The organism is Undibacterium sp. SXout7W (genome assembly GCF_049339385.1).
Taxonomy (GTDB): Bacteria; Pseudomonadota; Gammaproteobacteria; order Burkholderiales; family Burkholderiaceae_D; genus Undibacterium.
This window is the reverse complement of record NZ_JBMPPF010000005.1, coordinates 1-57,671: the sequence shown is the minus strand read 5'-3', so window position 1 is coordinate 57,671 and position 57,671 is coordinate 1. Positions and strand designations below refer to the sequence as shown.

General features: G+C 48.0%; 52 protein-coding genes (1 of these 52 running past the window's edge). 18 read left to right on the top strand and 34 right to left on the bottom strand.

Translation table 11 applies throughout. The features are described 5' to 3' along the window. The 17 genes from ACO0LB_RS06775 to ACO0LB_RS06695 form a co-directional block, all read right to left on the bottom strand. Positions 1-92 carry the 5' portion of a glycosyltransferase family 39 protein gene (locus ACO0LB_RS06775; protein WP_423048067.1) on the bottom strand. 1,381 nt of this gene lie to the left of the window's left edge, so 92 of the gene's 1,473 nt are visible here — the first part of the coding sequence; the start codon lies at positions 90-92; its stop codon lies beyond the left edge, outside the window. A 433-nt stretch (positions 93-525) separates the two neighbouring features. Continuing rightward, positions 526-1,743 carry an EAL and HDOD domain-containing protein gene (locus tag ACO0LB_RS06770; protein ID WP_423047777.1) on the bottom strand — a complete coding sequence of 406 codons (1,218 nt, stop codon included), beginning with the start codon at positions 1,741-1,743 and terminating at the stop codon, positions 526-528. A gap of 308 nt (positions 1,744-2,051) precedes the next feature. Beyond that, on the bottom strand, positions 2,052-2,447 hold the full coding sequence (gene cheY, locus ACO0LB_RS06765) for a chemotaxis response regulator CheY (protein WP_423047775.1): 396 nt from the start codon (positions 2,445-2,447) through the stop codon (positions 2,052-2,054). 97 nt (positions 2,448-2,544) lie between these two features. Next, positions 2,545-3,621: a protein-glutamate methylesterase/protein-glutamine glutaminase gene (locus tag ACO0LB_RS06760; RefSeq protein WP_423047773.1), complete on the bottom strand. Its 1,077-nt coding sequence runs from the start codon at positions 3,619-3,621 to the stop codon at positions 2,545-2,547. A 48-nt stretch (positions 3,622-3,669) separates the two neighbouring features. Beyond that, the gene (gene cheD / locus ACO0LB_RS06755; RefSeq protein WP_423047772.1) at positions 3,670-4,278 is read right to left on the bottom strand and encodes a chemoreceptor glutamine deamidase CheD; all 609 of its coding nucleotides are present in this window, start codon (positions 4,276-4,278) and stop codon (positions 3,670-3,672) included. Further along, positions 4,275-5,153, bottom strand: coding sequence for a CheR family methyltransferase (locus ACO0LB_RS06750; protein ID WP_423047770.1), 879 nt, complete (start codon positions 5,151-5,153; stop codon positions 4,275-4,277). Before ACO0LB_RS06750 ends, cheD begins: the two co-directional genes overlap by 4 nt. 81 nt (positions 5,154-5,234) lie before the next feature. After that, a complete protein-coding gene (locus ACO0LB_RS06745; RefSeq protein ID WP_423047768.1) occupies positions 5,235-6,965 on the bottom strand; it encodes a methyl-accepting chemotaxis protein in 1,731 nt (576 codons plus the stop codon). Between the two features lie 73 nt (positions 6,966-7,038). Continuing rightward, entirely contained in the window at positions 7,039-7,551 is a 513-nt protein-coding gene (locus tag ACO0LB_RS06740) for a chemotaxis protein CheW (RefSeq protein WP_423047765.1), read from the bottom strand. A gap of 34 nt (positions 7,552-7,585) precedes the next feature. After that, a complete protein-coding gene (cheA, locus tag ACO0LB_RS06735) occupies positions 7,586-9,637 on the bottom strand; it encodes a chemotaxis protein CheA (RefSeq protein ID WP_423047763.1) in 2,052 nt (683 codons plus the stop codon). Between the two features lie 51 nt (positions 9,638-9,688). After that, a complete protein-coding gene (locus ACO0LB_RS06730) occupies positions 9,689-10,054 on the bottom strand; it encodes a response regulator (RefSeq protein WP_423047761.1) in 366 nt (121 codons plus the stop codon). Positions 10,055-10,104: 50 nt separating this feature from the next. Beyond that, positions 10,105-10,653 carry a chemotaxis protein gene (locus tag ACO0LB_RS06725; protein ID WP_423047759.1) on the bottom strand — a complete coding sequence of 183 codons (549 nt, stop codon included), beginning with the start codon at positions 10,651-10,653 and terminating at the stop codon, positions 10,105-10,107. Between the two features lie 49 nt (positions 10,654-10,702). Continuing rightward, a complete protein-coding gene (motB, locus tag ACO0LB_RS06720; RefSeq protein ID WP_423047757.1) occupies positions 10,703-11,632 on the bottom strand; it encodes a flagellar motor protein MotB in 930 nt (309 codons plus the stop codon). A gap of 20 nt (positions 11,633-11,652) precedes the next feature. Next, complete coding sequence (motA, locus tag ACO0LB_RS06715) at positions 11,653-12,513, bottom strand: flagellar motor stator protein MotA (RefSeq protein ID WP_423047755.1); 861 nt, start codon at positions 12,511-12,513, stop codon at positions 11,653-11,655. Between the two features lie 137 nt (positions 12,514-12,650). Then, positions 12,651-13,457, bottom strand: coding sequence for a class I SAM-dependent methyltransferase (locus ACO0LB_RS06710; protein ID WP_423047753.1), 807 nt, complete (start codon positions 13,455-13,457; stop codon positions 12,651-12,653). 18 nt (positions 13,458-13,475) lie between these two features. Continuing rightward, positions 13,476-14,030, bottom strand: coding sequence for a flagellar transcriptional regulator FlhC (gene flhC, locus ACO0LB_RS06705; RefSeq protein WP_423047751.1), 555 nt, complete (start codon positions 14,028-14,030; stop codon positions 13,476-13,478). 41 nt (positions 14,031-14,071) lie between these two features. After that, on the bottom strand, positions 14,072-14,389 hold the full coding sequence (gene flhD, locus ACO0LB_RS06700; RefSeq protein WP_423047749.1) for a flagellar transcriptional regulator FlhD: 318 nt from the start codon (positions 14,387-14,389) through the stop codon (positions 14,072-14,074). 899 nt (positions 14,390-15,288) lie between these two features. Continuing rightward, positions 15,289-15,555 (bottom strand): DUF4148 domain-containing protein, encoded by a 267-nt coding sequence (locus ACO0LB_RS06695; protein ID WP_423047747.1) that lies wholly within the window; start codon positions 15,553-15,555, stop codon positions 15,289-15,291. Between the two features lie 162 nt (positions 15,556-15,717). Here ACO0LB_RS06695 and ACO0LB_RS06690 point away from each other — a divergent pair, with 162 nt between their 5' ends. Further along, positions 15,718-16,728: a LysR family transcriptional regulator gene (locus tag ACO0LB_RS06690; RefSeq protein ID WP_423047745.1), complete on the top strand. Its 1,011-nt coding sequence runs from the start codon at positions 15,718-15,720 to the stop codon at positions 16,726-16,728. A 55-nt stretch (positions 16,729-16,783) separates the two neighbouring features. Here ACO0LB_RS06690 and ACO0LB_RS06685 read toward each other — a convergent pair whose 3' ends face one another. Continuing rightward, positions 16,784-17,722: a cation diffusion facilitator family transporter gene (locus ACO0LB_RS06685; protein WP_423047744.1), complete on the bottom strand. Its 939-nt coding sequence runs from the start codon at positions 17,720-17,722 to the stop codon at positions 16,784-16,786. Positions 17,723-18,030: 308 nt separating this feature from the next. Here ACO0LB_RS06685 and mnmH point away from each other — a divergent pair, with 308 nt between their 5' ends. The 7 genes from mnmH (at position 18,031) to ACO0LB_RS06650 (ending at position 25,887) form a co-directional block, all read left to right on the top strand. Continuing rightward, positions 18,031-19,110, top strand: coding sequence for a tRNA 2-selenouridine(34) synthase MnmH (gene mnmH, locus ACO0LB_RS06680; protein ID WP_423047742.1), 1,080 nt, complete (start codon positions 18,031-18,033; stop codon positions 19,108-19,110). A gap of 51 nt (positions 19,111-19,161) precedes the next feature. After that, positions 19,162-20,217: a selenide, water dikinase SelD gene (gene selD / locus ACO0LB_RS06675; protein WP_423047740.1), complete on the top strand. Its 1,056-nt coding sequence runs from the start codon at positions 19,162-19,164 to the stop codon at positions 20,215-20,217. A gap of 196 nt (positions 20,218-20,413) precedes the next feature. Further along, positions 20,414-21,286 carry a putative selenate ABC transporter substrate-binding protein gene (locus ACO0LB_RS06670; RefSeq protein WP_423048065.1) on the top strand — a complete coding sequence of 291 codons (873 nt, stop codon included), beginning with the start codon at positions 20,414-20,416 and terminating at the stop codon, positions 21,284-21,286. Between the two features lie 80 nt (positions 21,287-21,366). Then, positions 21,367-22,191 (top strand): phosphonate ABC transporter ATP-binding protein, encoded by an 825-nt coding sequence (locus tag ACO0LB_RS06665; protein ID WP_423047738.1) that lies wholly within the window; start codon positions 21,367-21,369, stop codon positions 22,189-22,191. Positions 22,192-22,217: 26 nt separating this feature from the next. After that, positions 22,218-23,060 (top strand): PhnE/PtxC family ABC transporter permease, encoded by an 843-nt coding sequence (locus ACO0LB_RS06660; protein ID WP_423047736.1) that lies wholly within the window; start codon positions 22,218-22,220, stop codon positions 23,058-23,060. Continuing rightward, on the top strand, positions 23,060-23,860 hold the full coding sequence (gene phnE / locus ACO0LB_RS06655; RefSeq protein WP_423047734.1) for a phosphonate ABC transporter, permease protein PhnE: 801 nt from the start codon (positions 23,060-23,062) through the stop codon (positions 23,858-23,860). The genes ACO0LB_RS06660 and phnE overlap by 1 nt, the downstream gene beginning before the upstream one ends. A 401-nt stretch (positions 23,861-24,261) precedes the next feature. After that, positions 24,262-25,887: a methyl-accepting chemotaxis protein gene (locus tag ACO0LB_RS06650; RefSeq protein ID WP_423047732.1), complete on the top strand. Its 1,626-nt coding sequence runs from the start codon at positions 24,262-24,264 to the stop codon at positions 25,885-25,887. Here ACO0LB_RS06650 and ACO0LB_RS06645 read toward each other — a convergent pair. Beyond that, positions 25,790-26,665: a CopD family protein gene (locus ACO0LB_RS06645; protein ID WP_423047730.1), complete on the bottom strand. Its 876-nt coding sequence runs from the start codon at positions 26,663-26,665 to the stop codon at positions 25,790-25,792. The two genes, ACO0LB_RS06650 and ACO0LB_RS06645, sit on opposite strands and share 98 nt — an antisense overlap. Positions 26,666-26,829: 164 nt before the next feature. Then, the gene (locus tag ACO0LB_RS06640; protein WP_423047728.1) at positions 26,830-27,180 is read right to left on the bottom strand and encodes a copper resistance CopC family protein; all 351 of its coding nucleotides are present in this window, start codon (positions 27,178-27,180) and stop codon (positions 26,830-26,832) included. Positions 27,181-27,588: 408 nt separating this feature from the next. Between ACO0LB_RS06640 and ACO0LB_RS06635 the strand changes: the two genes are divergently transcribed. Together ACO0LB_RS06635 and ACO0LB_RS06630 are read left to right on the top strand one after the other, a co-directional pair. Then, positions 27,589-28,539: a chromate resistance protein ChrB domain-containing protein gene (locus tag ACO0LB_RS06635; RefSeq protein ID WP_423047726.1), complete on the top strand. Its 951-nt coding sequence runs from the start codon at positions 27,589-27,591 to the stop codon at positions 28,537-28,539. Between the two features lie 83 nt (positions 28,540-28,622). Beyond that, positions 28,623-29,783 carry a chromate transporter gene (locus tag ACO0LB_RS06630; protein WP_423048064.1) on the top strand — a complete coding sequence of 387 codons (1,161 nt, stop codon included), beginning with the start codon at positions 28,623-28,625 and terminating at the stop codon, positions 29,781-29,783. A 226-nt stretch (positions 29,784-30,009) separates the two neighbouring features. Here the strand turns inward: ACO0LB_RS06630 and ACO0LB_RS06625 are convergent, their stop codons facing one another. The 7 genes from ACO0LB_RS06625 to kdpF all read right to left on the bottom strand — a co-directional run bounded on the left by ACO0LB_RS06625 (position 30,010) and on the right by kdpF (position 39,273). Beyond that, on the bottom strand, positions 30,010-30,756 hold the full coding sequence (locus tag ACO0LB_RS06625; RefSeq protein WP_423047724.1) for a TorF family putative porin: 747 nt from the start codon (positions 30,754-30,756) through the stop codon (positions 30,010-30,012). 170 nt (positions 30,757-30,926) lie between these two features. Further along, positions 30,927-31,634 carry a two-component system response regulator KdpE gene (gene kdpE / locus ACO0LB_RS06620; RefSeq protein ID WP_423048062.1) on the bottom strand — a complete coding sequence of 236 codons (708 nt, stop codon included), beginning with the start codon at positions 31,632-31,634 and terminating at the stop codon, positions 30,927-30,929. Positions 31,635-31,672: 38 nt separating this feature from the next. Continuing rightward, positions 31,673-34,456 carry a two-component system sensor histidine kinase KdpD gene (gene kdpD / locus ACO0LB_RS06615; protein ID WP_423047722.1) on the bottom strand — a complete coding sequence of 928 codons (2,784 nt, stop codon included), beginning with the start codon at positions 34,454-34,456 and terminating at the stop codon, positions 31,673-31,675. Positions 34,457-34,566: 110 nt separating this feature from the next. Next, positions 34,567-35,154, bottom strand: a complete 588-nt coding sequence (kdpC, locus tag ACO0LB_RS06610; RefSeq protein WP_423047720.1) for a potassium-transporting ATPase subunit KdpC — start codon at positions 35,152-35,154, stop codon at positions 34,567-34,569. Positions 35,155-35,174: 20 nt separating this feature from the next. Continuing rightward, the gene (kdpB, locus tag ACO0LB_RS06605) at positions 35,175-37,355 is read right to left on the bottom strand and encodes a potassium-transporting ATPase subunit KdpB (protein WP_423047718.1); all 2,181 of its coding nucleotides are present in this window, start codon (positions 37,353-37,355) and stop codon (positions 35,175-35,177) included. 11 nt (positions 37,356-37,366) lie between these two features. Then, a complete protein-coding gene (kdpA, locus tag ACO0LB_RS06600) occupies positions 37,367-39,184 on the bottom strand; it encodes a potassium-transporting ATPase subunit KdpA (RefSeq protein ID WP_423047716.1) in 1,818 nt (605 codons plus the stop codon). Continuing rightward, positions 39,184-39,273: a K(+)-transporting ATPase subunit F gene (gene kdpF, locus ACO0LB_RS06595; protein ID WP_423047713.1), complete on the bottom strand. Its 90-nt coding sequence runs from the start codon at positions 39,271-39,273 to the stop codon at positions 39,184-39,186. Before kdpF ends, kdpA begins: the two co-directional genes overlap by 1 nt. An 852-nt stretch (positions 39,274-40,125) precedes the next feature. Here kdpF and ACO0LB_RS06590 point away from each other — a divergent pair. Both ACO0LB_RS06590 and ACO0LB_RS06585 read left to right on the top strand, forming a co-directional pair. Then, positions 40,126-41,112: a hypothetical protein gene (locus ACO0LB_RS06590; RefSeq protein WP_423047712.1), complete on the top strand. Its 987-nt coding sequence runs from the start codon at positions 40,126-40,128 to the stop codon at positions 41,110-41,112. A gap of 155 nt (positions 41,113-41,267) precedes the next feature. Then, the gene (locus ACO0LB_RS06585; RefSeq protein ID WP_423047710.1) at positions 41,268-41,477 is read left to right on the top strand and encodes a hypothetical protein; all 210 of its coding nucleotides are present in this window, start codon (positions 41,268-41,270) and stop codon (positions 41,475-41,477) included. Here ACO0LB_RS06585 and ACO0LB_RS06580 read toward each other — a convergent pair. Continuing rightward, entirely contained in the window at positions 41,474-42,364 is an 891-nt protein-coding gene (locus ACO0LB_RS06580; RefSeq protein ID WP_423047708.1) for a LysR family transcriptional regulator, read from the bottom strand. The genes ACO0LB_RS06585 and ACO0LB_RS06580 overlap by 4 nt on opposite strands. Positions 42,365-42,469: 105 nt before the next feature. Here ACO0LB_RS06580 and ACO0LB_RS06575 point away from each other — a divergent pair, with 105 nt between their 5' ends. The 5 genes from ACO0LB_RS06575 to ACO0LB_RS06555 all read left to right on the top strand — a co-directional run bounded on the left by ACO0LB_RS06575 (position 42,470) and on the right by ACO0LB_RS06555 (position 46,588). Next, positions 42,470-43,138, top strand: a complete 669-nt coding sequence (locus ACO0LB_RS06575) for an RraA family protein (RefSeq protein WP_423047706.1) — start codon at positions 42,470-42,472, stop codon at positions 43,136-43,138. Further along, positions 43,135-43,800 carry an RraA family protein gene (locus ACO0LB_RS06570; protein ID WP_423047704.1) on the top strand — a complete coding sequence of 222 codons (666 nt, stop codon included), beginning with the start codon at positions 43,135-43,137 and terminating at the stop codon, positions 43,798-43,800. The genes ACO0LB_RS06575 and ACO0LB_RS06570 overlap by 4 nt, the downstream gene beginning before the upstream one ends. Next, positions 43,797-44,429, top strand: coding sequence for an RraA family protein (locus tag ACO0LB_RS06565; RefSeq protein WP_423047703.1), 633 nt, complete (start codon positions 43,797-43,799; stop codon positions 44,427-44,429). The genes ACO0LB_RS06570 and ACO0LB_RS06565 overlap by 4 nt, the downstream gene beginning before the upstream one ends. A gap of 62 nt (positions 44,430-44,491) precedes the next feature. Further along, entirely contained in the window at positions 44,492-45,640 is a 1,149-nt protein-coding gene (locus tag ACO0LB_RS06560; protein WP_423048060.1) for a pyridoxal phosphate-dependent aminotransferase, read from the top strand. 129 nt (positions 45,641-45,769) lie between these two features. Continuing rightward, a complete protein-coding gene (locus tag ACO0LB_RS06555) occupies positions 45,770-46,588 on the top strand; it encodes an alpha/beta fold hydrolase (RefSeq protein ID WP_423047701.1) in 819 nt (272 codons plus the stop codon). A gap of 237 nt (positions 46,589-46,825) precedes the next feature. Here ACO0LB_RS06555 and ACO0LB_RS06550 read toward each other — a convergent pair whose 3' ends face one another. The 6 genes from ACO0LB_RS06550 to ACO0LB_RS06525 all read right to left on the bottom strand — a co-directional run bounded on the left by ACO0LB_RS06550 (position 46,826) and on the right by ACO0LB_RS06525 (position 54,931). Continuing rightward, entirely contained in the window at positions 46,826-47,209 is a 384-nt protein-coding gene (locus tag ACO0LB_RS06550) for a hypothetical protein (RefSeq protein WP_423047699.1), read from the bottom strand. 421 nt (positions 47,210-47,630) lie between these two features. Beyond that, complete coding sequence (locus ACO0LB_RS06545; protein ID WP_423047698.1) at positions 47,631-49,043, bottom strand: OmpP1/FadL family transporter; 1,413 nt, start codon at positions 49,041-49,043, stop codon at positions 47,631-47,633. 113 nt (positions 49,044-49,156) lie between these two features. Beyond that, positions 49,157-49,966, bottom strand: coding sequence for an oxidoreductase (locus tag ACO0LB_RS06540; protein ID WP_423047696.1), 810 nt, complete (start codon positions 49,964-49,966; stop codon positions 49,157-49,159). Between the two features lie 41 nt (positions 49,967-50,007). Continuing rightward, positions 50,008-53,076 (bottom strand): efflux RND transporter permease subunit, encoded by a 3,069-nt coding sequence (locus ACO0LB_RS06535; protein ID WP_423047694.1) that lies wholly within the window; start codon positions 53,074-53,076, stop codon positions 50,008-50,010. Next, positions 53,073-54,182, bottom strand: coding sequence for an efflux RND transporter periplasmic adaptor subunit (locus ACO0LB_RS06530; RefSeq protein ID WP_423047692.1), 1,110 nt, complete (start codon positions 54,180-54,182; stop codon positions 53,073-53,075). Before ACO0LB_RS06530 ends, ACO0LB_RS06535 begins: the two co-directional genes overlap by 4 nt. Positions 54,183-54,265: 83 nt before the next feature. Next, positions 54,266-54,931: a TetR/AcrR family transcriptional regulator gene (locus ACO0LB_RS06525; RefSeq protein ID WP_423047690.1), complete on the bottom strand. Its 666-nt coding sequence runs from the start codon at positions 54,929-54,931 to the stop codon at positions 54,266-54,268. 101 nt (positions 54,932-55,032) lie between these two features. On the opposite strand from ACO0LB_RS06525, the gene ACO0LB_RS06520 reads away from it, so the two are divergent. Continuing rightward, a complete protein-coding gene (locus ACO0LB_RS06520) occupies positions 55,033-56,493 on the top strand; it encodes an efflux transporter outer membrane subunit (protein ID WP_423047688.1) in 1,461 nt (486 codons plus the stop codon). The last annotated feature ends 1,178 nt before the right edge of the window (positions 56,494-57,671 follow it).

Here is a 57,671-nt window from a genome sequence, read left to right as displayed (position 1 = left end):
AATGCTGGCACTAAACGCGCACTCCACTCCGACTCGCCAAACAGAGCAAATGAAATAGCCGTCAACCAGTACAACAATGGCGGTTTTTCCATATAAGCGAGTCCATTCAAATGTGGAATCACCCAATAGTGCCAATCGCCGGAACGCAGCATCTCCCGCGGAATTTCTGCGTACAAACCTTCGTTATTATCTAAAATCGGATAGCTACCCAATTGAAAAGTCACGAAGAAAATAGCCAGAGCCCACACCAGCCATACTGGAATGGAAAAGCCTCGGTTCATTTGAGCAAATTGCATTGATTTGAATACAAAAAATAATGTGACTGAAACCAATCTTGATCGTGCAATACGAACAAAGTTATATATGACTTATGTCCGATTCGCCACAACCGAACAAAATCATTTACTCTTCGCAGGGAAACTCACAAACAACTAACAAACCAACAAAATATAATGCCAGTGAGACATATAAAAAAGGGCAAGCATAAAGCTTGCCCTTTTGCGCAAAGCGCAACCGCTCACACGACTATGCAGCAAGGCTAATATTTTTAGCCCACACCAATGCTGACAAATGCGCAGTATTCAGTTCATCAGAAGAAATTTTCAACGAATCCGCCAAAGAGCCGACAAGCGCACTATTCAACTCACATGCTTCCGCAAGAGCCAAATAACTGCCAAATGCCCCCCCACGAGAAATCAATGCTTCCGTTACCGACTCGGGTAACTGTATTGTTGCCAAGACCTCACTCATAGGTAAACCAAGCAATCGATCCAACAGAGAAAACATTCCCGCAACAAATAAATTCTCAGCCTCAGCTTTTGACATTTTTAACTGACCAAGTAACTCAGCAAAACGCCCCCTGACGATCGCTGTCTCAAGTAACACTGGAGAATAACCACTAGTACTAGCTGTGGCCAGCAACAGGGTCAACCAGCGATACAAAGGACTATAACCGAGCATCTGAACTGCATGCTTCAACGATTGAACTTCGGTACGCAATCCAAAGCCAGCAGAATTTATGTATCGCAATAATTTATATGCCAGTGTGGCATCACGTTTTACAACAGATTCCAGTTGTTGAATATCTGCATTTTTTCTGACCATTTCCATTAACTGCAAAATGGTGGTCTGTGATGTATTTAATGCTTTAGGTGCTGCGCTAGGCCTTGGTGTCAAATGCAATTTACCAACAAAACTATCTAAACCCAAGGCAGAACACGCATCAAAATCAGGCCAAGTCGATACATTCCGAGCGACCATGCGAACAGACGATCGCTTGAGTGAAGCGTACACTTTTGCCTGTGAAGCAAAATTAGCAGCATTTAACTTGACTTCAATATGAGAAATCTGCGAAAAAAAAGAACGTTCCAAGGTCGTAATTTCAGCACCACGCAAACAAATACCATAGCCAAGCTGACGTAGGTTTTTTACCGCCTCGAACGCTGTTTCGCTGGCAAAATATTTTTTTTGCAATATAAGGACTGTATTCCCAGGAGGCAATAAAGTCAGTGCATCAGCTTGCAACAATTCAGGAACTGCTTCTAAAAATAATAAACTGTCACCAAGTAAAAAACCTTTTTCATCATCATGCAAATGCTCTGCAACGAATGCTAACAGCAGGTTCAGGCTGTCAATACTGACTTCTGTAGATTGATCTGGGCTTTGCCAAGACAATTGAAAACCGATAACCCGCTGTTTAGGGTCAAGCAATGGTTCTCGAACGATGAAGTTGGCTTCATTCATTTAAATTTTTCAGTGAAAATTGACTTAAATAGTTAATAGAGCGAGTTAAAATTTACGACACAACCAAATAAGTCGTTAATTCGCCGTTGATCTATCGCCGATACTTAAGCCATTAGAAATTTTCTCATATCATTAGAAAACGAACGGTCAATAACAAATTCAGCTTTGCTCATTGAGCGCGTTAGTGATGCTTAAAAGCTTATTCGTTATTTGTACGCAGAATCATGACAAACACAAACATCGCGATCCTGCCTACAATGGGTCTTATCAATGACTCATTCAGCGACTAACAATCTTGCATGCTACGGTCAGGCCGTTTTACTCAATTTCTCAAAAATCTTAGACAGTTTTTCGTCAAGAGTGGCAGCAGTGAACGGTTTAACAACGTAACCATTCGCACCGGCCTGCGCTGCCGCAATAATATTTTCTTTTTTTGCCTCTGCCGTTACCATCAGCACGGGCATTTTTGACAGAGCTGGATCAGCACGGATATGCTGCAACATCGTCAAACCATCCATGTTTGGCATATTCCAGTCTGATATCACAAAATCGAAATCGCCATTTTTGAGCTTTGCAAGCCCCATTGCTCCATCCTCGGCTTCATCCACATTTGAATAGCCCAATTCTTTGAGCAAATTCCTGACAATACGCCGCATGGTAGAAAAGTCGTCAACAACTAAAAACTTGAGATTTTGATCGGCCATGAATCACTCCACTATTTCTTAAAATACAGTTGTCTCTATTATCGTTCAAATCTGAACTGAACGGTACTGAAATTGCACTACGGCATTGAAATCTGAATCAAACCCTCAAAGCACGGCTACCATGCAAAGCAAGATAGTGTAAAACTTTAGATGGCAATTCGTTTAAAGCAGCAACTTCGTGAGTTGCACCTATCGTGATTGCTTCTCTCGGCATTCCAAATACTACACAACTTGCTTCATCTTGGGCAAAATTGTATGCACCTGCATTTTTCATCTCGAGCATTCCAACAGCACCGTCTTTACCCATGCCTGTCAAAATGACGCCAACGGCATTTTTACCTGCATAAGTGGCAGCAGATTTAAACAACACATCGACAGATGGGCGATGCCGATTCACGGGTGGACCATCATCAAGTTGGGTGACATAGTTAGCACCGCTCCGTGCCAGCAGCAGGTGTGAATGACCGGGTGCAATATAGGCATGACCCGGCAAGACACGTTCACCACCACTTGCCTCTGAAACAGCTATTTTACAAAGCCCATCCAGACGTTTTGCAAATGAGCGAGTAAAACCTTCAGGCATATGCTGTGTAATCAAAATACCAGGGCAATCAGAAGGCATCTGAACCAAGAAATTTTTGATTGCTTCCGTTCCACCAGTGGATGCGCCTATGATGATTAGTTTCTCACTACTCGTCAGTGGGTTTCTAACCATAGGCAACGCCCCTGATGGCGTTGAGTGCGTCTCAGCAGCATGTAAGGTACGTGGTCTGATTTTCGCTTTTGATGCAATACGAATCTTGTCCGCAATCAGTTCTGTGTATTCCAGCATCCCACTCTGAATTGAGAGTTTTGGCTTAGTAATAAAATCAATTGCACCTAGTTCCAACGCACGCATAGTAATTTCAGAACCTCGCTCGGTCAGCGAAGATACCATGATCACAGGCATAGGTCGCAAACGCATAAGTCGCTCAAGAAAATCAAGCCCATCCATCTTAGGCATTTCGACATCCAGAGTCAGTACGTCAGGATTAGTCTGCTTGATCATCTCACGGGCAACCAGAGGATCAGGTGCTACACCAACAACCTCCATATCGGGTTGACTACCGATAATTTCACTCATCACACTTCTTATTAGCGCCGAGTCATCAACAATTAATACTTTTATTTTCATTCTATAACTCCGCGATAACTATTTTGAAATCGCCCGACATTCCAAATATCAAAACAAATCTACATCACCGCCGACAGATGTTGTTTTAAGACGACTTGCGTAATCTTGCTCACGCCTGCGTAAGGTATCGTTGTGCTCAACTTTCAGTTTTTTCACTAATACCTTCCCTGATTTTGGGAAGAAATATACCTTACGCGGATAAATGTCATTCAGATCTTCAGCAATGACACGCATTCTTTCTGCTCGAAGATACTCAAGAACGAATTTAGCGTTGCGCTCTCCTACATTAATAGCAGTAAAACCACGCAATACGTTACCCCCACCAAAAACTTTCGCCTCCATATTTTCTCGCTTGGCGCCAGCTTTCAGCAGTTCATTAATCAATACTTCCATTGCATAAGTGCCGTACCGCATGGAAGCGGAAACTGGATTATCTACATCCCCGCCAGTATCTGGAAGCATGAAATGATTCATCCCCCCAACACCCGAAACTCGATCACGAATACAAGCTGACACGCATGAACCCAAAACCGTGACAATGAGCATATCTTTATTTGTGAAATAGAATTCACCAGGCAAAATTTTTGCCGCATCACAATCAAATGTTCGATCGTAATACACATTGGTTGCAAAATGCTCTTCGCTAAGTTGGCTCATGGATTACCTTTATGCAGATGACGTGACATCGGCCTATGACCTGCCGGATGTGATGATGCGAGCTCGTATACAGTTTTACCACGCAATTTAAAATCATCTGACACGTATAAAAAATTTTCGGAATGCCCGGCGAACAACAAACCATCTGATTTCATCAAAGGAACAAATTTCTTCAAAATTTTCCCTTGTGTTGGCTTATCAAAATAGATCATTACATTCCGACAAAAAATAGCATCAAACTCGCCATTTAAAGGCCAGCTATCAGCTAGAAGATTTAATTGCTTAAATGTGATCATGTCTCTTAACTCTTGCCTGACACGTACCAACCCCTCTTGAGCACCCTTACCTTTTAAAAAAAATTTTCGCACTCTTTCTGGCGACATTTTTTCTATTCTGTCGATGTTATAAACTCCCCTGGATGCGGTGCTAAGAACATTCGTATCTATGTCTGTTGCAATGATATGTGCAGGTGGTTTCAGTGTGCCAAAAGCCTCGCAGATTGTCATTGCAATGGAATACGGCTCTTCTCCGGTAGAACTAGCAGAACACCATACAGTAACCGACTCCGTTTTTTTAGCGACATGCTCTTTCAAAATAGGAAAGTGATGTTCTTCTCGAAAAAATGAAGTCAGATTAGTAGTAAGAGCATTAGTAAAGGACTCCCACTCGGTATCTGACTGCTCACTTTCAAGATTATCAAGATATTCTGAAAATGAATTCAACCCAGTTGCCCTCAGTCGCCTTGCCAGACGACTGTAGACCATTTCTTGCTTACTATCTGCTAGAGAAATACCTGCTTTTTTATAAATTAAATCTCGAACACGATCAAAATCACGAGCATTAAAAGCAAATTCTTTTGATGTGTCTGATTTCATTTTTTGCAACCTTTATTTTCCAGCAGGAACTCTGCTATTCAATTACCTTTTCCTCTGCAGGAAACCAAAAGCAAGCTTATTTTAAAATTCTTCCCAGCCATCTTGAGCAGCATCAACTGCTACCTTTTGTTTATTTGGCGATTGCGCTTGTACCTTCTTTGGAGACGAAGATGATAAAGCAGGTTTGGAAAAATCAGCTTTTCTAGCTTTGATTTTAGGGTCAGCAGAAACTGCTTTCGCAATCGCCTTGACGCCAGAATTTGCTCCGGCATTAAGCTTAAACACACTAACAGCTTGCGCCAAAGCCAATGCTTGTTCTTCCATACTCTCCGCCGCCGCCGCTGCTTGCTCAACCAAGGCAGCATTCTGTTGCGTCATCTCATCCATTTGATTAATGGCCAGATTTACCTGCTCAATACCTGAGCTTTGTTCCTGACTAGCAGCCGTAATCTCACTCATGATGTCCGCAACATGCTGAACACTAGTGACAATCTCATCCATTGTTTTTCCAGCTTCATCAACCAGCTTACTTCCCTGGTCAACTTTATCAACTGAGTCACCAATCAACGATTTAATTTCTTTTGCTGCACTTGCACTTCGCTGGGCTAAGTTACGAACTTCTGCTGCAACAACAGCAAAGCCCCTGCCCTGTTCACCCGCTCTGGCTGCCTCAACGGCAGCGTTCAACGCAAGAATATTGGTTTGAAACGCGATGCCGTCAATAACACCGATGATATCGACAATTTTTCTGGAACTTTCTTTGATTGATCCCATTGTATTTACTACCTGCCCGACAACAGCACCACCTTTGACAGCGACACCGGTAGCAGAAACAACCAACTGATTTGCCTGTCTCGCGTTGTCAGCATTCTGTTTCACTGTACTGGTCAACTCTTCCATGGAGCTGGCTGTTTCTTCCAAAGAGCTTGCCTGAGACTCTGTGCGGCTAGAAAGATCCGCATTACCTGATGCAATTTCCTGAGCAGCGACAGTGATGGTTTCTGTACCGATACGGACTTGCCCCACCGTAGATGCAAGACTATCATTCATATTTTTCAATGCATGCATCAAGGAGGTAATTTCATCACTACCAGTCACATCAACCTGGCTGCGTAAATCACCACCAGCAACGGTCTCCGCCAGATTTAACGCGGCTTGTATCGGCCTTGTAATACTTCTCGTTAATATCCAGGCAAAAAACGCTGCCACACCTAATGCGACCGTCAAAATTACATATAACCAGAAACTTAATCTTGCTCCTGATGCTGAAAAAGATTCAAATACTTGTTTGGATTTTGAGTCCTGCAACTCAACTAAACGATTCATATTTTGAATCGACTTAGCACTCATAGGATCAATGACTGAAGAAATAATTTTGACAGCACCCTCACCATTAAATGCCAAAGCTTGGCCTACAGCATCTTTAAACGGTTGCTCAATATCTTTATCAAGTTTAGCAATGTCTCCAAGAATCTTCTTCTCATCATCACTTAACCCAAGAGTGGACAATTTGCTTTTTGATTCTTCATAACTTTTACGATATAACTTAACCTTCGCTTCTTCTTTTTGCATTTCAGAAACATCGGACTGAATACCGATATTGCGCATTGCAATACCGCTTTCAAACAAAGCACTCTTCATGTTATTAGCAAGCATTTGCTTTTGACTTGCCAATGTCAATCCTTCAACCATGGTATTTCTGTTGCTAGCACTTAATGTATTTGCCAAAACAAGAACCATAATCAAACCGCCCAGTATTACAGCAAATCCAACTCCAAGGCGAGTGCCAATTCGAAAATTTCTCAGTTCCATAGTGCCTCCAATTAATTCTTTTTTTATTTAATCTTATATTGCAACAAGGTATTGATGCTGCCGAAATATCTAATCAAGCGACCTGATCAACCAAACCCATCTCAGGACTAGACATCAATTTATCGATGTCCACTAAAATCAACATACGATCATCTAAAGTACCAAGACCAATCAAGAAGTCTGTGCTGAAAGTTGTTCCCATCTCAGGGGCAGGTCTGACTTGTTCAGGCAGCAATGTTGTGACGTCAGATACACTATCTACCACCATACCTACAATGCGGCCTTCGATATTGAGAATAATCACCACTGTGAATTGATCGTATGTCGGTGTGCCAAGATTAAACTTAATTCTCATATCAACTACTGGCACGATAATGCCGCGTAAATTAATCACACCTTTCAAAAATTCCGGTGCATTTGCGATACGAGTTACCGCCTCATAACCACGAATCTCCTGTACTTTCAAAATATCAATGCCATATTCCTCATTGCCCAAAGTGAACGCCAGAAATTCATGTCCAGCGATATCTGCGCCAGAGCCATTATTTGAATGAATGTCACCTGCAGTTTGTGAAATATTTGCCATATTTTTCCTTACACTAAGAATTTATATCCGATCTTTATCGCGAGGAGCGCAAAAGCGCCGCGACGTCCAGAATCAATGCTACACCACCATCGCCAAGAATAGTTGCCCCAGAGACACCCGGAATCTTTTTATAATTTGATTCGATGTTTTTCACAACGACTTGTTGCTGCCCAACCAAATCATCTACAAATAATGCAGCTTTTTTGCCATCAACCTCAACGATAACGACTATGCCATCCGATGGGTCAGTAAACTTAGGTTCTATATCAAAACATCTGTATAACGCAATTAAAGGTAAATACTCATCCCGTACTTTCACAACCTTGCCCTGTCCATTAACTTCCTTGACATCGCTCACCGCTGGCTGCAGCGACTCCATGACAAAACCAAGAGGTAAGATATAAATTTCCTCACCAAGTTTGATTGACATGCCATCAAGAATCGCGAGGGTTAGTGGCAATGAAATAGTAATCGTGGTACCCAATCCTTTAGCAGAACGAATATCAACAATCCCTCCCATGGCTGTAATGTTCCGCTTAACCACATCCATTCCCACACCACGTCCAGAGACATCAGTAACGATATCTGCGGTGGAAAATCCTGGAGCAAAAATCAATTGCCATACATCGCTATCTGACATTGAATCAGATACTGGCAAGCCATTTTGTTTTGCCTTGGCAAGAATTTTGTCTCTGTGCAACCCGCCACCATCGTCAGTTACTTCAATAACGATGTTCCCCCCCTGATGTACGGCGGAGAGCGATAATTTTCCAATCTCGCCCTTGCCAGCCTGCGTTCTTGTCTGAGGCATTTCTATGCCATGATCAATACTATTACGCACAAGATGAGTCAAAGGATCAACGATTCGCTCAATCAAACCTTTATCAAGCTCGGTAGATGCACCGTAGGTGATCAATTCGACTTTCTTACCAAGTTTCGTTGCCAAATCCCTGACCATCCGAGGAAATCGCGAAAAAACATAATCCATAGGCATCATGCGAATTGACATGACAGCCTCCTGGAGGTCTCGGGTATTTCTAGTAAGGTGAGCTACGCTATTTAATAGGCGCTCGTGAATAATGGGGTCTAAATCTTGAGTTCGCTGCTCAAGCATCGCCTGCGTAATGACGAGTTCACCAATGAGATTGATGAGTTGGTCTACTTTCTCAATACCCACACGAATCGTCGACGATTCTTGAGATGCTGTAACTTTCTCCGCTTCTTTCTTCGCCGATGTTTTCTTTTCAGAAACAACTTGCGCAATAACAGGTGGCGATGGTTCTACTGTTGTTTTATTTACGTCATTTGCGAATGGAGTTGACGAGGACTCTGGTGGAAACATAGTCTCTATAGGCTCAAAGAATCCATATCCAAGATCATCTTCAGATTCTTTGGTCGCATTCACCGCTGCAGTAGTTTCTTCTTGTGTAATTTTCAAACATGAGGGATCCAAAATAAATGAGCATATAGAAACTATGTCATCCGACCCTTCATTTGTTTTTAATTGAAACACTACTTTATCGGTGCTCGATTCAATTTGAGAAATTGCCCCCAACAATCCCAATTCAGACATCAGCGCACTGGAATCGCGCGCTGAAAGACCGGGTATTTCTATCCTGAACGCAACAGCATAATCTGCTGCATCATGTAACGCCGCGGCATCTGTAAAACTAGCAACTGGAGCGACTGCCAGTACAGTATCACTTGACAAGGATTGCAATAACATTCGCACATCAGCAACAGCATCTTGATCAACAACACTACCAAGTTTATGGCCATCAACCTGGGTTTTAATAATATCTTTTGCTGTCAGAAACGCGTCTACGTGCTCAGATGTGAGTGCCATTTCTCCTTTTCGAATTTTATCCAGCAAGGACTCGAGAATGTGCGTGACTTCGGTGATATCACTTAACCCGAAAGTGGATGCACCACCTTTTATCGAGTGTGCGGCACGAAAAATCGCATTTAAATCTTCGGGATCCGGCGACGTAATATCGACCGCTAGCAACAATTTTTCCATCTCAGCGAGAAGCTCATATGCTTCATCGAAGAACACTTGGAAAAACTGACTCATGTCAATCGTCATTATTTAGCTCCGTGCTGTACATGCTATTCATTAAATTATGCAGGCGATAACCTAGCCAATCACTTTTTTAACAACTTCAGTTAACTTTTGTGGATCAAATGGCTTTACTAACCAGCCATTCGCGCCAGCGGCACGACCTTTAGTCTTCATTTCGTCGCTAGATTCGGTAGTCAGCATTAAAATGGGTACGCGCTGATAACTAGGCAATCCACGTAATGATTTAATCAGGGTTAATCCATCCATTCTTGGCATATTCTGGTCGGTTAACACCAAATCCACGACTTGCACTTTTGCTTTCTCGAGACCATCCTGCCCATCCACGGCCTCTATTACTTGATAACCAGCCGCTTTCAAACTAAATGCCACCATCTGCCTCAATGAGCCAGAATCATCTACTGCTAAAATTGTCTTGGCCATAATTACTCCGTTATACAAATTAAAGGCAACATGCCTAAGATTTCTTGCTCTTAAAACAGTTCGATATCACCGCTCTCCAGATGATTTTGATGAACAGCTTTTCGCAATAAATTATTGAGGTCGGCGCTTTGTTTTTCTAATCTCGCCGTCGTATCTTTAAGCACTCCTGCAATCTGATCCATTTCGCTATCAGTGCTAATGTCGTTGCCTACAACGCCGAGAGCGCTGAGAACTTCTCGCAAACCTTCACAGCGCTGCATTGTTCTGGAAATAAGCTGACTGGTCAGATCTTGAAACTGCAAACTGGTAACTGCAGCATTAATATGCACAGCTATGTCGTCCTGAATATGCTTTAAACGCTCAACACTATCTTCGGATACACCGCCAGAATCGATGATTAAAGTAATTTCATCCTGCTCTCGCATCACTGCGGCATGCAATGCCATGAAGCTTACCCCAAGTTTCTCTATGGCATCACCCAGAAGTATCATTGTTTGCGCAAGGTCAGTTTCAACTTCTAACAAATGCTCATTGCCATGATCAGAAACACCTGACAAAAGTTGCTTAACGTGAGAACCCAACAGTTTTTTTTTGGACATCTTAAGCATCCTATGTATGCAATTTATATCGACAGTTCTGCGTCAGATGTTACTTTTCCGTCTTCACTGAAATTTCAGTACTTGAGTCTTTTTGGTTGTTGACTTCTATTTCCCCACCATCCTGAGAGGCAGATTGTTCTGCTTTTTTATTCATGACAATAATACTGATACGCCGATTAATGGGATTGACTGGGTCTTGTTTATCAAATAAAACGGAAGAGGATAATCCAACGACTCGCAACACCTTGGACTCATCCATCCCACCATAAATCAATTCCCGACGAGATGCATTGGCTCTGTCAGCAGACAATTCCCAATTGCTATAACCCTTTTCACCACTACCGTAAGGTATTGCGTCGGTATGACCTGATAAGCTGATCTTATTTGGCACGTCGTTTAAAGCCTTGCCAATTTCATGCAGAATTTCACGGGTATAAGGTTGCAATTCTGCTTTTGCGGAGGCAAACATTGGTCTATTTTGCTCGTCAACCATTTGAATACGCAAACCTTCGGTCGTTATATCCAAAAGAAGTTGTTTTTTGTATTGTTTCAGTGTTGCATTTGACTCAATCGCCGCTTCAATTTTACTCTTTAAGCCCTTCAATCTCTCGGCATCCACCTTCGCCAAAGCCGCCTCAGCTGCCTGTAAGTTGTAAGTTTTTTTGGCGGAGTCAAGATCACCTTTTTTATTCTGACCTTCTCTCAGACTCAGATCTTTCCCTCCACCTTTAATCACACTGGAACTATCACCGCTACCATCCCCGCCAGCCATTGCAACCTTTAATGGTGTCTGGAAGTATTCAGCTATCCCCTGCAGATTTCCTTTTGCTGTGGAACCAAGTAGCCACATCAGCAGAAAAAACGCCATCATGGCAGTCACAAAATCAGCATATGCGATCTTCCAAGCTCCACCATGGTGTCCGCCTGCAACTTTTTTAATGCGTTTTACAATGATTGGTCTTAATTCTTCATTTGCCATGATGGAACCCTGCCTAAATCTTACTTAGATTTAGATTGCTTAATATGCTCTTCCAACTCACTGAAAGTTGGCCGTTCGGTTGAGTACAAAACTTTTCGCCCAAATTCAACTGCTAACGCGGGAGCATAGCCATTCAGACTTGCGAGCAATGTCACTTTAATACATTGAAAAGTTTTTGAAGACTCATCCAATTGCTGCTCCATTAAGCCAGCCAAAGGACCAACGAAACCATATGCCAGCAAAATACCAAGGAAAGTACCGACCAATGCATGTGCAATCAATATACCTAACTCCGCAGGAGGAATACCAACAGACTCCATTGTATGCACAACCCCCATTACAGCAGCGACGATACCAAAAGCAGGTAAGCCATCGCCTAATTTGGCAATAAAATGTGCAGGCACAGCACCCTCATGGTGGTGCGTGTCCAGCTCGTTATCCATCAGATTTTCAATCTGAAAAGCATCCATATTCCCGGAAACCATCAGACGAAGATAGTCGCAAATAAATTCCATTAAATGATGGTCATGAACGATTGCCGCGTACTTACTGAACAAAGGGCTATCTTCAGGTTTTTCAATGTCACCTTCGATCGACATCAGCCCCTCTTTCCGGACTTTCGTCAACACATCAAACAACATCGTCATCAGCTCCATATAAAGAGCCTTGGTGTATTTAGAACCTTTAAAAACGCTAGGAACAGCTTTTAATGTTGCCTTTAGGCTCTTCGCGTTATTACCAACCAGTGACGCACCAACTGCCGCACCACCAATCATCAATAATTCCAAAGGTTGAAATAAGACGGCAAGATGTCCACCTGACATGACAAAGCCACCAAACACAGATCCCATGACAACAACATAGCCAACAATGACTAACACGGCGGCTTACTCCTCTCAAAAAACGGATTACTTACATTGAACGTGCCTGATCATACCAGCATGGAATTACCTCAAAGCGACCAGTTCAAATAAAACACAGAAAAACATTGCCAAACAAATATATTCCATACATACAATTATATGCGCCAGACATACAGAACGGGACTGTTCTCGCCGGTATTTATCTCCATATCAGGGGGAACATCGGGAATAATGAACTCGTAACTCATCAGCATTGCACCAGATCTCATCTCTGAACGTGCTTTCTCCCACAAACCAGGCATAACAGCAGGAGATAGATAAGCAAACACGACGTCATACTGAGAAAAATCACACCTCACATAATCACGCATTCTCAGTTTGATATCTGATCTTAAAAGCCACACCCTGATAAGACTGATAACCCAAGGAAGCGGTGCTATTTCAACCCCTTCAAATCGACTTTCAGGTCGTAATTTTTTCAGATCAATTAACAGCCCCCCCAAGCCGCTTCCTATATCAACAAAACTGAAAGGCAAGGTAGGGGGAAGCAACTCCAAAATTATCGGAGGCAAATTCGACTTAGACGGGAAATAAGGAACCTGTGTTCGGAACGTTGACCAAAACAACAGAAGCATCAGAACGAAAGCAAAGAAACTGAAAGAGGCAGATAGACCAAATAATAAAGAAGCCACTACCGCAGGAGGGAAAATAAATTCAATTAATACCCACCACCAATCCATCCCACGAATCAAAGACAGAGCTGAAGCAAAAATTGAATGAAATAAAAGCAGAGGAATCGCTGGCAGCACAAAATTAAAAATAAATTTTGCGGCGCTAAAAATGAACAAGGACAGCACTAAAGCAGCAACTTGTATTAATAAGGCGTGGAAAGCTGGTGGATATAGAGCCATATCCGCCTGAGGTTGTTTGCTTTCGCGGTCATTGACAGACGCTACTTCCAAAACACCCCCTTTATTTAGTTATGCCACCATTTGCAAAGCCATATCGACATCTTTGGATTTTTTTGTTTTGCCTGCTCGCGATGGAACATTGCACAAACCACATGCGTAATCATTATGCAAATCCAATGTGTGCGCAACAAAATGTCCACCACACTTACTACATTTTGCAAATGTTAGCATTTTACCGTCAAAAAACCTCACAAGAGTCCAAGCTCGAGTCAACGATAACACCGGATCATCACCTGCAGGCACTGCCATTTGCTCCAAGTACAAACGATAAGCCTTGATCACAGCATCAATACCCTTAACATCGGCATGCTCGACAAGATATTTATAAATATTCATAAATAAAGAGGAATGAATATTAGGCTGCCAGGTTGTAAACCAATCTGTAGAGAATGGGAGCATACCTTTAGGTGGAGAAACACCTTTCAGTTCTTTATATATTTTCAACAATCTTTCACGGGACAAAGAAGTTTCAGACTCAAGCAACTGCAATCTTGCACCCAAGTTAACCAACTCAATAGCCAGTTGAATCTCTTGCGCTTCATTAACAACGCTTTTAATTGCCATGATAATTCTCCTTAATACCCAATGAATATTCGAAATGTCGATCAGTGAATTTCTTCCACTGCTTGACCTGCCATCAAAATAGCAGCGTGAGAATGGGCAAGAGAGCGCTCTTTATTGTAGTTAGTCAACATACACAGAATAGAGCTATCTTCGAATCGAAAACGCGCCAGCATCATATTGGAACCTGCAAGCTTCAAGATCTGAGAGTTATTTAAGCCCTCGATCAAATCGGCAATTTCCTTACCAATACCCAAACGGAAAATTGCAGTAGCCTTATCAGCACGAATCATTTGTTGAGCGAGCATCAAGTAGCTTAAATTTGCATCGCGAATTTCAGCCATCATATCGTTCGGTGTCATGTTTCTACCCTCCAGTTTTCGTTATCTGCGGCATTGTTTCCGTTGCCAGTGAGATACATTGTGAGACCGGAGAAAATACTGGTGTATAGGTAAAATTAGGGATTTAAACCAAGAAAAAGCAGAAGCTGCGCGTAAGTCAAATACCTACGCGCAATATTTTTGACATTTACGATAAAAACTTCGTAAAAAATGTGAATTTTGAAAATCTACTTCTAAAACAAAAAAACTCAATAGAAACAAATAGTTAAATAAAAAAGATAAATACTTTTTCACTTTCTTAAATACATTAACGGCAGTGAAAACGAAAACTTTAGGGTTTTTAAAAAATATTTTTAATATTTATTCCTACAAATACTTATCGACTGAAATACAAAAAACTTTAGGCTTGAGTAAAGTTTTTTGCAAAAAACTGACAAATAAAAATATTTTTGACCTCACCACAAAGAATTATTTGTCTTTAATGAAACTAAAATACGCCTGTTTTACCAACCTGTATGTGCTTAGCGCGACGTACGTCATCCATTTGAATTAAATAATCATCGAATAACGCAGCTTAAAGATGCTTTGTTTTACATATCCAAGGATGCAAATATTCAAATATTTGGCAAAAAATGTATTTTAGATAAATTTAGATAAAATTTACTGCATGACAGTTTTGTATCAGTTAATAAGGAAAGCTGAATTGAGTGTGCATTTTGGAAATGCTTAAAATATGCAAACCGAGGCGCCACATTGAATCGACCATGATGCAAAGCACCAAAGCACATATGGCAACAAAAAATCATGCGTACACATAGTTTCTTTATGACTAATGCAAAAAACCCCTGCTGCATTGCGCAAACAGGGGGTTTTATCTCTTTGACTACGAAAATTGAGCTATTCAGCTCAGTGCAGTAGTCTTATTGTGCGGAGGAAGTTGGTTTACTTTTTGTCGCTGTCATTGCTTCAGACTTAGTTGCGGCATTTGCTTTGGCTAATTCTGCGCGTTGTGCCGGATACCAGGAAAAGCCTTCCATTCCAATCTCTTCCCCCTGAGCACGTGCTTGTTTCAGCTCTGCAATCACCTCAGCCCGAGTTTTAGGCGATGTTGCTGCGTCTTCAGCAAATGCCATATTTGCTGCGCTCAAAGATAACAAAGCCACAGCCAAAAGAGTTTTCGTATTCATTATTCATCCCATCATTAACAAGTTATAAAAATCATACTTACTAACAACTCTTGCAATTAACATGAGGAGTGATGTTTTGAATTCACTTCTCATACGAACTGCGGTGCTAATAAGTATGTTTGATAAACAATTTTTATAGCTGTTTATCAATGAAGTGATTTTATGCTTTTCCCATTTAACAAAAAAGATTCCAATCAGGAATATACTATTGCGAAAAATGGAACAATAAGGGACTTGAAAATGGATCGACTGCAATCAATGCGGATTTTTTCCAAAGTAGTTGAGCAAGGCGGCTTTGCAAAAGCAGCAAATGCATTAGACATGTCGAATGCCGTCGTTACTCGCTCCATAGCAGACTTAGAGACTCATCTTGGAACACGATTACTAAACAGAACTACCCGCAAGTTATCTCTGACAGAAACAGGACAAATTTATCTGGAAAGAGTTCGGCAAATTTTGGCAGATATTGACGATGCCGATGCAGTAGCGTCTTATTCAGCCAAAAAACCAAGTGGAACGCTACGCATATATTCGGTACCCAGTTTCGGAAAAACCCAACTGGCGCCAATTTTGCCTCAGTTCATCAAAGAATTTCCTGATGTCATTTTAGACATCAAAATATCAGCGCACCAAGCGGATCTGGTCGAAGAAGGAATTGATGTCGGTTTTTTTCTGGATTTACAAAAAATTGATAGCAGCATGATCGCCAGAAAATTATCGACATCAGAAATTTTGTTATGTGCCTCTCCTGAATATGTCAGAACACATGGTGCACCAATACATATAGAAGATATATCCGATCACCAATGCCTTAATTTTGGTTTTGACTTTATGCGCGATCAATGGACAATCAAGTACAAAAATGAACCATCATTGCCGCCAAGAGAAATCCCAATTCACACTGCAGTGGTTTCCAATAGCGCGGACATTCTCAAGGAATGCGCTCTAAATGGAATGGGACTTGTGCTTGGCTCATCATTTGCGCTTGGTGACGATTTGCGTACAGGACGTCTGATCAGGTTGTTTCCTGAATATTTTTTTGGCAGCATCTCCGTTTCTATGGCCTACCCCAGCCGGAGATTGCTGTCTGCTAAAGTCCGAAATTTCGTCAACTTCGTCGTCGCTCAATTTCCTCATCCCGATACTGATTGCTGGATACTGAAGCAAGAGTAAGAGTTAATAGATAAAAATCTATCGTACTTAAAAGAAATCAGATAGGTACACTACATTAATGCGGATGGTCATCATCAGGACGATAGGCTGGGTCAATGTGCGTCATCAGATTTAATACTCTATGTCGCTGCATTACCCGTTCACGGGCTAACACTGCAATATGATGCCCGGCTTCAACAGTAATATCTGCATCTACTTCAATATGAGCATCAACGATAATCATGTCACCCATTTTGCGTGCGCGCACATCATGGCTTCCTAAAACGCCTGGAGTCTCAAGCAAAGTCTGGCGGATGGACTCGACTTCCTGATTATCGATTGATCTATCCATCAGATCATGCAAAGCATCCCAGCTGAATTCCCATCCCATTTTGACAATCATCAGTCCAACAATAAGCGCAGCAATCGGATCAAAAATTGGGTACCCCATTAGATTACCAATGATCCCCAGTCCAACAACCAGTGATGACGCTGCATCAGAGCGTGCGTGCCAAGCATTGGCAACTAGCATACTGGATTTTACTTGTTGAGCAATCTTCAACATATAGCGGAATAAACACTCTTTTGCCAATAACGCACCGATTGCTACGTATAAGGCAGTGATATGAACAGCTTGTATGGACTCAGGTGTTGTCAGTTTCAAAAAAGCTGCCCACAGCATGCCTAGTCCAACTCCAAGCAACAACAAACCGATGAACAAAGAAGCGCCAGTTTCAAAACGCTGGTGTCCATACGGGTGATCATCATCTGCTTCTTTTTGGCTATGATGATTGGCAAACAACACGACAATATCGGCAACAAGATCAGACAAAGAATGGATACCGTCTGCAATCAAGCCCTGAGAGCGCGCCAATATACCGATCAAAATTTGCAGAGATGCCAGTAAAACATTCACTACCACACTAACCCACGTACTACGCGCAGCGGCCTTGGCTCGGGCAGACTGAATCTCCTGACTATCTTCAGTATTTGTCTCAAAGTCGATATTTTGCATGTGAATTTTAGTGTGGGTGTTTATTAAAGCATTTTAGCGATAGTCAAATACATCTCGATGACAACATTGACAATGCGGTGGCGTATCGTTAAAACAATTCCGTACTGAGATAAATAGGTCAGATAAAAGGCTGCGCATATTATCTCAAAATTGCGCTATGAAGTTACTCACCAACGGCAAATGCTGCGAAACCCCATGTACTTATTACAGCCCACCCATCGCCTTCACACATATAAATAGACTTTATCTGGGATAATAAATGCATAGTCCATCATCTTCCACCATTTCTGCCAACCAATGAGCTGTTTATGAAATATCCCGCTGTACTCTCGTTTCGAGATGTTCTGCCCAATCTCGCACAATTCGACACGATCATTGATGTACGCAGCCCTGGCGAGTTTGCTGAAGATCATATACCCGGTGCCGTCAATTATCCGGTATTGGATGATGAACAGCGGGTAAAGATTGGCACTATGTACAAACAATGCGGCTCCTTTGAGGCAAAAAAACTCGGCGCGGCGCTGGTTGCACGCAATATTGCCAATCATATAGAAACTCAACTACTCAAACATCCCCATCATTGGAAACCATTGGTTTATTGCTGGCGTGGCGGCAACCGTAGCGGCTCTATGGCACATATTCTTGCAAAAATCGGCTGGCCAGTTGTGCAAGTAGACGGTGGATACAAAGCCTACCGACATCATGTGAACGAAATGATGAGTACCTTGCCACAAACACTCCACTTTATTGTTTTGTGTGGACCAACTGGTAGCGGTAAAAGTCATATGCTGCGAAAGCTGAACGAAAAAGGGGCGCAAGTATTGGATTTGGAAAAAATCGCAGCGCATAGAGGTTCTGTGCTGGGCTCTTTACCGACATGTCCACAACCATCTCAGAAAAAATTTGAAACGATGTTGTGGGATCACCTGCGCAATTTCGATCCAGCCTTACCGGTATTCATTGAATCTGAAAGTAAAAAAGTAGGAAACCTGCGCGTCCCGGAAGCACTGATGACACAGATGCGCACATCCCTGTGCGTGAATATTGATTTGAGCATGCCAAACAGGGTGCAACTACTCATGAATGAATACGATCACTTCGTTCATGATCCCGTTGGACTGAATAAGCGTCTCAATTATCTGACCCAATTACATGGCAAAGACAAAGTAGAACAATGGCACCAATGGGCAACGGAGGGGCGAATGGATACTCTGGTAGAAGATTTGCTGTTCCGACATTATGATCCTGCCTATTCAAAATCGATCAGACAAAATTTTGATTGCTTCGCTCATGCGCTGAACATTACCATCAAAGATATTTCCGATCAGGCGTTTGAGGAGGCGATAACGACTTTGCTGGCGAAAACATCTTCCGTACATCACGCCTGATCTTGCCTGATTTCAGTTTATTTCCGATTATTCTTTTTATAAAAACATACAATGTCAGAGCTTATTACGCCTCAGATCAGATTGACAGAATTTTCCCATGGCGGCGGCTGTGGCTGCAAAATTGCACCAGGTATATTGTCGCAAATTTTAAAAAATACCGGTGGACTTCCACTTCCGAAAGAATTACTGGTTGGCATAGAAACATCAGATGATGCAGCTGTTTATCAATTAAATGATGAACAGGCATTAATCGCTACCACCGATTTTTTTATGCCTATCGTTGACGATCCGTTTGATTTTGGGCGGATCGCTGCGACGAATGCCATCTCAGACGTCTATGCAATGGGCGGCACCCCCATCATGGCGCTTGCGCTGGTTGGCATGCCGATTAATCTGCTTCCCATCGACGTTATCGGGCAAATTCTCAAAGGTGGAGAGTCTATCTGCACCGCTGCAGGCATTCCGATCGCAGGTGGACACACGATTGATTCGGTAGAGCCGATTTATGGATTGGTTGTCATGGGTTTGGTGCATCCCAAAAATATCAAACGTAATGCAGATGCTCAGGCAGGTGATCAGCTCATTTTAGGTAAGTCACTTGGCGTCGGCATTCTGTCTGCTGCTTTAAAAAAGAACGCGCTAAATACCTCCGGATATGAAGCACTCATCAGCAATACGACCAAACTGAATACTCCCGGAAAAAAGCTGGCACTACTTCCTGGAGTACATGCCATGACAGATGTAACAGGGTTTGGCTTATTAGGACACCTGCTTGAGCTGGCTCGTGGCTCCGGATTGTCCGCTACTGTCGACATCAAATCGGTCCCCCTGCTGCCTCATGTACGTGATCTGGCAGCCAGTAACTATATTACTGGCGCGTCTGGCCGTAACTGGCAAGGATATGGTCACGAGGTAAAATTATCATCAAGCATCACTTCACTAGAGCAAGCACTGCTGACAGACCCGCAAACAGCAGGAGGCCTGCTAGTTGCTTGTTCACCTGAGACTGTTGAACAGGTACTGGCAATTTTTAAAGAAGAAGGTTTTTCTGACGCTACCGTCATTGGCAATATGCAAAAAGGAATTCCTGAAGTATCTGTTATCTGAAGCAGACAACAAGTCGATATTTGCCTGATGCATTTCGCAAACAATAGGCAGGTTCATCAAACTGAAAAATTCAGTATATTCATCAGGACTTACGCAGAATTGTCCCGACAAGATGTCGCGACGAGGGCAGTAAGCGCTTTCGCGTCAGTCCTGTTCATTTTCCAATCAACATGAGGTATGTATGGCTCGTCCTTTTATGATCAATCTTCGTTCAGCGCTTACGACTGTTACGATAGCAATCGCCGCAAGCATGGCCGCCGGCGTAACTCATCTGGCCAACGCGCAGCAAGTATTACGTGTATCTGCCATCCCCGATGAAGCGCCAACGGAACTGCAACGTAAATTCAAACCACTGGGAGCGTACCTCGAGCAAAAACTGGGGATGAAGGTAGAATTTACTCCTGTCACAGATTATGCGGCGTCTGTTGAAGGTCTGATCAACAATAAACTGGATATGGTCTGGTTTGGCGGCTTTACATTTGTCCAGGCAAAAGTTCGCAGCGGTGGCAAAGTTATCCCATTGGTGCAGCGTGAAGAAGACGAAAAATTTAAATCTGTGTTTATTACAACAGATAAATCGATCAATAAACTGGAAGATCTGAAAGGTAAAAATTTCAGTTTCGGCTCTGAATCATCCACATCGGGCCATTTAATGCCTCGCTCGTATTTGCTGGCAGCCAAAATAAACCCGGATACTGATTTGAAGCGCATCGCATTTTCTGGCGCACATGATGCCACTGTCGCTGCGGTATCTGGTGGCAAAGTCGATGCTGGCGTATTGAATATTTCTGTCTGGGAGAAACTGGTTGCAGCAGGAAAGGTTGATACGCAGAACGTACGCGTGTTCTACACCACACCGGGATTTTACGATTACAACTGGAGCGTTCGCTCAGATATGAACCCCGTGGTACGTAAAAAAATTACGGATGCTTTTCTGGCATTGAGCAAAAATGATCCGCAAGGCAAAGAAATACTGGAATTGCAGCGCGCCAGTAAATTCATTCCAACCAAAACAGAAAACTACGCAGCCATTGAAGCAGCAGCACATAATGCCGGTTTACTGAAATAATTCTTCATCCGTTCACCACTCGCCAGCTTTGCGTCGTCGCTGATGCAAAGCTGGCGTCTTTGATATTTCCATTTCCAGGCATGACATTCCAACTCCAGGCAATTTGCGTTCAACATCCGGAAGCACAACAAGTGCTGGCACTACAAGACATCACGCTATCCATACAAGCAGGAGAGCAGTTGGCGTTGATAGGACCATCGGGCGCAGGAAAAACCAGTTTGTTGCACACACTGGCTTGCGCCATTCAACCGACCTTGGGGAATATGCATGCGTTTGAAACAGAACCTTGGAAGGTGAAGAATAAGGAGCGTCATCAATTACGTTCGCGTTTATTTCTGGCACCACAAACACCACCGCTGCCACCTCGCCAACGTGTCATTAATGCGGTACTGGCAGGCAAACTGCCACAATGGAGTACGTGGAAAGCCTTATGTTCGCTCATCAAGCCTGCAGAACCATTGCTTGCCTATGAAGCCCTATCCCATTTTCATTTACAAGAAAAACTCTATGCACGAGTGGACAGGCTCTCAGGGGGAGAACGCCAGCGCTGCTCGATGGCACGCGCCTTAGTGTCGAACGCAGAAGCTTTTCTGATGGATGAGCCATTGTCGGCGCTTGATCCTGTGTTAGCAATACAAACCCTGAATGTACTGCAAACCGAAGCACGTCAGAGGCAGGCGGTGCTTGTTTGCAGCCTGCATCAGGTCGAATTGGCACGGCAGTATTTCCCTAGAATAATAGGACTATGTCATGGTCGCATTGTATTTGATGAATCTAGCAATAACGTTACGGATGAGATGATTGCGTCGCTATATAAGATGGGTAATCAACAGCAAATAATGCCCTCGCCTCCATCAGAGCCTTCGCACACACTGAAGGCCAATTCTGTAATTTCACGCTGCTGATCTATCAATTCGGACAGCTATCTAACATGATCCATAAGAAATTGAACCAACATGGCTACGACCATGACCCTGCGTGGCGAGGTCGTGTAACGGCGGTGATATTTTCCTGCATACTGCTCTGGCCCATGCTGGTCATGACCGAATTTTCACCGTGGGTGCTACTGGACAAACAAAGCTTGCACGCAAGCGCTAAATTTATTATCAGTTTTTTTCCTCCCGCACATTCAATAGAATTTCTACAGTTGGCCCTGACAGCCTGCTGGGAAACCGTTGCCATGGCAACAGCGGGTATGACGCTAGCACTATTGGGCGCGATTCCGATGAGCTTACTGATCACGGAAAATTTTTCGCTGTCCCGTTTAGGTACCGGAAAAGTTGCTCTGCTTCCTTCGATGTTCCGCCAACTGATTCGCTGGTTCCTCATACTGTTACGCAGCGTACCGGAATTGGTGTGGGCACTATTATTAGTCAGAATTGTAGGATTAGGGCCAACGGCAGGTGTTGTCGCAATCGCACTTAGCTACTGCGGCATGCTCGGCAAAGTCTATGCAGAAATATTAGAATCAAGCGACGATAATGCTTGCAATAGCCTTTTACGGAATGGCTGTGGTCGAATGACAGCATTACTTTACGGCGCATTACCCGAATGCGCCGCTGAACTCACCTCCTACACTGTATATCGCTGGGAATGTGCAATCCGAGGTTCCGTTGTCATGGGTTTTGTCGGCGCAGGTGGGCTTGGACAGCGCATGGAAGAATCCATCAAAATGATGGCCGGTGGAGAGCTGTCGAGCATGCTCATCATGTTTATTGCTCTGGTTGCCGTTGCCGATGGTGTATCAGGTATGTTGCGCAGGAGACTTGTCTGATGGCGCCGATTCAAACTCATCTTCCTGCTGCACCCGGCATACAATGGTCCACACGATTATTGCTTCTGGGCCTGGTGCTTTTGATCGCTGCGAGTTTTCTCTCTCTGTCTCTGCATTGGTCTGATTTTTTCAAACTGGAAGCAATTCAAACTACCAAAGAATTTTTATCTGGTTTTTCTCCACCTGAAACAGACGCTGGATTGTTGAAAAAAACGGCCTTAGCGACATTAGAGACGCTATCCATGTCTGCGATCGGGACACTGATTGCCGCTCTGGTTGGCATTTTAATTGCCTTACCTGCCAGCGGACGACTTGGCAAAGCAGCTCATTTTTGTACTCGTGGAATACTTAACATATTGCGCTCCATTCCTGAACTGGTCTGGGCATCGATATTGCTGATCACCGCCGGACTAGGACCTTTTGCTGGCACCCTCGCTCTCGCAGTACATACAACAGGCGTGCTTGGCAGATTATTTGCAGATGCATTTGAAAACTGCCCTCCTTTACCTGAAGCCAGCCTGAGGATCAATGGTACACATCCGATCGCTGCTTTTTTGTATGCCACTCTGCCTCAAAACATCCCGCAAATGCTTTCGTACAGTTTATATCGCTGGGAAAACAATATCAGAGCCGCAGCTATTTTAGGCGTAGTCGGCGCAGGCGGTCTGGGACAAATGCTGAAATACCACCTCTCGCTGTTTCAAATGCACCAGGCAGCAACTGTGATTCTGGCAATGCTGGGAATGGTCGCGATAGTAGATGCCATCAGCTTTGCTCTACGTAAAAAAATGATGTCCTAACAATTGTTGACATTAGGCAACAATGATTTGTAATAACCTTGCTACTCGCTAGGTATGCTAGGTATACAAGTGATCGATAAGTGCTTGCTCCTCTCATTCGCTTTATCAACGATGTATCAAAACATCATATGTTGTATTGCGTATTGGTTGCCATCAGTAAAACTTGACCTATTTCTATAAAAGAGTATTTTGAAATTCAATCAGTGCTTTTCGGTCAGTATCGGCGAAAACCATTTTTCATATCAAGATTGCACTCTTCAGATTATGAATTTATTTTCCTGAACAAAGCAAGGTCGGTTATCTAGTCATACCAAGCACTTTAATCAAGCCGGCGAAAAATAAATAACATGCGATTAAATGTTTTTGTCAGTCCTTCGTCAAATCACACTGGAAAATAAATTATGTTGAAGAATATTGCGATCAGAACCAGGCTTATTTTCGTACTCTCAACGCTCAGCGCTTTGGTGTTCGCGATTAGTCTCGCTGGTTTTTACAGTCTTAGCTCCAGTAATGCCTCGATCAAAACAGTGTATGACGACCGTTTGGTCGCGATGGGGCAACTGGATGTTGTTATCAGATTGATTCTTCAAAATCAATTAATTGCTGCCAAAGCCGTTATTGACGCACCTGAAAAAACTCCTCAGGCTTTGGAAAAAATAGAAGCCAACAAAGTCAGAGCAAACAAGGTCTGGGACGAATATATGGCGACCTATCTGACTGAGGAAGAAAAAGTATTGGCAGACAAATTTGCGAGCCAACGCAAACAGTTCCTTGAGCAAGGACTTAATCCAGCCGTTGAAGCATTACGCGCAAATAATTCAGAAGAAGCAAAAAAACTGATCCTAGGCCCGGCAGAAGAAAAGTTTCAGCTCATGCGCGAAACAATGAATCAACTAATACAATTACAGCTGACAGAAGGTAAATCTGAATATGATAAATCACAAGATTTTTATGCTACTTTTCGCCTGACAGCAATCAGTTTTCTTGTATTTGCGATTGCCATCGCCATCATCATCGGTACCTGGCTCATCAAAAGTATTTCCAATCCTCTTGATTATGCGGTTCGCATTGCACGCAATATCGCAGCCGGAGATCTGGGGCAAACCATTCACGTTGATTCCCGCAATGAAACTGGTGTATTGCTATCAGCGCTATCAGATATGAATCAGAGTCTGATCAGTATCGTTGGTGAAGTCAGATTGAGCACAGATACCATTGCCACAGCCTCCAGCGAAATTGCCACCGGCAATATGGATTTATCTCAACGGACAGAGTCTCAGGCAAGCTCGCTGGAGGAAACTGCCTCGTCGATGGAAGAGTTGACCTCCACAGTTAATCAAAATGCCGACAACGCACGACAAGCAAACCAACTGGTGATATCGGCGTCGCAATATGCCAGCAAAGGTGGTGAAGTTGTCAGTCAGGTAGTGTCCACAATGGGGGCGATTAAAGAAAGCTCTCGCAAAATTGTTGATATTATCGGTGTCATTGATGGAATTGCGTTTCAGACGAATATTCTTGCATTGAACGCCGCAGTAGAGGCAGCGCGGGCAGGTGAGCAGGGACGCGGCTTTGCGGTGGTCGCCTCAGAAGTACGCAATCTGGCACAACGCTCCGCCAGTGCGGCCAAAGAGATAAAACAGTTAATTGATGACTCTGTGATCAAAGTCAACGCCGGCGGTGTATTAGTTGATGAAACTGGCAGTACCATGGGGCAAATTGTCACCTCAGTCAAACAAGTCGCAGACATTATGAATGAAATATCTGCTGCCAGTAGCGAACAAAGTAATGGTATCGAACAAGTCAACATTGCCATCACGCAAATTGATCAAGTCACACAACACAACGCTGCGCTGGTCGAAGAAGCTGCTGCTGCCGCTCAAAGCCTGCAGGAACAAGCTGACAAACTTACCAATGTTGTTAGTATCTTCAAAATAAACCAGACAGGCACATCTCCCGCCCCTTTGTCAGGCTCGCAATCCAGGCATGAACAACAAAGCAAGGTAATACGGATTGGCATGTCTTAACCAGATCGTTCCTCTGCATAGCTGCCGGCTCAACGCTTGGGCCGGTCAATGTAGTAAAGCTTGCCGTGAACAGTAAAATAATGCCGGCAATGATCATTTCCATCACGATGGACCGCCTCAATGGTGCAAAAGCTTCTCGCTCACCGTGACGTAACCGGGGCGTCAGACGATATTTGTTGTAAGCGGCAAGTCCTAACAGTAGTGATACGAAGATCAACTTCAGCATCATCAATTGACCATATTCTGTCTGCCAGGCATTAATAGAAAATCCCTGCAATACCCATAACACACTTATTCCGGCAAATAACAGAATGCCGACGACGAACATCGCATACTTGCCAAACTGATGGACAATCAATGCGCCCTTTTCCGCGTGCTGCTGACGTGCAATGTGCAATAACGGCCATAAGCTTCCTAACCAAAAACTCACTGACAGTAAGTGCAGCATAATGAGTAATTGCGCCATCATACTCGCCGCACCTTCGACTTCATTCACATGCCCGACCATCGCAAATGATACGGGTATCAGAATGGCGCTTAGCAGTGGCACAGCAACATGGAGTTTTCGTGCACCAGAATTCGCCCAGACTGCCAGCAACAGCAAACAGGGCAAGCGCCACATCAATGCCAATCCTTCTTTGGAAGCGAGCACCATTTGCAGAAATTGAACATTCCAAAGGCCCTTGAGATCGTCGCTGAGCATGGCGCTCATCAAAAAAATGCGCGAGATGGAAAGCACTGCGGCGATGAGTGCCATGAAACCAATAAAGCGTCTCATCTTATGGACTTCGGAGGTGCTCAGATGAACAGCGAATATCATTAAAAAGAAGACAGTTCCGCTCGCGGTGAGGCAGCTGCCATAGGTCACAGTTTTGGTCAGGATGGAGCATATTTGCCATCCATCTATAGTGACCAATAATTGTGTGAGCGAAGTAGTCAAACCTATTTTCCGGTGATCGTAAAGGAGATACTTCCTTTCATCGGATGTCCGTCATCAGACAAGGTGCTCCATGTGGCAAGGTATTTCCCTGAAGTCAGCGCAGGCAATACAACTGCGAAATTCTTCGCGCTTTGACCACTTTCAACTTTTAACGGGATGGCATCCTGTCCATTCTGTAATTTCAACATCACCAACTTGGTTGGATGCGCAAAGTTCAGATGAATTGCTTTCGGCGCAGTGGAAAGCACAACGTTATTGGCTGGCGAAGTATTTTCCAGCATGGCATGGGCAGTTGCTTGCCCTGAATGCATCGCGCAAAAAATAACCATTACCATCCAGATATGTTTCATCATCGTATTACTCCATTCGTACTGAATATGATTTTAATATGATTAAAATATGGCTTATTGAATGTGGACTATTTTGCTGGCAAGAATCGCCACCCTCTGCAACATCCAAAGAAATTACTCAAAGCGATGACTTGTCAGCGGGGAGATTGATGGGATATTGATATCAGTGACGCGTCAACAGTCAACATACTGCAGAATTCATACTGCGTGAAAATTTTCTTTGCAGGCAAACTCGATTCAATATACCTCCCCCCCATTTACCACGCTAACAACCAGAAACAATGCTGAGAAATTCTATTCTCAGCAAGACATGCGCTATTTGAGTTTTACAATCATGTTCCGAAAATTACAGATCGCCCCATCAATACAAAATAGTATATATTTCTACAAATATGTTAAATACTCTTCAAAATGAAATGGATACTACTGATCACCAGCCTGCCTACCGAAAACGCTACGGTCAGAATGCGCGCCTGGCGGGCACTTAAAACCTCTGGTGCTGTCGTTTTACGCGATGGCGTTTATTTGCTGCCAGACCTACATCAGTGCCGAGCAACGTTGGATACGGTTGCAGGAGATGTGATTTCCGGCGGAGGCACAGCAATGGTTTTGCTTGTAGACCAACCGGATGAGGTGAATTTTGCCGATCTATTCAAGCGCCATCAAGAATTCAGCGCTTTATTAGCCGATATAGCCAAAGCGCAAGATGCCTTATCGCATGACTCTGCACATGATGCGCTGAAGCAAGCTCGCAAATTACGCAAAGGATTTGCAACGCTGGCAGAAATTGATTTTTTCCCCGGAGAGGCACAGGCACACGCCAATGCAGCGCTACAAACACTGGAACTCAATATTGCCAGAGCTCTTACGCCAGATGAACCACATGCTACTACGGCAACCATTCCACGATTATCCATTGATGATTTTCAACGACGTCGCTGGGCCACACGTCGCAGACCTTGGGTAGACCGCCTTGCCTGTGCCTGGTTAATACGTCGCTTTATCGATCCGTATGCGCAATTTCTTTGGCTAACATCTCCGGAAGATTGTCCAACCGATGTGCTGGGTTTTGATTTTGACGGTGCAACTTTCAGCCACACCACAAATTACGTTAGCGTAGAAGTCATGTTAGAGAGCTTTGGATTAACTTCTCCGGCGTTACAACAATTAGGCGCTTTAGTACATTACCTTGATGTAGGCGGCGTCGAAACACCAGAATCAGCCGGAATAGAAAGCGTGCTGGCAGGTTTACGCTCAACGATCACAGACGATGATCAATTAGTGCAAGCCGCCAACAGCGTCTTTGATGGCCTACTGGCGACATTTCAAACCAAGGAAAACAGCAAAGGAAAAATCTCGTGACTGCCCCTAATCCATCGGCTATATCCGATTCTGTGACTCCAGCGATATCTCCCCACCCCGCCAGCGCTGATCCTTTAGTGCCTATGCATCACCCTCTCTATACTCTATGGCAACTGACGATATATTTTTTGCGTCTGGGCGCTCTCGGTTTTGGCGGCCCCGTAGCATTAGTAGGCTATATGCACAGAGATCTCGTTGGTGAACGTCAGTGGATCACGGAGGAAGATTACAAAGAAGGATTAGCGTTAGCACAGCTTGCACCGGGGCCGCTGGCTGCACAATTAGCAATCTATCTTGGCTATGTACACTATCGCATAACAGGCGCGACGCTGGTCGGCATTGCCTTCGTACTGCCTTCGTTTCTGATGGTGGTCGGTCTGGGTTGGGCTTATATACATTTTGGTGGATTGCCATGGATGCAATCTGTGTTTTATGGCGTGGGGGCGGCAGTAATCGGTATCATCGTCATGAGCACAAAAAAACTGACGCAAAAAAGTGTAGGCAAAGACAAACTACTCTGGACAATCTATCTCATACTGGCCGCGGTGACGGTCATCACCGAATCAGAAATAGCTTGGTTATTTATTGCCGCCGGTATTCTGGTATGGCTCCTGCGCGCGCCACCAGCATGGCTGCGTTCAGGTAAATTAAACGCAGCTGGCTTGACACAAATACCGCTGACATTCGCATTACTTGGCAATGTTGAGTTGTCACTGCTATCGCAAATTGCCGTATTTTTTGCCAAGGCAGGCGCATTTGTATTTGGTTCAGGTCTGGCGATTGTTCCTTTTTTGTACGGTGGCGTAGTCACCGTACATCACTGGCTGAACGATAAACAATTCGTTGATGCAGTTGCTGTTGCCATGATCACGCCAGGCCCGGTTGTCATTACAGTAGGCTTCATCGGCTATCTGGTAGCAGGCTTACCAGGCGCGACGGTAGCGGCTTTGGCAACCTTTCTCCCCTGCTATCTGTTCACCGTAATTCCAGCACCGTATTTCAAGAAATACGGAAAAATCCCCGCAGTACTGGCTTTTGTCGATGGCATTACTGCTGCTGCAATTGGCGCAATTGCGGGTTCCGTTATTGTGATCGCCAAACGCTCCATCATCGATATGCCGACAGCATTAATCGCACTGACAACGATTGTGCTGTTATGGAAATTTAAAAAACTTCAAGAGCCTATGGTCGTTGCAGTAGCAGCTATTTGTGGACTATTGATATTTCCACTACTTTCGCATTAACTACAACTCGCTCTATAGACACTGGCGAGAAGTCACTTCAATATAGTGACCGCTATGAAAGCGAATATAAGTAAGAACCTAAATGTTGATTTGGCAATTAAAAATTATTCGCCATAAGATTCGTCATTGTCAGATAACGAGAAGTAGCCTCCTCATAGTCACGGTTATGTATATAAAAGACGTGACATGACAGATTTTTATCATGTCACGATGATGGCATGAATGATTAAAAAATTTTGCTAATTGTCATCACCAAAGCAGTTCTCCCTAGAAACTTCCCGTTCGCAGGAGACGCATAGCTTGTCTCACTGGCATTCGTACCAACTACCGCCAAAGCCCCTGTCAAGACACCAAAATCTTTGGTGAGACCGATTTTCCAATCCGTATAACTGCTGGCACTGTTGTTTTTCACCTGTTGACGCCCTGCATGGATGTTCAACGTCAGCCCTGTCGCGACGTCGATGTTAGCCCCCAGATCGAGATAGCCACTGTTTTTACTGTCAGCAATACCGAATAAATTGGTGACGGCATGTGAATACTTCACGTATGCCGGACCATAGCTCAGTTGCCCGTAAACCTCGGTGGTATTCGCATCAGTGGCCAATCCATTGGAAGGATAAACATAAGTCAGAACACCAATGTCGTAGCTGATGTCTTTGTTTATCTCACCACGGCGACCAGCATACAGATCCGCTTCAAGATTACCGCCGCCGCCAGCATCTTTCGTCCACTTAATGCTGGAAAACCATGCACCCGCATACAATCCGCTAGGATTATGAACGTAATCAGCACCGCCTTGCAAAGCTGCTTGCAGACGTGTTTGCGAAATACCGCGATAACGGTAGTCGGAAGTCAGCGCAGCATTAAAACTGACTTCGTTGTCCGGCTTCATTTCAGGTTTGACTTCCTGCGCCTGGACATAGCCCACAGAAAATAAGGTCGGGAAAATTGCTGCAACAAGTATTTTTTTCATAGCACTTCCTTTCATGATAACGACAATGTCGTTCTGGTTGATGTTCGTCGTCCATCGCAAAATTCAATTAGCTGAGTGACGAAAAACATATAAAAACTTAAATTACAGGCGTGCAGACGCCCCTCCGGCGAGCAGATTCTGGCGCCGGATACTCAAAAAAAAATGGAAAATCAGCTAGGTAATAACAATCGGTAACCAACCGCTGTTTCGGTCAGCAGATAACGTGGCTGGGTCGGATCATCTTCTAATTTATGTCGCAGATAGCGCATGTAAATGCGCAGATAATGGCCACTTTCTGCATGCGATGGTCCCCACACTTCGCGTAATAATTGCGGGTTAGTCACGACCCGGCCAGCACTATTGATTAGCGCACTCAGCAGACGAAATTCAGTCGGGGTGAGTTTGACGATGATGCCTGCTTTCGTGACCATACGCGCCTGCACATCAACTTTAACGTCGCCAAACTGAACGACACCATCTGGTGTACTACCGGGTTGACGCTGACGCCGCAAAGTTGCCCGCACCCTCGCCTGCAATTCACCGACACCAAATGGTTTCGTCAGATAGTCGTCGGCGCCAGCATCCAGTGCTTTGATTTTTTCCGCTTCGCTCACTCTGGCTGACAACACGATAATGGGAACGCCTGACCATCTGCGTACGTCCTTAATAAAGTCGATACCGTCACCGTCAGGCAGCCCAAGATCAAGAATAATCAGATCAGGCTGGCGGGTACCGGCATCGATCAACCCGCGTTGTAAAGTACCGGACTCAAACACCTGCCAGCCACCTTCTTCTAAAGAGCTGCGGACGAAGCGGCGGATTTGCGGTTCATCTTCCACCAGCAAAGCGGTGGGCAGAGTGGCATTGTGTTCTGACATAGGCGGCGTCGATGCTGATGTGTTCATACGGATAATGGTCATATCGGATTGCTGCTGCCGATGGTGTGTGCTTCTTGGTTCATGAGGCTCATGATTTCCATGTCCGGCATATCTGGCGGATTTCCTAATGGCAGAGAAATGATAATACAGGCACCGCCATCGGGCGACACACCAGCGTGGATACGCCCTTTATGGGCTTCAACGATAGCGCGACAGATGGCCAGCCCAAGACCCACACCCGGTTTAGAGGATTCTCTTTCACCACGGGTGAATTTTTCAAACACGGCCTCTTCTCTGCCCTGTGGCAGACCCGGCCCATTATCAAATACCTTGATATCGATGTCGGCTCCGCTGGTTTCAGCACTGAGGGTAATACGGGAACCAGCCGGTGTATATTTCGCTGCATTTTCCAGCAGATTACAAAGCACACGTTCTATCAGCACGGCATCAAAATGAATTAACGGCAAATCCTCTGCCATGATAGTCTGCACCTGATGCTCTTTCAGTTGTGGTGCGCAGATACGGATAGAGCTGCCGATCACCTCTTCCAGTGGCTGCCATTGCAGATCCAGTTTGATTTCACCACTCTGTATGCGTGCCATATCTAACAGATTGGAGACCAGCGCACTCATACGCAAGGTTTCATCATGTAAGGCATGCGCCATTTCTTTCTGGCGATCACTGAGCGGCGGTGTTGACATCGTCAGCGATTCGGAAATTCCTACCAGCGAGGTCAGCGGCGTACGTAAATCATGTGACAGCGCGGCCAGCAAGGAATTACGTAAACGCTCGGACTCCATGTGCACCAGCGCATTCTGTGCCACCTCAATGTAATGCAGACGCTCCAGCGCAATCGCCGCCAGCGCAGCAAATGTATCCAGCTGCTGCCTTTGTTCGGGTATCAGTATCCAGCGACGATTATCAGGTTGTATCGCTAATAATCCGCGTGTACGCATAGGTGCCACCAATGGCAGATAAAAGAAATTGCTGGCAGGCAGAGTGTCGGTGCCGATACCTGCGGTTTCGGCTTTATCAAAAGCCCATTGCGCTATCCCCATATCCAGACCGGGAACTTCAGGTGACGGCGGCTGTAATCGGCCTTCATCGTCAGGTAACAAGAGTGTCGCGTTCGCCCGGAACGCACGCTGTATGATGGCCTGGGTTTTATCAGAGATCTGCTCGCCCTGTAAAACGCCAGATAAATCACGGGCAAATTCGTATAAGGCGCGGGAGCGGGATTCTCTGCGTGAAGCGACTTTCGCCTGATACCGCAAACCCGCAGTGAGATGTCCGGTAATCAGCCCCACCACTAACATCACGACAAACGTCATGGCGAATTGCAGATCACTAACGGCAAATGAAAAACGCGGTGGCACAAAAAAGAAATCGAATGCCAATACGCCCACCACCGTTGCCAGCACAGATGGCCCCCGGCCAAAACGCACAGCGACCAGCACGACCGTCAATAAAAACAACATCGCAATATTGACCAGATTAAAAATGTCGAGCAATGGCGTCGCCACCAGCGCTGTCGCTATACTTGCCAGCGCGGCCAGCAGATAACTCCGTATCTGGTTTCGGTTGTATCGATTGGCAGCCGGAATGCGTTTATCCGGTGAGTGCATCGCAACAGATTCCGCCGCCATCTCTGACAGCGAATCCTCATGATCTGATGCAGCGCGACCAATTTCTATCAGATCAATATGCGGCGCTAATGCAGCGACTGTCCTCGCATACGACGTCGTCCACGGTAACCGACGTGACAGGCGTGACTGCCGCCCCATCACGACACGTGAAAAATTCTGTCCGTTCGCATAATCAACAATTGCCTGCGCAATGTCATTACTGAATAACACCGCAGTGTTGGCACCCAGATCCTGCGCCAGCTTCAGACTTTTTAAAATGCGTTCACGCTGCGCTGCCGGTAACTTTTGCAATGCTGGTGTTTCGATATAAATGGCATGCCAGACTGCATTCATCTGCCCCGCCAGTCTGGCCACACTACGGATCAGATGATCTGCGCCACGCCCAGATCCAACACAAGCAAGCAATGCGGCATCCGTTTTCCAGACCGTGTTGATCGATTTTTCAATTTTATAGGCGCGGACGTCGTCCTCTACCCTGTCGGCAGTGCGGCGCAAGGCCAGCTCACGCAACGCGATCAGATTTCCTTTGCGAAAAAAATTCTTCGCAGCGCGCTCTGCCTGCGGTATCTGATATACCCGCCCTGATTTCAGCCTGGCTAACAGTTCATCGGCAGGAATATCGACCAGCACCACTTCATCGGCTTCATCAAACACGGTGTCCGGCACGGTTTCTGCCACCCGTATACCGGTAATACTGCCGACCACATCATTCAGACTTTCTAAATGCTGGACATTCAGGGTCGTGTAGACATCGATGCCAGCATCCAGCAATTCTTCGACATCTTGCCAACGTTTAGGATGGCGGGAACCGGATGCATTCGAGTGTGCCAGCTCATCCATCAGTATCAGTGGCGGATGTCGCTCAAGCGCAGCGTCGATGTCAAACTCGGACAGCACTTTGTCGCGATAAGGAATATTCCGGAGCGGTAAGACATCCAGACCATGAAGCAATGCAGCGGTTTCTTCCCTGCCGTGGGTTTCTATCACGCCGACTAATACCTGACGACCATCCGCTATCAGTTTCCGCGCGGCGGTCAGCATTGCATAGGTTTTACCAACACCGGCAGACGCGCCGAAGTAGATGCGCAACTTACCACGCGCAGCACGGCGCTCCTGCGCCTGCACATGTGCCAGCAAGGTATCGGGGTTAGGACGCTGATCGCTATTGATGGCCATCGTTATTGTATTTCTCTTGAAAATCAGTCAAAGCAGCTGAGTGACAGAATTGACGGAAGCGCAGCATTCGCGCACTTCCGTATCACATCAAATTTCTGCAACATGTTGCACTATTTATTTTTCTTCTGATCCAGCGCCAGGTTTAACGCCAGAACATTGACCCGTGCTTCGCCAAATAAACCGATCACCGGATGTTCGGCAAGTTCATCAATCAGGTTACGCACCTGGTCTGTTCCTATCTGACGCGCATGCGCCACACGAGACGCCTGATAATACGCTGCAGCAAGGCTGATGTCAGGATCCAGCCCACTAGCAGAGGCCGTTACCAGATCGACCGGTATTTTGGCCGTGTTTGCAGGATCTGCTACTTTCAGGGCATCGATACGTGCTTTGACGGCATCCGTCTGAGCCTGATTGCTCGGACCAAAATTGCTACCGCTGGAAGCAAGAGGGTTGTTTGGCATAGGGCCAGTAGCGGAAGGACGCCCCCAAAAATACTGTGGCGAGCTGAAAGCTTGTCCTATCAGAGAGGAGCCAACAATTTTCCCCTCTTTCCGGATCAGACTACCTTCCGCTTTATCTGCAAAAGCGATCTTACCGACGCCGGTCAGTGCAACTGGATAGAGCACGCCAACCAGAATTGACAGGCTGCAAAAAAGCATGAATGCAGGACGCAGGGTGTTAGTGAATGAGTTCATAAATATTCTCGATTTCTACGTTAAGCCAATTGCAATGCGGTCAGAATCACATCGATCAGTTTGATACCGGCAAATGGCAAGAGAATGCCGCCAAGGCCATAAATCAACAGATTGCGACGCAATAACAGCGATGCACCGATCGCACGGTATTTCACGCCTTTGAGCGCCAGCGGAATCAGAAACACGATGATCAGGGCATTAAATATCACCGCAGACATGATGGCAGATGACGGGCTGGTCAGATGCATGATGTCCAGCGCTTTTAATTCCGGATAAGTCGCTACAAATGCGGCCGGAATAATCGCAAAATATTTAGCGATATCGTTGGCGATAGAAAAAGTCGTCAGGGAGCCACGCGTCATCAGCATCTGTTTACCGATTTCCACGATCTCCAGCAACTTGGTCGGATTCGAATCCAGGTCCACCATGTTTCCCGCCTCTTTGGCGGCCTGCGTACCGGAATTCATTGCCACCGCCACATCCGCCTGTGCCAATGCGGGCGCATCATTAGTTCCATCACCAGTCATGGCCACAAGGCGACCGTCGGACTGATAACTGCGTATCAGTTTGAGCTTATCTTCCGGCGTCGCTTCTGCCAGAAAATCATCGACACCCGCCTCTGCCGCAATCGCTGCTGCCGTCAGCTTATTGTCGCCGGTAATCATGATGGTTTTAATTCCCATACGACGCAACTCGGCAAAGCGTTCCTTGATGCCACCCTTGACGATGTCTTTCAGCTCTATCGTTCCCATCACCCGGCCATCGTCCACCACAACCAGCGGCGTACTGCCGCGACGGGAAATGTCATCGACGGTTTTCGCGACTTCCAGCGGAAAGGAACGTCCCATCGCCTCGACAAATTTTCTGACTGCGTCAGCAGCACCCTTGCGTACGATGCGTTCGCCGATATCAACGCCACTCATACGGCTTTGCGCAGTGAACTGAACAAACTGTGCGTGGAGTGAAGACATTTCCCTTTCACGCAAATTAAAGCGTTGCTTTGCCAGCACCACGATACTGCGTCCTTCCGGTGTTTCGTCGGCCAGCGATGCGAGTTGCGCTGTGTCTGCAAGTTCGGAAGGCGTTACGCCGGGTGCAGGGAAAAACTCAGACGCCTGACGATTGCCTAAAGTAATCGTGCCAGTTTTGTCGAGTAACAGAATATCCACGTCCCCGGCTGCTTCAACCGCACGACCTGAGGTAGCGATCACATTTGCCTGCATCATGCGACTCATGCCCGCCACACCAATGGCTGACAACAAGCCACCGATGGTTGTTGGGATCAGGCACACTAACAGCGCAATGAGTACCGTGATAGAAATGGGCTGTGAGGTCATTCCCAGCGCTTTGGCCGCATCGACACTGAACAATGAGAACGGCAGCAGGCTTACCGTCACCACCAGGAAAATAATGGTTAAGGCAATCAGTAAAATAGTCAGCGCAACCTCGTTTGGTGTTTTCTGACGTTTAGCGCCTTCGACCATGGCGATCATACGATCGATAAAGCCCTCGCCCGGATTCGACGTCACACGCACCACCAGCCAGTCGGATAACACCCGGGTACCGCCCGTTACGGCAGAAAAATCGCCACCAGATTCACGTATCACTGGGGCAGACTCGCCTGTGATTGCGCTCTCGTCAACGGTGGCAACACCCTCTATCACTTCGCCATCGACCGGAATAACATCGTTGGCTTCGACTAAAAAGACATTGTCTTTACGCAGATCTTCCACCGCCGCTGGCAGCCAGGTGGTGCCATGTTTAGGAATGGCCAGCTTTTTGGCCATGACCGTTTGCTTCAGCGCCCGCAATGAGGCTGCCTGTGCTTTGCTGCGCCCCTCTGCCAGCGACTCAGCAAAATTGGCGAACAGGACAGTGAACCATAGCCATACGGAAATGGCCAGAATGAATCCGGAACTGGCTTCCCCCTGACCAAACAGGGATTGCAAAAATAACAGACTCGTCATCACACTGCCCACATAGACGACAAACATGACCGGGCTGCGCAACTGTGTACGTGGGCTGAGTTTTCTGAAAGAGTCGGCAATTGCCGGGCCTATCAGACTCGCATCAAAGAGCGGAAGACGAGGCTTGCCGCCGGTTTGTACTGCATAGTCAGTCCCTATGCTGGTGCGATCGTTGCTGTGATCCGCGGAACCGGCTTTGTTATCAGAACTTCTTTTGACATTGGTACTGGACATCAGATTTCCCCTCAATTCTTAGCGTGGTGCAACATTTGCAGATGTTCGGCGACCGGCCCTAAAGCCAGTGCTGGCACATAGTTCAATACGCTGATCAGAACCACGGTGCCTGCCAACAAGGCGATAAACATCAAGCCATGCGTAGGCATCGTGCCAGCATTCACTTCCAGACGTTTTTTAGCCGCCAGCGAACCGGCAATTGCCAATACGGGCACAATCATGGCGAAGCGCCCAAACCACATCGCAATCGCCAGCATGATGTTGTAGAAAGGTGTGTTGGCACTGATACCGGCAAATGCGCTACCGTTATTGTTGGCGGCAGAGGTAAATGCATACAACACTTCAGAAAAACCATGCGCTCCCGGATTCAGAATGCCGGCACGACCAGCCTCTGTCATGACTGCAATCGCGGTACCTGCTAACACCAGTACAGGCGTAACCAATATGGCGACCGAGGTCATTTTCATTTCATACGACTGGATTTTTTTACCCAGATATTCAGGCGTACGACCTATCATCAGACCAGCAATAAATACCGCGAGGATGGCAAAAATCAGCATGCCGTACAAACCCGAGCCAACCCCGCCGAATACAACTTCACCAAATTGCATCAGTGCGACAGGGACAAGACCGCCGAGTGGCATTAAGGAGTCATGCATGGCATTCACCGCGCCACAAGAAGCAGCAGTAGTCACTGCGACAAAAAGTGAAGATGCACTGATACCAAAGCGGGTTTCCTTGCCTTCCATGTTGCCACCTGACTGCAGGGCGCTGCTGGCCTGATCAACATTCATCGCTGCCAAAACAGGATGTGTCTGCTGCTCGGCCACCATCACACCGACCGTCATCACAACGAACAGTAATGTCATCGTCGCCAATACGGCCCAGCCTTGTCGCTGATCGCCGACCATGCGGCCAAATGCAAAACACAAGGCTGCCGGTATCAGAAAAATTGCGATCATCTGAAAGAAATTGCTCAAAGGCGTAGGATTTTCATAAGGATGTGCAGAGTTCACATTGAAGAAGCCGCCACCGTTGGTTCCCAACAGCTTGATCGCTTCTTGCGAGGCAACTGGCCCCATCGCCAGTGTCTGTGCGCGGGTTGTCATCTCTTCCGTTACAGGTGCGCCTTTGCTGTCTTTTAAAGGCTGACCATCCGCGCCAGTCTTAGGCATGCTATAGGTCACGGCATCGGCTAACTGCACGTCTTTGTATGCCGAGAAATTCTGCACCACGCCTTGTCCCATCAGGAAAACAGCGAAGATTACAGACAAAGGCAGCAACAGATATAAGGTCGAGCGCGTGAGATCGACCCAGAAATTACCTATGGATTTGGATGAGTGCGCAGCGAAACCGCGTATCAGGGCGAAGACCACGGCAATGCCAGTCGCCGCTGAGAAAAAATTCTGCCCGGCCAACGCCAGCATCTGCGTCAGGTAACTCATCGTTCCTTCACCGACGTATCCTTGCCAGTTCGTGTTACTGACAAAACTGACCGCTGTGTTAAAGGACGAATCAGCACTGACATTCGGCATCGCTTGCGGATTCAGCGGCAACCATAATTGCAATCGCTGTATCGCATAAACAAACAAGGTACCGAGTACATTAAATACCAGTAAGGCTAAGGTATACCCTTTCCAGGACATACCTTCGTCTGCTTTGACTCCAGCGAGTTTATACATGCCTCGCTCTAACCAGGCCAGCCATCGCATTCCGGGCACTGACGCTTTGCCATCAGCAATTTTTGCAATCAGTATCCCTAAGGGATACGACAACACCAGTAATCCCGCTAAAAATACGATTAATAGAATAAGCGCTTGTGTCGTCATCACAGTTCCTCTGCGTTCAATAACGCGATCACCAGATACACCAACAAACCTGCGGCAATCACAGCACCGCCGATATAAAACATGTTCATGACTTCGCTCCTAATTTTTCACACACCAACATCAGGATCCAGATCATCAAAAAACAGATGACTATCCCGCCTGTATAAAGAATGTCCATCAACACTTCCATCACTTCTCTCTCCCGGTTTTTCTACACAATGGAGAATAGACAAAAGTACCTAAGAATTTTGTTAAAACTCAGGACGAAGCTGTAAACAAACTGTAAAAATTGGGCTAAAGGCCAGGTGAACGTAGCATTTAATTAGTATCGAACAACCGCATATTGCGGTGAACCATAGAACGACACCTTACGTGTTGAACATAGCGAAGTATGTTGGAGTAACTAAATGGTATTTCCCTCAATAACCAATATCCTTATAAATCAATGAATTAAAAATTAATTACCTTTTACATTACCTAAAGCTTCTGGCACTCACCAGGTCACGGCAAACGCAAGCCTGGCCTGATCTTAAGCACTGACGCATATTTGAGTCAAAAGCGCCCCATTTTGAGGGCAGACGTGGGGGGGGGATGTCTGCGCGCCAAGGATTCCAATGTATATAGGGTTTACGCATAACTGACTCGGCAAGGCGCGAGCGACACAGGCAGTACTTGTTAGCTGCGGCTTAGTTGGGGCGGTTTTGCGTAAGTCCTATCAGCTTTGAAACGTGATAGAGCAACTATCAAAGTCAAACAGTCAGTACAAGTCCACTTACACTTTGTTGCGCATTGATATAAAATACACAATTAATTGATTGACATGATTTTTACGGTCATGCACCATCATCCGGCTTAATGCAGCAATTGCACACTGTCTTCATGCCTGGCGCATGTGGATATGCGGCTTCGTTCATCCACCCTATTCAACTTCATTTGCTTACATGAAAAAATCAACTACCTTTGGCGCTATTCGTTTGTTGTCAGCAAGTCTGGCACTGTCTTGTCTGGCAGCACCTGTGCTGGCGGCGGACTATAGTCCTTATCCCAAGGCCGGTATTTATGATGCCAGCGATAAAGGTTTTGAGCGTCTGCTAACAGTCAAACCTGACGGCAAATTCACACTCGAAGTTTCTGAAAAAGGTAAGCCAGGCAATTTGCGCAGCGGGGCCGGGGAAGGCAAATTATCCGATGCACCTGGCGGATGGAACTTTAGCGAGGGACGTTGCACCATGACCTTGAAACGTGCTGCCGGTGGCATGCAATTGCATGTAGAGGCATGTGCAAGTTCTTGGGGGGATGTACCCTTTGATGGTAAATATGCATTCCAGGGTGAGGAAGTTGCTGCCGCTCCTGTCAAACCAGCATTAGTTACTGCACCGTCACCCAAAGCAGCTGCACCAGCTCCTGTCGCAAGCACTATGCCCGCCCCGGTTGCTGAGCACGGTGGCGCGGCGACGACAGCCACCGCCCCCACCAGCACGATGTCACTGTCGCGCAAGGAATGGAAAGATAAATGGGGCAACGTTACGGCCGAATTCATCACGGGCCACTTTGTGCAGGTATTGGCGCAACGGTCCGGTGACACCCCGACAGGCCCTGGACTTGATCATTATTCAAATGCGGCAGTTATTGTCGATACCATTAACGACTATGAAAAGGCCACTGCTGCAGAGATGGCAAAACCGCCTTTGAAACAGTACGCACTTCCTTTGCCAGTTGTCACAGCCAAAGAAGGCGTAAAATTTGAAACCGAATGCAGTTATGGCAAATCTGCCATGGCCTTTGTAATCAGTATCGACAGCTTTGGGAAAGGGAATATTCTCACCCGCAAGCGTGTCAGTGGTTGGATGCTGGATAACAAGCTGCAACTGACTGAAGTGAAACCCGCCAGCAAGGTCAAATGCCCACAAACAAGTGCTTTCTATTGAAGAGCCCTTGCAAGCCATCATAAAAATTTGACATGATCGTCACAATCTGCTGCCACATCTTGTCCTCGCCAGTGAACCCGCTGGCCAGCCGCTGATGGTTCACATCAATATTCACCTGGTCTTTTTTAGGCCGCCGCTTATTGAAGAGTTCGCCGATGAATTACGAAAAGCAGTATTTCGAACGGCTGGCGAGTGTCCAGGGAACTTGTGGCGATTCATGCGGGCCAATTGTCGGCTCGGATCCGTTACGCATTGATAATGTCTGGGCGACGCATGAATTGCGGCTGTGGGTGCGCAGCCCGAACGGACTATCGGTGCAGGCGCGCCAGCTGCTGTCCTACCTGACCGATAGCGTACATCCCTAGCGCGACCGAACTTGGGCAATCACTGCATCTACGAAAGGATTCGATCTTGTTGTATTCCATGCAATAGCTGTGGTTACAACGTCCACCCTTTCTTGAAGAGGTCGGACCATCACGTTTTCCGGAGCCAGTTTTTTCAATATCACTGGCACCAGTGCTATGCCTTGACCGCATCCGACGAAAGCAATCTGGGAAGCTACCGAACTGACTTCGTGCACTATGCGCGGTGAAAATCCGCGTGCTTGGCACGACGCGATCAAGTGATCGAAGTAGAGCGGGCTTACCCGGCGCGCAAACATCACAAAGTCTTCTTCGGCGAGCGATGCAAGACTGATGCGCGGTTTTTCAGCGTAAGGATGTGTGCGTGGGAGTGCTACTGCGAGGCGTTCCTGCATCAATGGCAGGACTTGCACCGTCTCACCCAAGTCACCCTCCAGGCGGGCGAAAGCCAAATCGATCTCGCCCGTAAGCAATGACGGAACCGCATCCACGCTATCAATTTCCCTTACCGAAACCGTGAGCTGCGGATACCCGGACTTGAGTTTTGCGATGATGTCGGGAAGTACGTCCAGCATTGCGGAGGTGATGGCGCCAATGGTTAATACGCCGGATTGTCCAGCGGCGGCTTCCCGCACAACGAACTCGAGGCGCTCCAGTTGCTCGGCCAGCTTCTGCACGGCAGGGAAAATCGCAGCCCCGACCGGAGTGAGTTGAGCGCCACGCCGTGACCGCTCAAACAATTTCACCTTGAGGGATTGTTCGAGGACTTGAATTTGCTCGGTCAGCGGCGGTTGAGACATCCCCAGGCGCTCTGCAGCCTTTCTGAAGGACTTCTCTTCGGCAACAACGAGAAAAAGCCATAGGTGTCGTATCAGGCGAAAGTTGATCATGTTAGTGATAGGTTTTTCAGAAGAATATGATCTGTTCTTTGGAATTTACGTATCATATCTTATACCTCAGAGTAAGGCTTACGCAACCAACCTGAGGATACTCTTATGACCCAAGTAAGCCTGCTCGAACGCCTGTCGGCTCTTGATACCAACACGGTGTCGGATGCCCTGGACTTTCTCAATCTTCCCGGAACGACCTTCGGCATTCGCCCCCTGTGGAACTGTCCGAAAATCGTCGGCCGTGCCAGTACGATTCAGTTGGGACCGAAGACCGACTCGGCACCCACGGCTCACCTGATTTCGCCCGTCATCTCAGACATCACCACCGATGATCGCATTCTGGTGATTGCCGGCGGTCTCGACGGAATTTCCTGCTGGGGCGACATCCTTGCTAATGCAGCTCAAGTGAAGAGCATTCGTGGCTCCATTATTGATGGCAACAGCCGGGACATCGAAGGAAGTGAATCCATTGCCTATCCTGTCTACGGCCGCGGGGTCACGATGATCAGTGCTCGCAACCGTGTCGTGCAAGTATCATCCGGTCGGCCAGTCGACGTAGCGGGAGTTACAGTGCGGGAGAACGATTACGTGATCGCCGATCGCTGCGGCACTGTCTTCGTACCTGCAGACTGCATTGCCGAAGTTATTGATCTCGGCGAGCGTATCGCGCGACGCCAGAATGGCATGGTCCAAGCCGTGCGATCGGGACGCTCTGTCGCCGACGTCATGCACGACAAGGAATTCGAGGCCATACAGTCAGGGAGCGTGAAATGAATCACGAAGACAAGGAAATCGCTGCCTTGTTCGAAGGCTTGGACACGCCGGGAGTCTCGGATGCCATGGACAAGCTGGGCTTGCCCGGCCAATGCCTTGGCATCGCGCCGCTGGATAATTACAAGGACGTCGTTATTGGCCCGGCCTTCACGGTTAAGTACGTTTCGGCCAGCACACCACCCGGGACAGTGGGCGATTTTATCGATGATGTCGCTGAGGGCGATGTGGTCGTGATCGACAACGATGCTCGTACCGACTGCACGGTCTGGGGCGACATCATGACCCAGTATGCCGGCGCCAAAAAGATTGCCGGCACCGTTATTGACGGCGTCTGCCGCGACGTTTCGAAAGCACTCGGAGACGCCTACCCGATATTCAGCCGGGGGCGCTTCATGCGCACTGGGAAGGATAGAGTGCAGGTCGAGGCCACGAACGTGCCGGTGTCAGTAGGCATGGCACGCGTTTTCCCGCGTGACATCGTCATCGCTGATGCCAACGGCGTCGTTGTCGTTCCCCGCGTACGCGCCAGGGAGGTTGCAGAGACGGCGCGCAAGATCGAGCAGGTGGAAGCACACATTCGGGCTCAGCTTGAGCAGGGAAAGACTCTCAGAGAGGCCCGTGAGGTACTGGGCTATCACACATTGCAAAGGAAAGGATCATGATGACCCTCACTGCAAACGTAACCGCGCGCTGCAAACAGCTCGGAAGTTCAACACTCTATGAGGCTTCTGGCCTGCCTTGTTCCGTCGATCCTGATATCCGCAGCATCTGGGCCGGCGCTGCTATTGCTGCACCAGCGTTTCCCCTGGTCTGCTCACCCGGTGACAATCTCTCCATTCACCTCGCCATGGAACGCGCGCCGCGCGGCAGCGTTCTGGTTGTCGGCACTAGCAATTTCGTTGCCGGGTATTGGGGAGAAGTGCTGACTGTTGCAGCGGAAGCGGCGGGAATTGCGGGACTAGTTATTGACGGTGGCGTACGGGATGTAGCCGCCATGACCCGGCGCCAATTTCCAGTTTTCACACGAGGCGTAAGTGTGCGTGGAACAATCAAGGCGAGCAGTCCTTCGGTCGGACAGACTATGTACTTCGGTGGCATGTTAATTCATGCCGGCGATCTGGTCGTTGCCGATGACGACGGCGTTATCATCATCCCTGCCGGAGATATTGAGCGCACCATCGCTACGGCAGAAGCCAGGGCGAGCAAGGAAGCCGACATGATGAAGCAATTGTCGCAGGGTGCGACCACGCTGGATTTGTTGGGTCTTTCTGCATGGAGGACAGGTTCGTGAACAACTCTTTACAAACTTTGAACGTCAATCTGGCCCTGGCGCAGCCCTCGGCTACCTACCGCATGATCGACCGTGTCGCCGCGCGCCGGGCGTCAGGTGCCAGGATCATTTCCCTGAGTGCTGGCGAGCCGGATTTCGATACGCCTTTACATATCCGGGAGGCTGCCATCGCTGCGATTGGTGCCGGACACACGCGTTACACTCCGGTAGCCGGCATGCGATCTCTGCGCGAGGCAGTCGCAGCCAAATTCCGCAATGAAAACGGTATTGACACGACTTGGGAAGACACCATCGTCTGCAGCGGCGGCAAACAGGTGATCTACAACGCATTGGCAGCGACACTTAATACCGGTGATGAAGTGATCGTTCCGGCGCCATACTGGGTCAGTTACCCGGAGATGGTGCAACTGTGTGGCGCTGCCCCTGTCATTATTCCTTGTGGCAGTGCAAGTGGCTTCAAGCTCACGCCTGAAGCCTTGCGCGAGGCTATTGGGCTCAAAACACGCTGGCTGATCCTCAATTCGCCATCCAATCCCACGGGCGCCGTCTATACCCGGGATGAACTCGTTGCCTTGGCTGAAGTATTGCTCGCTCATCCGCAGATACTTGTGCTCTCGGACGATATCTATGAGCACTTGATCTTCGACGGTATTGCATTCCATACGATGGCTCAGGTCGAACCGCGCCTGCAAGCCAGAACGCTGACCATGAACGGCGTATCCAAGGCCTATGCCATGACAGGTTGGCGCATCGGCTACGGCACCGGCCCCCGGTGGCTGATCGAGGCCATGGAAAAACTCCAGGGGCAGCAAACCTCGGGAGCTTCTTCGATCTCTCAGCATGCGGCACTCGCCGCGCTTACCGGGCCGCAGGATTTTATTCAGGAATCGAGATCGGCATTTGAAGCACGGCGCGATATGGTAGTGCAGATGCTTAACGATACGCCGGGTTTGAAATGTGAAAATCCTGGCGGCGCATTCTACGCGTTCGCCTCTTGCGAGGAGCTGATCGGTAGAATCACTGCGGCTGGAACCATACTGTCGACCGATGAGGATGTCGCCTATGCATTGCTCGACGAAGCCGGCGTGGCTGTGGTCCATGGCAGCGCGTTCGGATTAGGGCCTTACATTCGCATCGCTTACGCGCTGGACAATGAATCTCTGCGCCAGGCGTGTGCAGCGATCAAGCGGTTCTGCCAGACACTGCGGTAAGCGTCATGACAAGTAGGTAATCAACGAAATCAACGAAAAAATGTGGAATATGCGATTACTTTCAAGGGCAGGCAAATCCCTCGCCTGCACTTTCGCATCAACGATCTTTTCTCAACTTAGGAGCAGTACGTGCCAGCGCAAAAAGAATTCATAAAGACCCACCTGCCGTTTTCTATGGCAGGTGTTGAAGTCGACGTTGCAACGATTCAGCGCGATGGCGACCTCGCCCCAATCGTGTTTCTGCATGGCTTTGGCTCTACCAAAGAAGACTATGCGGATATCGTTCGGCACACCGCCTTTACTGGCCGTCCGTTCCTTGCCTACGACGCACCCGGCTGCGGTGAGAGCACCTGCTCCGACCTTTCGCAGATATCCATCCCTTTGTTGGTGAACACTGCATTGGAAGTACTTGAGCGGTTCGAAATAAAGAGCTTTCACCTTGTCGGCCATTCCATGGGAGGTTTGACAGCCCTGATGCTCGCGCACCAGAACCCGGGCAGAGTGCTCAGTTTTGTCGATATCGAAGGAAATATTGCGCCCGAGGACTGTTTCCTGAGCAGGCAAATTGTCAACTATCCGGAAGCGAATCCGGAGCGATTCTTTGACGAGTTCATTGAGCGGACTCTTCACGCTCCGGCCTATGCCAGTGCCTTGTATGCATCAAGTCTGCGTCACAAAGTCCGAGCCGGTGCCGTGCGCGGCATATTTCAATCCATGGTCGAACTGTCCGACAACGGTGACCTGATGAACAAGTTCCTCGATCTTGCTTGTCCCAAAATGTTCATGTATGGCGAACAGAACCGATCGCTCTCCTATTTGAACCACATCGAAACGAACGGCGTCCGTCTTGCCGAGATTCCCAAATGCGGCCACTTTCCCATGTATTCCAACCCAGTGGCTATGTGGGAAGAGATCGCGGATTTCCATGCTGCGGCTGAAGAGGTTTGAGGCACGAAACCTGATGCTTATAGGTCTGGACGTTGGGTCAACCCGCCTGCATGGCGTCCTGTATCTGCGCGCGATGACAAGATGCCCCGAAAGCGCCCACACATCACATGTGTTTTCCGGAAACTGCAACTGAGATTGAGATGACTATGTCGACGCTGACGATGATAAAACAGTTCAATATAGTCAAAAATATCAGCTTTGGTATTGCCACCAATATTCTCGATCAGACTGCTGAAATTAAGTTAGTCCTTTCGGATCTATATCTGAAGAACAGGCACTTTTAAGTATCTTCAATTGACTTTTCAATTCAAGAATCATGAGTTCTTGTGATTCAATTTTCTCTTGATATTTCGCAATTGATTCGCCTTGGAACAACACGTCCCCCGTATCATTTGAAGATGTACTTATCAGATCAATCGGTATATTTTTTTTATATTCCCCCTTTATCAAATCTTTTAAATGCTCCGCCCTCCATCTTCGAATAAATATTTCTATCGTAGCTTTTCTTATCCATTTTCCGATTAAGGGACTCACACTCTCAACATTAATTGGCTTGTCTTCAGCAATTAATTTATCAATAGCGGCTTGTACATCGACATAGCGTATCTTCATCCTGGTCATACAATGTCTCACCGATATAGCTTAGATCTAACGACAATACAATCTTAAAAAGATTAAAGAACAAAATAGCAAATCTGTCATTTCATCTTTGGCGATATCAAAAAAATAAATCCGACACCAAATTTTTATCCCTATTTCTATAGCGCCCGAGAATGGATGCAGTGACACCCAAACTGGTATTTTTGCGGCGGACTTTTTCAACCGAAATCGTCGCTAGAATCATCATTACAATTTTTATAGCTGAAAACTCCCAAGAACCTGCCTTCCGATCTATAGCAAACAACGACTAACATGATCGACCCATATGAAACGCAACATGCTTATACATGTGCATTTTGCGCTGCATACAGACCTCGATCACACAAGCTAAGAACGTAATCAAGTTCTCATCGCAGGTAGATTTTTTTCAAAAACAACAGGTTCAGAATCGATAATTATAAGCCGCGCTGATCATATGCAGTCGAGTTTGCCAGGTGCCCTGGGTGAGTTCCCCGTTGCCAGTGCATCCGCTGATCAAAGGTGAACAGGAATTTTTGTAGCTTCCACTGGCATCCTGAAAGTGCAAATAGGAATACGCCAGATCCACGGATGAGTTGTCGTTCAGCTTCCAGTTTGTACCAAATGACAGTTGCACACGGTTCGCATCTGGTAACGCCGGGTGACGCAGTGTAACGCCCGCAACTGGTGACTGGTCGTATGATACACCGCCACGTAGCGTCAATTTTTCGTCCAGTTTGTAGCTCGATCCAACAGAGAAGCGCCAGGTATTTTTCCAGTTCTGAAGTATCACCTCGTCACCCTGCACTGTTCCGGGAAACTGAATGTTCAGATTTTTCAAGCGCGAAGTACGGGTCCAGGTGGCGTCCCCCATGACGGCCCACTTCGGATCGATCTGTCGGAAACCATTGATAGAGAAAGTCTCAGGTGTGCGGATGCTCAGCAATACAGCAGAGTTGTTCTTGCCTGAGTTAGCCGCAATAATCTTGTTGACGACCGCATCGGTGGTGATGTTAAAGTCCCAAACGGCGCTGCCTGTCAGTGAATGCGAGATCGGCGAACGGTAGGCCAGGCCAAAGCGCGTGTCCTTGTCGAGCTGGAACAGATAGCCCAGATTCCAGCCATAACCCCAGTCCTCGCCATCCATAGTACCTCGCCCATCCTTGACGCCGGCAAGAGTGGCTGGGTTGCCGCCAGCCACCACAATAGTGCGTAGCAAAGCAGCAGAAGCAGGTGTGCCAGTCAAAGCGGCAATCGACCCTGGTACGTCTACGCCCTGCCCCAGACTCGCTTTCATCAACTGCGCGCTCACGCCAAAGCCAAACGAATGCTGTTCATTGAGCTTGAAGCTGAGCGATGGATTCAGGTTGATCGATTCCAGCTTTATATTCGTCATCGCGTAACGACCAGACCAGTTGTTGTCGTAGTCCAGCTTGCTACCGTAAGGCACGAACAGGCCAAAGCCAGCGACCCACTGGTCGTTGATCTTTCTGCTGACATACAAGGATGGTGCCGCCACCACGCCCGGTGTGTAGCTGTCCTGAGTAGTCGGGCCGCCAGAACTGGTACCTGTAAAGCGCCTGGAGCCGCTGTCAGTGAAACTCGAATTCGGTATGACAGCGGTGACGCCACCGACGATCTGAGTGCCTTCCAGACGACTCAGGCCGGCTGGGTTGGCGAAAATCGTGGATGCGTCAATTGCTTCGGCACCATTGGCTTCGGCAGTACTTTGTGCCGACACACTTTGCGATCCGAAACGATAGCCAGATGCGTGCGAGGACAGGGATGCAGCACCTAAGGCTGCAGCGATGCTCAGAGTAATAAATTTAGGCTTCATGATGTAGTCTCCGTCATTGTTGATAAATCTGTTGATGCGATTGTTAACCAAATTGTTATGGGTACTCATGTATTTCATTTCTGCAGCGACGTCGCCACAGTCTCTCTACAAAATCAGCTGGCCAGCCCGAACGTCTTTCGCAGACCTTTCTCGACAGGAGCGGCGGGCATGAAGCGGCGCAACCTGGCAAGAAGAGACGCCTCGCCTTTGGGCGTATGGCGCATCTTCCATGCACCTAGCGCGGCGTTGACAATCGTGGTGGCAACGCCATCGGGCGCAGGTGCTTTTTGGACGTTGTTTTGGATAGCCTGGGAAACGATGCCAAGTTCTTTGCTGTAGTCAGGAATTCTGGAGATGGTCTGGGGTGCGTTGAGATCCAGGTTGGTTTTTGTAAAGGATGGTTCAACAAGCGCAACGCGGATGCCAAATTGACGTACCTCGTGATCCAGGGTCTCGGACAGTCCTTCAACGGCATGCTTGGACGCCGAATAGAGCGCCATGTATGGCGCAGGCAAAAAACCCAGAACTGAGCTGACGTTGACGATGCGCCCAGAACCTTGCTCGCGCATGTGCGGCAGCACGGCCTTGATCGTACGCAAGAGGCCGAAGAGATTGGTATCAAACAAGGTCTGCGCTTCAGCAATCGAGGTTTCTTCCGTCGCGCCGAGCAAAGTCACACCTGCACTATTGACCAGCACATCGATGCGTTTGGCCTGAGCGATGATGGTCTGGATACCGCGCTCAATCGACGCTTCGTCACGGATATCCATCTCAATGAGTGCAACGCCTGGTATTGCTTGCGCTTTTGCCGGGTTGCGCACGGTACCAAATACCCGGCAACCAAGCTTGGCAAATTTCTCCGCAGTGGCGCGCCCAATGCCTGATGACACGCCGGTAACAACGACAACTTTAGAATTCGACATGGTAGTTCCTTTTGTCTAAGTGAATGAGGACGGGCAGCACATCAGCTTTGCGATGGACTTGGCCTGATCTTGAACCAGATGGAATGCATCGCTGGCAAGAACACCAGAGTCAGAATTGTTCCTGCTAATGTGCCGCCAATCAGCGTGTAGGCAAGCGTCCCCCAGAACACGGAATGGGTCAGTGGAATGAAGGCCAGTACTGCTGCCAATGCCGTCAGGACCACAGGTCGGGCACGCTGCACGGTGGCTTCGACAACGGCGCGGAAAGGGTCCAGCCCGGCCTCTTCGTTTTCACGAATCTGTCCGATCAGTATCAACGTGTTGCGCATCAGGATGCCTGACAGCGCAATCAGCCCAACCAGTGCATTGATGCCGAATGGTTGCTGGAACAACAGCAGCGTCGGCACCACACCGATCAACCCTAATGGACTGGTCAGGAACACCATGACCATCCCCGAGATCGAGCGGACCTGCAGAATGATGACGAGCAGCGTGAGCGCTATCATGATAGGGAACAGCGGTAGCATCGCCGTAGAAGCCTTGCCGGATTCTTCGATCGAGCCAGCCTGTTCAATCCGGTAGCCCGAAGGAAGCTGGTCAATGACAGGCTGTAACTGCTTGATGATGGCGCTGGAAACGTCCGGCGGTTGCAGCCCTTCGGCGATGTCGCCGCGCACCGTAATGGTCGGTGTACGGTCACGACGGCGCAGAATGGGATCTTCTATGCGAACCTCGACCTTGCCTACTTGGGACAGCGGGATGCGTTGTCCCGCCGATCCGACCAGTGTAAAGCCTGCGATTTTCGCGGGGTCGAGACGGATATTGCCGGCTGCACGACCAACCACCTGCACGGAACGGATATCCTCGCGGACCTCCGTCATCGTTGCTCCGCTTAACAGAAACTGTAACTGTAAGGCGACCGATGACGAACTCAGCCCAACGCTTTGTAAGCGGTCCTGTTCCAGCGTTAAGTGTAAGGCAGGTACGCGTGGTCCCCAATCCGTGTTGACGGTACGCATCATCGGACTCGCATGCATGATGGCCTCGATTTGCGAAGAGATCGCACGCAGCTTGTCCGGATCAGGTCCCATGACACGGTAGGCCACGGGGAATGGCGAAGGCGGACCAAATACGATCTGGGTAACACGCACCCGCGCCTCAGAAGCCAGACCGTCAGCCGCTGCCTGGCGCAGTCTGAGCTTGAGAGCTTCGCGTTCTTTGTCGTCACCTGTGAGCACGACGATCTTGGCAAACGAAGGATCAGGCAACTCAGGAGCCATCGCCAGAAAGAAACGTGGAGCACCCTGACCGATGTAAGACGTCACGATTCTGGCTTCTTTCTGTTTGGCGAGCCAGGCTTCAACCTTTGCCGTCGCGGCACTGGTTTGCTCAATCGAAGTGCCATACGGCATCTGCACTTCTACCAGCACTTCTGGCCGGTCGGAGGTTGGGAAGAACTGCTTCTTGACCAGAGCCATGCCAGCAACGGCCAGCACGAATGTCGCGACGACAGCGCCGGCTACCAGCCATTTACGCGCGATGACCCGCCCTAATACCAGCCGGAAGCGATTGTAGTGGCGGGTATTGTAAATAGCGGCATGCCCACCCTCGACTTTTTTAATGTCAGGCAACATCTTCACACCCAGATAAGGCGTGAATACAACGGCCACAATCCAGGATGCAATCAGGGCGATGCCAACGATCCAGAACATATTGCTGGTGTATTCGCCTGCAGTAGAGCGCGCGAATCCATTCGGCATGAAGCCGATGGCGGTGACCAGCGTGCCGGACAACATGGGCGCCGCCGTGTGGCTCCATGCGTACGCTGATGCGGCAATACGGTCATACCCTTCCTCCATTTTCACCACCATCATTTCGATGGCGATGATGGCGTCGTCCACCAGCAGGCCCAGTGCCAGAATCAGCGAGCCTAGCGTGATGCGGTCGAAGTTTTTGCCGGTGGCCGCCATGATGATGAATACAGCAGCCAAGGTCAGCGGTACCGCCGCTGCGACCACGATACCGACACGCCACCCCATGCTGACAAAGCAAACGACCAGCACGACGAGCAAGGCCACGAAAAACTTGACCATGAATTCGTCCACTGCCGAGCTGATGTTGACGGACTGATCGGTCACCTTGGTCAGGGACATTCCGAGTGGCAGACTGGTGTTGATTTTTTTGATTTCCGCTTCAAGTGCCTTACCCAGATCGAGTCCGTTCCAGTCGTCGCGCATCACGACGCCCAGCAGCAATGCCGGTTCACCATGATTGCGGACCTGGAAAGTGGCTGGATCCTCATAACCACGTTCGACAGTCGCCACATCTGACAGCTTCAGTGTCCGCCCCTGCGCAGTAATTGGAGTCTGGCGAATCTTTTCCAGATTATCGAACGCGCCATCGATGCGAAGGAAAACCTGCGGCCCCTTGGTCTCGATAGAACCAGCGGGAGTCAGCACGTTCTGATTGTTGAGTGCAGTGAAAATATCCTGCGGCAGGATGCCCAGTGTGGCAAGGCGGTCGTGCGAAAACGAGATGAAAATGCGTTCGGGTTGCTCGCCGATGATATTAACTTTTTTCACACCTGCGACATGCAGCAGTTGCTGACGCAGTGTTTCTGCATCGCGCACCAGCAAGCGTTGTGGCTCGCCCTTGGCTTTAAGCGCAAGCAGTGCAAACGTGACGTCGGCATATTCGTCATTGACGATGGGCCCGATTACCCCGGCTGGAAGTTTTTTTGCTTCGTCGCCAAGCTTTTTACGTGCCTGATAAAACTGCTCCTGAACCTCTGACGGCGGCGTTTTATCGAGCAGGGAAATCATGCTGAACGCCATGCCTGGACGAGTATAGGTTTCGGTCTTATCGTACCAGCGCAACTCTTGCAGACGTTTTTCCAGTGGTTCAGCGACCTGATCCTGCATCTCTCTGGCTGTCGCCCCGGGCCATACAGTAACGACAGTCATCTGCTTGATCGTAAACGGCGGGTCTTCCGCGCGACCGAGCTTGAAGAAGGCAAGAATGCCTGCGGCGGAAATCAGGAAAATCAGGAACAGTGTGATAGCTCGCTCGCGTACCGCAAGCGCAGATAAGTTGAAACGACCTTCACTCATGGCGTCACTCCTGACGTTGTGGCTGCGGCCTGACTGGCCACCCGTACCAACTCACCTTCGCGCAATAAGTGCGTACCAAGTGCGACAATCCGGTCACTCTGTTTGATTTGACCGGTGACATACCCACCATCGTCATCCAGACGCAGAAGCGTGACGGCACGCCTCGAAACCTTTGCCGGTTCTCCCTCGATAACCCAGACGCCAGGCCCCTTGCCTGCGTCAAATACGGAAGCAATCGGCACCCGCAAGGCGTCCTGTATGACAGCAGGTCCGCCCTGAATCTGAATGGTAACGGTCGCGCCCAGCGGAGCGTCAGACAGATCGCCATCGAGTACATAGCGCGCTTCATAAGTGCGGGTCAGCTTATCTGCCACCTCGGAGAGTTGCCTGAGTTTTGCAGTAACCGCATGACCCTCTTTACCAAATAAGCTGGCCTTGGCAAACGAACCGACAGCAGGACGCAAAGTCTCAGGTAACTGGATGATGGCTTCGCGGCGTCCGGCGCGGGCAACGCGTACCACGACCTGCCCTGCGCTGATAACCTGGCCAGGTTCAGCCAGTGTTTCCATGATGACGCCATCGGCATCGGCCACTAACTCTGCATAATGACTCGCATTGCGCGCAACTTCCGCCTGGGCTTCGCTTGCATTGAGCTGAGCTTTGGCGGCATCTGCCGCAGCCTTGATCTGATCGTAGGCTGACGACGAAATTGCACCGGTTCCACGCAGGTCGCGGTAGCGGGCTTCATCTTCTGCTGTTTGTAATGCCCGTGCACGGGCCGCTGCTACGGCTTCTTGCTGAGCATGCGCTGCCAGCTTCAGATCGGCGGGATCAATGCGCATCAGCACCTGACCGCGCTTGACGGTTTGCCCGGTATCCACAAGTCGCTCCAATACCTTGCCAGAAACCCGGAAGCCAAGATCGCTTTGTACGCGGGCGGCGATGGTACCCGAAAAAGCACGCGATGCAGCGACCGCGCTCTGGACGGTCGCTGCCCTCACCAGCGGTGCTTCGGTGCGCGGATCAGATTGCTGTTTTACGCCACACGCAACCAGTGCAAACGGCAATGTTGAGATGGCAGCAGAAAAAACGATGTGACGGAACATAGGAATCCCATATGTGACTGAACAGGATTCCTATTTTGGTACCAGTGACCAAATATGTCAATGGTCACTTTAAAATATCGCGTTTACGGGGATAGACTTCGCAGGATTAAACTGGATAGTTGTGCTGGTGCATCAGTTGTGGAGTCGAGGCTATACTGCAGGATAAGGGGATTGAGATAAGGGCGGATGACAAGATAAATTGCTGCCGCCGCCTCATCAAGCGGTGTCTTGCGCTCAAACTCACCTGTCTCGCGCCCCTGACGTAAGACGTCTTGCAGCAGCATTTTGATGCGATCTTCATAGGTGCGCACCGATTCCCAGTTTTCAGTGGCGGCAGAGGCGGCAATGTCATACAGCTTGCGGTCTTCAAAAAACAAGCGAAGGCTGGACTCCACGATCGTTTTAAGCATGCGCCGTAATTTTTCCGACGGGTGCTTCACTCCTTCCATAGCGGTTCTGACGTCTGATTCAATCTCGCGCAGACAATTTGCGCAAATTAGCTCACCGATCGCTTGTTTGGACTCGAAGAACTTATATATGTAGGCCTTGGAAAAACCAATGGCCTTGGCAAGATCGGAAACAGTGGTTTTTTCGTAACCATATAGACGAAAGTGTCCGGTAGCCGCGACGACAATCTGATCCCGCACTTCATGATCGACCGGCCCCCGGGCTGTGCTTGGATGCGTGGCCGCCGTGGTCGGCGTAATGCTTGCAGTGGCTATGGTGGTTGTGGTGGTTGTTTTGCTCATGCCCGATAGCTTACCCCTTAAATTTGATTTGTACAACATGTGACCATTTCATGATATAGTCACCAGATACTTCACCCTTTTTCACTTCACGGAAGATGCCCATGTCAATCAAACGCTCTCTCTTGATGTTCATCGCCACCGGTCTTGCAGCAGGTTGCGCTGTCGGACCGGATTACCATCAACCTGCCCTCGCAATGCCAGACCGCTACTTGGGCCAAACCACGATTGAGCAGCGACATTCCAAAGTCACCGCAGACTTCATCGCCTGGTGGGAGGGCTTTGGCGATCCACAATTGACTCGCTATGTAACACTGGCGCTGGCGCAAAATCTGGATCTCGCCCAGGCGTCCGCTCGTGTCGCCCAGACGCGCGCAGGACTGGGGGCCGCGAATGCCGCACTGCTGCCTTCCGGCAATATCAATGCCCAGGGCGCACGTGCCTATCAATCGCTTGAAACACCGCTGGGGCAAATCATGAATTCAAAGCCCAATTTCGATCGCCACGGCAACGCCTATGAGGTCGACCTCGGTGCAGGCTGGGAATTGGATGTATTCGGTGGTTTGCGTCGTGGCCGGGAAGCTGCACTTGCTGAATATCAGGCCTCTGAAGCGGGTACCACGGCAACACAACTGGCAGTAGCAGCACAAACCGCCGATATCTATATTAGTATCCGCGGACTGCAAGCCCGCCTTGACATCGCTCGCAAGCAAGTGCAAACGCAACAAGACCTGCTCGCCACCGTCAATCTGCTGTACGGCAAGGGGCTGACGGCTGAACTTCAAGTGCGTCAGGCCGAAGCTGCGCTGGCTCAGGTGCGGGCATCGGTACCGATTCTCGAAACAGGGCTAGATACGGCTACGAATGCGCTGGATGTCATGTTAGGCAAACCACCCGGCACTTACCGGGTGGAACTTGCTCATACTGGCGCTATTCCGGCCGCCCCGCAAATTGCATCTAGCGGTTCGCCAGGTGATTTACTCAGGCGCAGGCCCGATCTGATCGTGGCAGAACGCCGCCTGGCTGCATCGAACGCCCGTATCGGCATGGCGATAGCCGAGTACTATCCCAAGCTTTCCTTTAGCGGATTGATAGGCAGCGCGACATCGGTATCTGGCGGCAACCTGTTCACCAGTGGTGCAAGCCAGGCAGCAGGTGTGTTGGGTCTTCGCTGGCGTCTGTTCGATTTTGGCCGCATCAACGCACAGATTGATCTGGCCAAAGGGCAGGAAGCAGAAGCGCTGGCGGCTTATCGGCTCGCCGTGCTGCGAGCAACCGAAGATGTAGAAAATGCGTTCTCGGCCCTGGTCAAACGTGAGGATCAGGCTGACATACTCACCCAGGGTGTGGGCTCGCTCAGTCGGGCGAGAGGTGCCTCGTTTGCGGCATACCAGAAAGGAGTCGTCAGCCTGATCGAAGTCCTGCAAGCCGACGAAAACTTGCTACGCGCGACCGATATGCAAGCGCAAGCACAAACCGAATCAGCCCGCGCAGCAGTCGCCGCATTCAAGGCACTAGGTGGCGGTTGGCAACCCCGCCAATCCGAAGCGGTAGCAATGAAATAGCTACGGCATCTGCAAACGGCTGTGAAATTGTATTGCTACGCCATCTTGGGTATGCTGCCCTCACTTGTAAGGCAGCAACTATATCTAACGTCCGTGAGGATACGAAAACGGTGTGCCGAAGCAAAAGCTACCGAGCGTAGAACACATCGCTGAAAAACATGTCAGCTCAACTGGCACACTTGTGAGATTTGTTTGGCGCCCCGCTACCAATGACCTCCGCAAGTGGGCGCAGTATAGCTTTCCAACAATACCCCTACCCCAACCTGCTGCCGCTGTTCAATCGACCCGATTGGTGGTGAACTTGATCACTCATGAAAAGTATAGGCAACGGATCAAGGTAACTGGCGTGTACGCTATGCATCAACATCGCTTTCAAAGATGCCATAAAAATGTCACGGTGATTCACCCCACCCGGTATTGGGATCTGTGGCGATGTATATTTTCCATTTTCGGGTTTAAATAATGTAGAGATTGTGGATCTGACACATCACTTTCTGGCACAAAAAAATTTCGATTAGCATTAAAGAAAACAAGTTTAACCATGAAAGAACGTAAACCTCAGTCAACTGAATGTGCAATAAAAATACGGCCATGATCATTAAAACGGAGGCAAAGGTTTTCCACAAAATAGAACCAGAGAAAATTCTGAAAGTAAAAAGCTAAACTAAAAAAGCAACAGTCTGACTTCCGGAAAGTGTTGATTTGCACTGAAAATTGATCCACGTTTAGCACACAATCCTACTCCTCAGAATGAGTAGGTGATCGGAGTGATTGACGTGGCACTACTAGGAATAATCAGACGCTGACACCTTCGTGACCAGGTCCCGCTCTGAGAAATCGCCAAGAGACTCGGCATCTCACGCAACACCGTCCGACGCTATCTGCGCTCGGAAATCACTGAACCCGCCTATGCGGAGCGCCAATCCAACAGCGCCATCGATCCATACGCCGTCCAGCTTTCCGGCTGACTCAAGACCGAGGCGGCCAAATCCCGTAAGCAGAGACGCAACCTCAAGCAGCTCCACGAGGAGCTTACCAATTTAGGATTCAAGTGGCCCGCCCCCCAAAAAAATTAGTACGATAAAGATGTAGAGTTTGCCTATCGAGGCAGCATGAAAAAGCGATTTACGGGAACACAAATCATTGGGGTGTTAAAGGAAGCGGAGGTCGGCGTGAAG

Excerpts from the sequence above, each read along its gene's own strand:
- ACO0LB_RS06760 (WP_423047773.1), bottom strand. The coding sequence starts at position 3,621 with ATGAAAATAAAAGTATTAATTGTTGATGACTCGGCGCTAATAAGAAGT.
- ACO0LB_RS06745 (WP_423047768.1), bottom strand. The coding sequence starts at position 6,965 with ATGGAACTGAGAAATTTTCGAATTGGCACTCGCCTTGGAGTTGGATTT.
- ACO0LB_RS06520 (WP_423047688.1), top strand. The coding sequence starts at position 55,033 with ATGTCAATCAAACGCTCTCTCTTGATGTTCATCGCCACCGGTCTTGCA.
- ACO0LB_RS06725 (WP_423047759.1), bottom strand. The coding sequence starts at position 10,653 with ATGTCCAAAAAAAAACTGTTGGGTTCTCACGTTAAGCAACTTTTGTCA.
- ACO0LB_RS06625 (WP_423047724.1), bottom strand. The coding sequence starts at position 30,756 with ATGAAAAAAATACTTGTTGCAGCAATTTTCCCGACCTTATTTTCTGTG.
- selD (WP_423047740.1), top strand. The coding sequence starts at position 19,162 with ATGTCAGAGCTTATTACGCCTCAGATCAGATTGACAGAATTTTCCCAT.
- mnmH (WP_423047742.1), top strand. The coding sequence starts at position 18,031 with ATGAAATATCCCGCTGTACTCTCGTTTCGAGATGTTCTGCCCAATCTC.
- kdpE (WP_423048062.1), bottom strand. The coding sequence starts at position 31,634 with ATGTCAGAACACAATGCCACTCTGCCCACCGCTTTGCTGGTGGAAGAT.
- ACO0LB_RS06575 (WP_423047706.1), top strand. The coding sequence starts at position 42,470 with ATGACCCAAGTAAGCCTGCTCGAACGCCTGTCGGCTCTTGATACCAAC.
- kdpB (WP_423047718.1), bottom strand. The coding sequence starts at position 37,355 with ATGTCCAGTACCAATGTCAAAAGAAGTTCTGATAACAAAGCCGGTTCC.
- ACO0LB_RS06540 (WP_423047696.1), bottom strand. The coding sequence starts at position 49,966 with ATGTCGAATTCTAAAGTTGTCGTTGTTACCGGCGTGTCATCAGGCATT.
- ACO0LB_RS06665 (WP_423047738.1), top strand. The coding sequence starts at position 21,367 with ATGACATTCCAACTCCAGGCAATTTGCGTTCAACATCCGGAAGCACAA.
- ACO0LB_RS06545 (WP_423047698.1), bottom strand. The coding sequence starts at position 49,043 with ATGAAGCCTAAATTTATTACTCTGAGCATCGCTGCAGCCTTAGGTGCT.
- ACO0LB_RS06640 (WP_423047728.1), bottom strand. The coding sequence starts at position 27,180 with ATGATGAAACATATCTGGATGGTAATGGTTATTTTTTGCGCGATGCAT.
- ACO0LB_RS06530 (WP_423047692.1), bottom strand. The coding sequence starts at position 54,182 with ATGTTCCGTCACATCGTTTTTTCTGCTGCCATCTCAACATTGCCGTTT.
- flhD (WP_423047749.1), bottom strand. The coding sequence starts at position 14,389 with ATGACACCGAACGATATGATGGCTGAAATTCGCGATGCAAATTTAAGC.
- cheD (WP_423047772.1), bottom strand. The coding sequence starts at position 4,278 with ATGAGCCAACTTAGCGAAGAGCATTTTGCAACCAATGTGTATTACGAT.
- ACO0LB_RS06525 (WP_423047690.1), bottom strand. The coding sequence starts at position 54,931 with ATGAGCAAAACAACCACCACAACCACCATAGCCACTGCAAGCATTACG.
- ACO0LB_RS06770 (WP_423047777.1), bottom strand. The coding sequence starts at position 1,743 with ATGAATGAAGCCAACTTCATCGTTCGAGAACCATTGCTTGACCCTAAA.
- ACO0LB_RS06550 (WP_423047699.1), bottom strand. The coding sequence starts at position 47,209 with ATGACCAGGATGAAGATACGCTATGTCGATGTACAAGCCGCTATTGAT.
- ACO0LB_RS06630 (WP_423048064.1), top strand. The coding sequence starts at position 28,623 with ATGCATCACCCTCTCTATACTCTATGGCAACTGACGATATATTTTTTG.
- cheA (WP_423047763.1), bottom strand. The coding sequence starts at position 9,637 with ATGACGATTGACATGAGTCAGTTTTTCCAAGTGTTCTTCGATGAAGCA.
- ACO0LB_RS06750 (WP_423047770.1), bottom strand. The coding sequence starts at position 5,153 with ATGAAATCAGACACATCAAAAGAATTTGCTTTTAATGCTCGTGATTTT.
- ACO0LB_RS06580 (WP_423047708.1), bottom strand. The coding sequence starts at position 42,364 with ATGATCAACTTTCGCCTGATACGACACCTATGGCTTTTTCTCGTTGTT.
- kdpA (WP_423047716.1), bottom strand. The coding sequence starts at position 39,184 with ATGACGACACAAGCGCTTATTCTATTAATCGTATTTTTAGCGGGATTA.
- ACO0LB_RS06650 (WP_423047732.1), top strand. The coding sequence starts at position 24,262 with ATGTTGAAGAATATTGCGATCAGAACCAGGCTTATTTTCGTACTCTCA.
- ACO0LB_RS06560 (WP_423048060.1), top strand. The coding sequence starts at position 44,492 with ATGATCGACCGTGTCGCCGCGCGCCGGGCGTCAGGTGCCAGGATCATT.
- ACO0LB_RS06585 (WP_423047710.1), top strand. The coding sequence starts at position 41,268 with ATGAATTACGAAAAGCAGTATTTCGAACGGCTGGCGAGTGTCCAGGGA.
- kdpC (WP_423047720.1), bottom strand. The coding sequence starts at position 35,154 with ATGAACTCATTCACTAACACCCTGCGTCCTGCATTCATGCTTTTTTGC.
- ACO0LB_RS06635 (WP_423047726.1), top strand. The coding sequence starts at position 27,589 with ATGAAATGGATACTACTGATCACCAGCCTGCCTACCGAAAACGCTACG.
- kdpF (WP_423047713.1), bottom strand. The coding sequence starts at position 39,273 with ATGAACATGTTTTATATCGGCGGTGCTGTGATTGCCGCAGGTTTGTTG.
- ACO0LB_RS06535 (WP_423047694.1), bottom strand. The coding sequence starts at position 53,076 with ATGAGTGAAGGTCGTTTCAACTTATCTGCGCTTGCGGTACGCGAGCGA.
- kdpD (WP_423047722.1), bottom strand. The coding sequence starts at position 34,456 with ATGGCCATCAATAGCGATCAGCGTCCTAACCCCGATACCTTGCTGGCA.
- ACO0LB_RS06730 (WP_423047761.1), bottom strand. The coding sequence starts at position 10,054 with ATGGCCAAGACAATTTTAGCAGTAGATGATTCTGGCTCATTGAGGCAG.
- phnE (WP_423047734.1), top strand. The coding sequence starts at position 23,060 with ATGGCGCCGATTCAAACTCATCTTCCTGCTGCACCCGGCATACAATGG.
- ACO0LB_RS06740 (WP_423047765.1), bottom strand. The coding sequence starts at position 7,551 with ATGGCAAATATTTCACAAACTGCAGGTGACATTCATTCAAATAATGGC.
- ACO0LB_RS06660 (WP_423047736.1), top strand. The coding sequence starts at position 22,218 with ATGATCCATAAGAAATTGAACCAACATGGCTACGACCATGACCCTGCG.
- cheY (WP_423047775.1), bottom strand. The coding sequence starts at position 2,447 with ATGGCCGATCAAAATCTCAAGTTTTTAGTTGTTGACGACTTTTCTACC.
- ACO0LB_RS06690 (WP_423047745.1), top strand. The coding sequence starts at position 15,718 with ATGCTTTTCCCATTTAACAAAAAAGATTCCAATCAGGAATATACTATT.
- flhC (WP_423047751.1), bottom strand. The coding sequence starts at position 14,030 with ATGGCAATTAAAAGCGTTGTTAATGAAGCGCAAGAGATTCAACTGGCT.
- ACO0LB_RS06645 (WP_423047730.1), bottom strand. The coding sequence starts at position 26,665 with ATGAGACGCTTTATTGGTTTCATGGCACTCATCGCCGCAGTGCTTTCC.
- ACO0LB_RS06670 (WP_423048065.1), top strand. The coding sequence starts at position 20,414 with ATGATCAATCTTCGTTCAGCGCTTACGACTGTTACGATAGCAATCGCC.
- ACO0LB_RS06570 (WP_423047704.1), top strand. The coding sequence starts at position 43,135 with ATGAATCACGAAGACAAGGAAATCGCTGCCTTGTTCGAAGGCTTGGAC.
- ACO0LB_RS06590 (WP_423047712.1), top strand. The coding sequence starts at position 40,126 with ATGAAAAAATCAACTACCTTTGGCGCTATTCGTTTGTTGTCAGCAAGT.
- ACO0LB_RS06685 (WP_423047744.1), bottom strand. The coding sequence starts at position 17,722 with ATGCAAAATATCGACTTTGAGACAAATACTGAAGATAGTCAGGAGATT.
- motB (WP_423047757.1), bottom strand. The coding sequence starts at position 11,632 with ATGGCAAATGAAGAATTAAGACCAATCATTGTAAAACGCATTAAAAAA.
- ACO0LB_RS06565 (WP_423047703.1), top strand. The coding sequence starts at position 43,797 with ATGATGACCCTCACTGCAAACGTAACCGCGCGCTGCAAACAGCTCGGA.
- ACO0LB_RS06695 (WP_423047747.1), bottom strand. The coding sequence starts at position 15,555 with ATGAATACGAAAACTCTTTTGGCTGTGGCTTTGTTATCTTTGAGCGCA.